53 protein-coding genes and 2 pseudogenes (1 of these 55 running past the window's edge) are annotated in these 56,504 nt (G+C 72.6%); 34 read left to right on the forward strand and 21 right to left on the reverse strand.

The features are described from left to right. The 3 genes and pseudogenes from AB0O01_RS32135 to AB0O01_RS32145 form a co-directional block, all read right to left on the reverse strand. Positions 1 to 101 (reverse strand): annotated as a pseudogene (locus AB0O01_RS32135) (ATP-binding cassette domain-containing protein); the annotation flags it as partial. Positions 102 to 196: 95 nt separating this feature from the next. Continuing rightward, the gene (locus AB0O01_RS32140; protein WP_365318960.1) at positions 197 to 1,048 is read right to left on the reverse strand and encodes an inositol monophosphatase family protein; all 852 of its coding nucleotides are present in this window, start codon (positions 1,046 to 1,048) and stop codon (positions 197 to 199) included. 131 nt (positions 1,049 to 1,179) lie between these two features. Further along, complete coding sequence (locus AB0O01_RS32145) at positions 1,180 to 3,018, reverse strand: gamma-glutamyltransferase (protein ID WP_365318962.1); 1,839 nt, start codon at positions 3,016 to 3,018, stop codon at positions 1,180 to 1,182. A 206-nt stretch (positions 3,019 to 3,224) separates the two neighbouring features. On the opposite strand from AB0O01_RS32145, the gene AB0O01_RS32150 reads away from it, so the two are divergent. The 7 genes from AB0O01_RS32150 (at position 3,225) to AB0O01_RS32180 (ending at position 8,565) form a co-directional block, all read left to right on the forward strand. Then, positions 3,225 to 3,431, forward strand: coding sequence for an SDR family oxidoreductase (locus AB0O01_RS32150; protein WP_365318964.1), 207 nt, complete (start codon positions 3,225 to 3,227; stop codon positions 3,429 to 3,431). 54 nt (positions 3,432 to 3,485) lie between these two features. Continuing rightward, positions 3,486 to 3,728 carry a hypothetical protein gene (locus tag AB0O01_RS32155; protein ID WP_365318966.1) on the forward strand — a complete coding sequence of 81 codons (243 nt, stop codon included), beginning with the start codon at positions 3,486 to 3,488 and terminating at the stop codon, positions 3,726 to 3,728. 34 nt (positions 3,729 to 3,762) lie between these two features. Beyond that, positions 3,763 to 4,515 carry an Asp/Glu racemase gene (locus tag AB0O01_RS32160; protein WP_365318967.1) on the forward strand — a complete coding sequence of 251 codons (753 nt, stop codon included), beginning with the start codon at positions 3,763 to 3,765 and terminating at the stop codon, positions 4,513 to 4,515. Positions 4,516 to 4,555: 40 nt separating this feature from the next. Beyond that, entirely contained in the window at positions 4,556 to 5,212 is a 657-nt protein-coding gene (locus AB0O01_RS32165) for a VOC family protein (RefSeq protein WP_365318968.1), read from the forward strand. After that, the gene (locus AB0O01_RS32170; protein ID WP_365318969.1) at positions 5,209 to 5,460 is read left to right on the forward strand and encodes a hypothetical protein; all 252 of its coding nucleotides are present in this window, start codon (positions 5,209 to 5,211) and stop codon (positions 5,458 to 5,460) included. Before AB0O01_RS32165 ends, AB0O01_RS32170 begins: the two co-directional genes overlap by 4 nt. Further along, entirely contained in the window at positions 5,457 to 6,746 is a 1,290-nt protein-coding gene (locus tag AB0O01_RS32175; RefSeq protein WP_365318971.1) for a hypothetical protein, read from the forward strand. The genes AB0O01_RS32170 and AB0O01_RS32175 overlap by 4 nt, the downstream gene beginning before the upstream one ends. Before the next feature lie 106 nt (positions 6,747 to 6,852). Then, complete coding sequence (locus AB0O01_RS32180) at positions 6,853 to 8,565, forward strand: AMP-binding protein (RefSeq protein WP_365318972.1); 1,713 nt, start codon at positions 6,853 to 6,855, stop codon at positions 8,563 to 8,565. Between the two features lie 405 nt (positions 8,566 to 8,970). On the opposite strand, the gene AB0O01_RS32185 is transcribed toward AB0O01_RS32180, so the two are convergent. Further along, positions 8,971 to 9,618, reverse strand: a complete 648-nt coding sequence (locus AB0O01_RS32185) for a TetR/AcrR family transcriptional regulator (RefSeq protein WP_365318974.1) — start codon at positions 9,616 to 9,618, stop codon at positions 8,971 to 8,973. Positions 9,619 to 10,072: 454 nt separating this feature from the next. Between AB0O01_RS32185 and AB0O01_RS32190 the strand changes: the two genes are divergently transcribed. From AB0O01_RS32190 to AB0O01_RS32205, 4 genes are all read left to right on the forward strand, one after another. After that, positions 10,073 to 11,596 carry a GMC oxidoreductase gene (locus tag AB0O01_RS32190; RefSeq protein WP_365318975.1) on the forward strand — a complete coding sequence of 508 codons (1,524 nt, stop codon included), beginning with the start codon at positions 10,073 to 10,075 and terminating at the stop codon, positions 11,594 to 11,596. Positions 11,597 to 11,807: 211 nt separating this feature from the next. Beyond that, the gene (locus AB0O01_RS32195; protein ID WP_365318977.1) at positions 11,808 to 12,740 is read left to right on the forward strand and encodes a helix-turn-helix transcriptional regulator; all 933 of its coding nucleotides are present in this window, start codon (positions 11,808 to 11,810) and stop codon (positions 12,738 to 12,740) included. Between the two features lie 642 nt (positions 12,741 to 13,382). After that, positions 13,383 to 13,562 (forward strand): hypothetical protein, encoded by a 180-nt coding sequence (locus tag AB0O01_RS32200; RefSeq protein WP_365318978.1) that lies wholly within the window; start codon positions 13,383 to 13,385, stop codon positions 13,560 to 13,562. Positions 13,563 to 13,980: 418 nt separating this feature from the next. Then, positions 13,981 to 15,522, forward strand: a complete 1,542-nt coding sequence (locus tag AB0O01_RS32205; protein ID WP_365318980.1) for a hypothetical protein — start codon at positions 13,981 to 13,983, stop codon at positions 15,520 to 15,522. A gap of 429 nt (positions 15,523 to 15,951) precedes the next feature. On the opposite strand, the gene AB0O01_RS32210 is transcribed toward AB0O01_RS32205, so the two are convergent. Both AB0O01_RS32210 and AB0O01_RS32215 read right to left on the reverse strand, forming a co-directional pair. Then, on the reverse strand, positions 15,952 to 16,275 hold the full coding sequence (locus tag AB0O01_RS32210; protein WP_365318982.1) for an antibiotic biosynthesis monooxygenase family protein: 324 nt from the start codon (positions 16,273 to 16,275) through the stop codon (positions 15,952 to 15,954). A 2-nt stretch (positions 16,276 to 16,277) separates the two neighbouring features. After that, positions 16,278 to 16,664 (reverse strand): VOC family protein, encoded by a 387-nt coding sequence (locus AB0O01_RS32215; RefSeq protein WP_365318985.1) that lies wholly within the window; start codon positions 16,662 to 16,664, stop codon positions 16,278 to 16,280. A 63-nt stretch (positions 16,665 to 16,727) separates the two neighbouring features. Between AB0O01_RS32215 and AB0O01_RS32220 the strand changes: the two are divergent. After that, positions 16,728 to 17,606: pseudogene (locus AB0O01_RS32220) on the forward strand (YafY family protein); the annotation flags it as partial. 238 nt (positions 17,607 to 17,844) lie between these two features. Here the strand turns inward: AB0O01_RS32220 and AB0O01_RS32225 are convergent. Both AB0O01_RS32225 and AB0O01_RS32230 read right to left on the reverse strand, forming a co-directional pair. Further along, positions 17,845 to 18,735 carry a VOC family protein gene (locus AB0O01_RS32225; RefSeq protein WP_365318987.1) on the reverse strand — a complete coding sequence of 297 codons (891 nt, stop codon included), beginning with the start codon at positions 18,733 to 18,735 and terminating at the stop codon, positions 17,845 to 17,847. A 78-nt stretch (positions 18,736 to 18,813) separates the two neighbouring features. Further along, the gene (locus tag AB0O01_RS32230; protein WP_365318989.1) at positions 18,814 to 19,650 is read right to left on the reverse strand and encodes an alpha/beta hydrolase; all 837 of its coding nucleotides are present in this window, start codon (positions 19,648 to 19,650) and stop codon (positions 18,814 to 18,816) included. A gap of 332 nt (positions 19,651 to 19,982) precedes the next feature. Here AB0O01_RS32230 and AB0O01_RS32235 point away from each other — a divergent pair, with 332 nt between their 5' ends. The 11 genes from AB0O01_RS32235 (at position 19,983) to AB0O01_RS32285 (ending at position 30,700) form a co-directional block, all read left to right on the forward strand. Further along, entirely contained in the window at positions 19,983 to 20,687 is a 705-nt protein-coding gene (locus AB0O01_RS32235; protein WP_365319198.1) for an IclR family transcriptional regulator, read from the forward strand. A 254-nt stretch (positions 20,688 to 20,941) separates the two neighbouring features. Further along, positions 20,942 to 22,282: an aromatic ring-hydroxylating dioxygenase subunit alpha gene (locus AB0O01_RS32240; RefSeq protein WP_365318990.1), complete on the forward strand. Its 1,341-nt coding sequence runs from the start codon at positions 20,942 to 20,944 to the stop codon at positions 22,280 to 22,282. A 7-nt stretch (positions 22,283 to 22,289) separates the two neighbouring features. Further along, positions 22,290 to 22,880, forward strand: a complete 591-nt coding sequence (locus AB0O01_RS32245) for an aromatic-ring-hydroxylating dioxygenase subunit beta (protein ID WP_365318992.1) — start codon at positions 22,290 to 22,292, stop codon at positions 22,878 to 22,880. A 59-nt stretch (positions 22,881 to 22,939) separates the two neighbouring features. Then, a complete protein-coding gene (locus AB0O01_RS32250; protein WP_365319200.1) occupies positions 22,940 to 23,266 on the forward strand; it encodes a bifunctional 3-phenylpropionate/cinnamic acid dioxygenase ferredoxin subunit in 327 nt (108 codons plus the stop codon). Continuing rightward, complete coding sequence (locus tag AB0O01_RS32255; protein ID WP_365318993.1) at positions 23,263 to 24,069, forward strand: SDR family NAD(P)-dependent oxidoreductase; 807 nt, start codon at positions 23,263 to 23,265, stop codon at positions 24,067 to 24,069. Before AB0O01_RS32250 ends, AB0O01_RS32255 begins: the two co-directional genes overlap by 4 nt. Before the next feature lie 72 nt (positions 24,070 to 24,141). Beyond that, the gene (locus tag AB0O01_RS32260) at positions 24,142 to 25,374 is read left to right on the forward strand and encodes an FAD-dependent oxidoreductase (protein WP_365318995.1); all 1,233 of its coding nucleotides are present in this window, start codon (positions 24,142 to 24,144) and stop codon (positions 25,372 to 25,374) included. Between the two features lie 13 nt (positions 25,375 to 25,387). Continuing rightward, a complete protein-coding gene (locus tag AB0O01_RS32265; RefSeq protein ID WP_365318996.1) occupies positions 25,388 to 26,014 on the forward strand; it encodes a TetR family transcriptional regulator in 627 nt (208 codons plus the stop codon). 239 nt (positions 26,015 to 26,253) lie between these two features. Beyond that, positions 26,254 to 27,228, forward strand: a complete 975-nt coding sequence (locus tag AB0O01_RS32270) for an alpha/beta hydrolase (RefSeq protein WP_365318998.1) — start codon at positions 26,254 to 26,256, stop codon at positions 27,226 to 27,228. Then, positions 27,228 to 28,433 carry an acyltransferase gene (locus AB0O01_RS32275; protein WP_365319000.1) on the forward strand — a complete coding sequence of 402 codons (1,206 nt, stop codon included), beginning with the start codon at positions 27,228 to 27,230 and terminating at the stop codon, positions 28,431 to 28,433. Before AB0O01_RS32270 ends, AB0O01_RS32275 begins: the two co-directional genes overlap by 1 nt. Before the next feature lie 324 nt (positions 28,434 to 28,757). Next, positions 28,758 to 30,026, forward strand: coding sequence for a histidine kinase (locus AB0O01_RS32280; RefSeq protein ID WP_365319003.1), 1,269 nt, complete (start codon positions 28,758 to 28,760; stop codon positions 30,024 to 30,026). Beyond that, positions 30,023 to 30,700 carry a response regulator transcription factor gene (locus tag AB0O01_RS32285; RefSeq protein WP_365319005.1) on the forward strand — a complete coding sequence of 226 codons (678 nt, stop codon included), beginning with the start codon at positions 30,023 to 30,025 and terminating at the stop codon, positions 30,698 to 30,700. The genes AB0O01_RS32280 and AB0O01_RS32285 overlap by 4 nt, the downstream gene beginning before the upstream one ends. 26 nt (positions 30,701 to 30,726) lie before the next feature. Here AB0O01_RS32285 and AB0O01_RS32290 read toward each other — a convergent pair whose 3' ends face one another. The 11 genes from AB0O01_RS32290 to AB0O01_RS32340 all read right to left on the reverse strand — a co-directional run bounded on the left by AB0O01_RS32290 (position 30,727) and on the right by AB0O01_RS32340 (position 42,185). Next, positions 30,727 to 31,485: an ATP-binding cassette domain-containing protein gene (locus AB0O01_RS32290; protein ID WP_365319006.1), complete on the reverse strand. Its 759-nt coding sequence runs from the start codon at positions 31,483 to 31,485 to the stop codon at positions 30,727 to 30,729. Beyond that, entirely contained in the window at positions 31,482 to 32,522 is a 1,041-nt protein-coding gene (locus AB0O01_RS32295) for an iron chelate uptake ABC transporter family permease subunit (protein WP_365319008.1), read from the reverse strand. Before AB0O01_RS32295 ends, AB0O01_RS32290 begins: the two co-directional genes overlap by 4 nt. Next, entirely contained in the window at positions 32,515 to 33,549 is a 1,035-nt protein-coding gene (locus AB0O01_RS32300) for an iron chelate uptake ABC transporter family permease subunit (RefSeq protein ID WP_365319010.1), read from the reverse strand. The genes AB0O01_RS32295 and AB0O01_RS32300 overlap by 8 nt, the downstream gene beginning before the upstream one ends. A gap of 277 nt (positions 33,550 to 33,826) precedes the next feature. Beyond that, positions 33,827 to 34,825, reverse strand: coding sequence for an ABC transporter substrate-binding protein (locus AB0O01_RS32305; RefSeq protein ID WP_365319011.1), 999 nt, complete (start codon positions 34,823 to 34,825; stop codon positions 33,827 to 33,829). Between the two features lie 217 nt (positions 34,826 to 35,042). Continuing rightward, complete coding sequence (locus AB0O01_RS32310) at positions 35,043 to 36,116, reverse strand: LLM class flavin-dependent oxidoreductase (RefSeq protein WP_365319013.1); 1,074 nt, start codon at positions 36,114 to 36,116, stop codon at positions 35,043 to 35,045. Between the two features lie 3 nt (positions 36,117 to 36,119). Next, the gene (locus tag AB0O01_RS32315; protein WP_365319015.1) at positions 36,120 to 37,124 is read right to left on the reverse strand and encodes an LLM class F420-dependent oxidoreductase; all 1,005 of its coding nucleotides are present in this window, start codon (positions 37,122 to 37,124) and stop codon (positions 36,120 to 36,122) included. Further along, a complete protein-coding gene (locus AB0O01_RS32320) occupies positions 37,121 to 38,743 on the reverse strand; it encodes an ABC transporter substrate-binding protein (RefSeq protein WP_365319017.1) in 1,623 nt (540 codons plus the stop codon). Before AB0O01_RS32320 ends, AB0O01_RS32315 begins: the two co-directional genes overlap by 4 nt. Beyond that, positions 38,740 to 39,582, reverse strand: a complete 843-nt coding sequence (locus AB0O01_RS32325) for an ABC transporter ATP-binding protein (protein ID WP_365319020.1) — start codon at positions 39,580 to 39,582, stop codon at positions 38,740 to 38,742. Before AB0O01_RS32325 ends, AB0O01_RS32320 begins: the two co-directional genes overlap by 4 nt. Next, on the reverse strand, positions 39,579 to 40,397 hold the full coding sequence (locus tag AB0O01_RS32330; RefSeq protein WP_365319022.1) for an ABC transporter ATP-binding protein: 819 nt from the start codon (positions 40,395 to 40,397) through the stop codon (positions 39,579 to 39,581). The genes AB0O01_RS32325 and AB0O01_RS32330 overlap by 4 nt, the downstream gene beginning before the upstream one ends. Next, positions 40,390 to 41,238, reverse strand: coding sequence for an ABC transporter permease (locus AB0O01_RS32335; protein WP_365319024.1), 849 nt, complete (start codon positions 41,236 to 41,238; stop codon positions 40,390 to 40,392). The genes AB0O01_RS32330 and AB0O01_RS32335 overlap by 8 nt, the downstream gene beginning before the upstream one ends. Beyond that, positions 41,235 to 42,185, reverse strand: coding sequence for an ABC transporter permease (locus tag AB0O01_RS32340; protein ID WP_365319026.1), 951 nt, complete (start codon positions 42,183 to 42,185; stop codon positions 41,235 to 41,237). The genes AB0O01_RS32335 and AB0O01_RS32340 overlap by 4 nt, the downstream gene beginning before the upstream one ends. A gap of 536 nt (positions 42,186 to 42,721) precedes the next feature. On the opposite strand from AB0O01_RS32340, the gene AB0O01_RS32345 reads away from it, so the two are divergent. From AB0O01_RS32345 to AB0O01_RS32375, 7 genes are all read left to right on the forward strand, one after another. Next, positions 42,722 to 43,600 carry a response regulator transcription factor gene (locus AB0O01_RS32345; protein ID WP_365319027.1) on the forward strand — a complete coding sequence of 293 codons (879 nt, stop codon included), beginning with the start codon at positions 42,722 to 42,724 and terminating at the stop codon, positions 43,598 to 43,600. Positions 43,601 to 44,098: 498 nt separating this feature from the next. Continuing rightward, a complete protein-coding gene (locus AB0O01_RS32350) occupies positions 44,099 to 44,863 on the forward strand; it encodes a hypothetical protein (RefSeq protein WP_365319029.1) in 765 nt (254 codons plus the stop codon). Next, positions 44,863 to 46,707 carry an asparagine synthase (glutamine-hydrolyzing) gene (gene asnB / locus AB0O01_RS32355; protein WP_365319031.1) on the forward strand — a complete coding sequence of 615 codons (1,845 nt, stop codon included), beginning with the start codon at positions 44,863 to 44,865 and terminating at the stop codon, positions 46,705 to 46,707. Before AB0O01_RS32350 ends, asnB begins: the two co-directional genes overlap by 1 nt. Beyond that, entirely contained in the window at positions 46,704 to 47,264 is a 561-nt protein-coding gene (locus AB0O01_RS32360; RefSeq protein WP_365319033.1) for a flavin reductase family protein, read from the forward strand. The genes asnB and AB0O01_RS32360 overlap by 4 nt, the downstream gene beginning before the upstream one ends. Position 47,265: 1 nt before the next feature. Further along, complete coding sequence (locus AB0O01_RS32365) at positions 47,266 to 48,750, forward strand: 4-hydroxyphenylacetate 3-hydroxylase N-terminal domain-containing protein (protein WP_365319035.1); 1,485 nt, start codon at positions 47,266 to 47,268, stop codon at positions 48,748 to 48,750. Then, positions 48,747 to 49,601 (forward strand): class I SAM-dependent methyltransferase, encoded by an 855-nt coding sequence (locus tag AB0O01_RS32370; protein ID WP_365319037.1) that lies wholly within the window; start codon positions 48,747 to 48,749, stop codon positions 49,599 to 49,601. The genes AB0O01_RS32365 and AB0O01_RS32370 overlap by 4 nt, the downstream gene beginning before the upstream one ends. A gap of 104 nt (positions 49,602 to 49,705) precedes the next feature. Beyond that, positions 49,706 to 50,581, forward strand: a complete 876-nt coding sequence (locus AB0O01_RS32375; protein ID WP_365319039.1) for a helix-turn-helix transcriptional regulator — start codon at positions 49,706 to 49,708, stop codon at positions 50,579 to 50,581. Between the two features lie 34 nt (positions 50,582 to 50,615). Here the strand turns inward: AB0O01_RS32375 and AB0O01_RS32380 are convergent, their stop codons facing one another. After that, positions 50,616 to 51,896 carry an MFS transporter gene (locus tag AB0O01_RS32380; protein WP_365319040.1) on the reverse strand — a complete coding sequence of 427 codons (1,281 nt, stop codon included), beginning with the start codon at positions 51,894 to 51,896 and terminating at the stop codon, positions 50,616 to 50,618. Between the two features lie 124 nt (positions 51,897 to 52,020). Beyond that, positions 52,021 to 52,740, reverse strand: a complete 720-nt coding sequence (locus AB0O01_RS32385; RefSeq protein ID WP_365319041.1) for a TetR/AcrR family transcriptional regulator — start codon at positions 52,738 to 52,740, stop codon at positions 52,021 to 52,023. 184 nt (positions 52,741 to 52,924) lie between these two features. Here AB0O01_RS32385 and AB0O01_RS32390 point away from each other — a divergent pair, with 184 nt between their 5' ends. The 4 genes from AB0O01_RS32390 to AB0O01_RS32405 all read left to right on the forward strand — a co-directional run. Then, positions 52,925 to 53,980 carry a polyamine ABC transporter substrate-binding protein gene (locus AB0O01_RS32390; RefSeq protein ID WP_365319043.1) on the forward strand — a complete coding sequence of 352 codons (1,056 nt, stop codon included), beginning with the start codon at positions 52,925 to 52,927 and terminating at the stop codon, positions 53,978 to 53,980. Between the two features lie 131 nt (positions 53,981 to 54,111). Then, entirely contained in the window at positions 54,112 to 54,990 is an 879-nt protein-coding gene (locus AB0O01_RS32395; RefSeq protein ID WP_365319045.1) for an ABC transporter permease, read from the forward strand. A 2-nt stretch (positions 54,991 to 54,992) separates the two neighbouring features. Then, a complete protein-coding gene (locus AB0O01_RS32400; protein ID WP_365319046.1) occupies positions 54,993 to 55,796 on the forward strand; it encodes an ABC transporter permease in 804 nt (267 codons plus the stop codon). Position 55,797: 1 nt separating this feature from the next. After that, positions 55,798 to 56,504 carry the 5' portion of an ABC transporter ATP-binding protein gene (locus AB0O01_RS32405; RefSeq protein ID WP_365319047.1) on the forward strand. Its footprint extends 430 nt past the window's final position, so the window shows 707 of its 1,137 coding nt (coding positions 1–707); its start codon is at positions 55,798 to 55,800; its stop codon lies off the right edge, out of view.

Genomic DNA, 56,504 nt, shown 5'->3' on the forward strand with positions numbered 1-56,504 from the left:
ACCTCGCCGGCGACCCGGACGGTGCCGTCCAGGGGCTGGAGTTCGCCCGCGACGAGCCTGAGCAGGGTCGACTTCCCCGATCCGTTGACCCCGACAGCCCCGGGGGGCCGGTGCCGGGGGTGGTCGCGTCCGGCGGCGCCCCCGCGCCGTCGCGTCCGGTGGTGTCGCCCGCGCCCGCTCCCCCGGCGGCGCGCCGTCAGGCGGCCGGACCGGCCGACAGCAGGGCCGCTATGCGCTCCGCCGTCGCGCGGTCGCGGGCGGCCGTGAACGGGAGGGCGTTGCCGCCCGTGACGCGGAAGGGCTCGCCGGTGCGGGTGAGGTGGGCGCCGCCGGCCTCCTCCACCAGCAGCAGCCCGGCCGCGTGGTCCCAGGCCGCCTCCCAGGAGAAGGCCACCGCGTCCGACTCGCCCCGGGCGACGGCCAGATACTCCAGACCGGCCGAGCCGCAGGGGCGCGGCGCCACCCCGTCCGTCCACAGCGGGAGCAGCGCGCGCTTCTGGGCGTCGGTGGTGTAGTCGGGGTGGGAGGTGGCGACGCGGAGGTCGTGGCCGGGGGTGGGGGTACCGGCGAGCAGCGGGACGCCGTCGAGCAGTGCGCCCCGGCCCCGGATCGCCGTGGCGAGCTGGTCACGGGCCGGGGCGTAGGTCCAGGACGCGAGGACGACTCCGCCGAGGGCGAGCGCGACCAGGGAACAGAAGCCGTCGTCGCCGTGCACGAACTGGCGGGTGCCGTCGACCGGGTCGACGATCCACACCGGGGCGTCGGCGCGTATCGCCGCGTAGGACGCGGGGTCGGCGTGCACCGCCTCCTCGCCGACGACGGCCGAGCCGGGCAGCAGGGCGGCGAGGGCCTCGGTGAGGAACAGCTCCGCGTTGCGGTCGGCGTCGGTCACCAGGTCGTGCGGGCCGCTCTTCTGGTCGACCTCGTGGTCGGCGAGCCGGCGGAAGCGGGGCAGGATCTCGGCCTCGGCGGCCTTGCGGACCGCGTCCGCCACGTCACCGGCATGCCGTGCGAGAAACTCGTCGATGGTTTCCGAGATGTCGTTCATACCTCCATGAGAACACGCAGCACTGACAATCCCCGCCCGGGTTGTGTACGCGGGGTGGAATCCGGATGAACCCCTGGAAATGGTCGTATCGGGATGAAATGAGGGCATGGGGCGATGCGTGTTCCCGGGGCTCAGCGTCCCACCGCGTACCCCTGCATGCCCCGCGGATTGGCCGCCGCCGACAGCACGCCGGTGCGGGGATCGCGGGCCACCGCGCACAGCCGCCCCTCCGACCAGGCGGGGCCCACGGTCACGTCGTGCCCCCGGCGGCGCAGCTCGGCGACGACCCCGTCCGGCATCCGGGACTCGACGGTGACGCTGCCGGGGCGGGTGCCGCGCGGGTAGAAGGAGCTGGGGAAGGCGTCGTTGTGCCAGTTCGGGGCGTCGACGGCGCCTTGCAGGTCGAGGCCGCCGCGGACCGGGGCGCGCAGGGCGACGGCGAGGAAGAAGTGCAGTTGCCACTGGTCCTGCTGGTCGCCGCCCGGCGTGCCGAAGGCCAGGACCGGGACGCCGTCGCGCAGGGCGAGGGAGGGGGTGAGGGTGGTGCGGGGGCGGCGGCCGGGCGTCAGGGTGTTGGGCAGGCCCTCGTCCAGCCAGGTCATCTGGAGCCGGGTGCCCAGTGGGAAGCCCAGTTCGGGGACCACGGGGTTGGACTGGAGCCAGCCGCCGCTGGGGGTGGCGGCGACCATGTTGCCCCAGCGGTCGACGACGTCGAGGTGGCAGGTGTCGCCCCGGGTGAGTCCGTCGGCGGCGACGGCCGGTTCAGCGGAGGGGACGGCCACCGTCGGCTCCCCGACCCCCATCGGGTCGAACACCGTTCCGCCGGTCTCCCGGATCCTCCCGGCCGCCGCGCTCAGCCGGGGCGGACGCCCGTCGGGGCTGCCGGGCCGCAGCGCGTACGACGCCCGGTCGCCCACCAGGGCGCGGCGCCCGGCGTTGTACTCCTCGGAGAGGAGCGCGGCGACCGGCACCTCGGCCGCGTCCCCGTACCAGGCCTCGCGGTCGGCGAAGGCGAGCTTGGCGCCCTCGACGAGGAGATGGACGTAGTCGGCGGAACCGGGGGCGGGGAGTTCGGCGGGGAGGAGGGCGAGTTGCTGGAGCAGGGCGGGGCCCTGGCTCCAGGGGCCGGCCTTGCAGAGGGTCCAGCCGTTCCAGTCGTGGGTGACCGGCGCCTCGTAGTGCGCGGACCAGCCGGCGAGGTCGGCGGCGGTGAGGGTGCCGGTGTGGTGGGTGCCGCTGCTGTCGAGGGTGGGGCGCGCGGACTGGCGCAGCAGTGCCTCGGCGATGAATCCGGAGCGCCAGATCTCGCGGGCGGCGTCGATGCGTGCCTCGCGGTCACCGGCCCCGGCGGCCCCGGCGGCCCCGGCGGTCTCCGTCTCGGCGAGGAGGCGGCGCCAGGTGGCCGCGAGGGCGGGGTTGCGGAACAGTTCGCCGGGGCGGGGGGAGCGGCCGTCCGGCAGATAGATCTCGGCGGAGGAGGTCCACTCGGTCTCGAACAGTTCCCGCACCGACTCCACCGTCGCGCCGAGGTTCTCCACCGGGGGGTGGCCGTCCTCGGCGTAGCCGATGGCGTACTTGAGGACCTCGGGGAGGGTGCGGGTGCCGTGATCGCGCAGGAGGAGCAGCCAGGCGTCGAAGGCGCCGGGGACGGCGGCGGCGAGCGGGCCGGTGCCGGGGACGAGGTCGAGGCCGAGCGCGCGGTAGTGGGCGGCGGAGGCACCGGCGGGGGCGACGCCCTGACCGCACAGCACCTGGACCTCGCCGCCCGCCGGGGCGAGCAGGATCGGCACTTCGCCGGCGGGCCCGTTGAGATGGGGTTCGACGACATGCAGGACGAAGGCTCCCGCCACGGCCGCGTCGAAGGCGTTGCCGCCGTCCTCCAGCACGGCCATGGCGGTCTGCGAGGCCAGCCAGTGGGTGGAGGACGCCATGCCGAAGGTGCCCTGGAGGGTGGGTCGGGTGGTGAACATGGGGCCTCTCGCCTCGCGTTCCGGCCTCATCGGCCCTGATCGTCGGTGCCCGGCCGGGCTCCTGGGGGAAGGGCGGAGTTCGCGTCAGCGGGCTCCCCTACTCCCCCAGCAGGCTATCGATGGCTCTGCGGCCCTTCTGCCCCGGCCCGGGCATGAAGTGGGCGTAGTGGTCGAGGGTGTTCGTCGGCGACGCATGACCCGGCCACTTGGCGAGGGTCACCGCCTCCACGACTCCCGGCGGCCTCACCCACATCGACCGGCGCCACATCGAGGCGCTCGCGCAGACCCAGGCCATCAAGCGACCGGGCACCGCCGACGACATCGTGGGCACCGTGCTGTCACTCGCCGGCGAGAGCAGTTCCCGGGTCACCGGCCAGACGATCATGGCCGACGGCGGCCTCGTCCGGCTGTGACCCCGCCTGACCGCCCGGACCACCGCTGAACAGTGCGAGGGCTCTGACACGGTCATGGCCGCCATCGCCGGGACCGTCCCGGGCTGCTTCGCCATCGACGGCGACGACGGCCCGGCACAGGTCGGCGGCCTCCGCACCGACCGCTTCGCAGCCCGCGACGGCCAAGGGTCGATCGCGCCGCGCGAGTTCGAGCTGCGCTACTGGGCCCACCTGAGCAACTGGTCCGCCACGGCGGGAAGCGTGAATGCCCGATCCGTCATTGACCATCAGACATTACTGTCGAACAATTGCCGTTAACGTCAAATACGAGAGGGACTGGTGGTACCCACCCATGGTGAATCGAGTCGGGCTGGTCGTCCCCAGCTCCAACGTGACCGTCGAGACCGAGCTGCCGCGCCTCCTGTCCCGCGCGACGGGCACGCGGTTCGCGTTCCACTCCAGCCGTATGCGGATGCACTCCGTGACCCCGGAGGAGCTGCGGGCCATGAACGCCCAGCGTGAGCGCTGTGTGATGGAGATCGGGGACGCCGGAGTCGATGTGGTGCTGTACGCCTGCCTGGTCGCCATCATGGCCACCGGCCGCGGGGAGCACCGCATCGCGGAACTCGCCGTGGCGGAGCAGCTCGCGGCCGGCGGTTCCGGCGCCAAGGTCCTCTCCAGCGCCGGCGCCCTGATCACAGCCCTGACGGACCTTCATGCCACGCGGATCTCCCTGGTGATGCCGTATATGAAGCCGCTCGCCGAGAAGGTCGTCGACTACCTCACGGGGGAGGGCTTCGAGGTCGTCGGCTGGCGTGCCCTGGAGGTGGCGGACAACAGCGACGTCGGCTGCATTCCCGGCGACCGGATCATGGAGGCGGCCCGCGGTCTGGACCTGGTCTCCTCCGACGCCCTGGTCATCTCCGCCTGCGTGCAGATGCCGTCGCTGGATCTGGTGCAGCGCGCGGAGGACGAGTTCGGACTGCCCGTGATCTCCGCCGCCACCGCCGGGGCCTACGCGGTCCTGCGCAGCCTCGGGCTGCCCGTCGACCTCCCGGACGCCGGTTCACTGCTGCGTGCCGACCGGCCGCTGCGTGCCGCGTGAAGCAGGCCGCGGCCCATCCATCACTGCCCGAGGAGCACCCGTGACGCACAAGCCCGAACACCGAGTCCGGGGGGTCGACCACGCCGCCTTCCCCACGTTCGACCCGGTCGGCACCACACGGTTCTACCGCGACGTACTGAAGTTCCCCATCGTCCACTCGATCTGCGCGGCCGGCTGGGGGCCGGAGAAGCACCCGGACTTCATCCACTTCTTCTTCGACATCGGCAACGGGGACCGCATCGCGTTCTTCTACTACTTCGGCACGGAGCCGTCCGGCGACCAGAGCGCACCGGGTGACGCCTGGGCCCGGCTGCCGCACGACACCCCGGTGTACTTCGCCAACTCACGTCACCTCGCGATCCACGTCGAGGACGAGGAGGACCTCCTGGAGTACAGGCGCCGGCTGGACGAGTCGGAGTGGCCGGTCGAGATGCAGGTCATGCACGAGACGATCGAATCGATCTACACCCATGACCCGAACGGCTACCTGATCGAGATCACCCGGGCACTGCGGCCGGTCACTGCGCAGGAGGACCTCGACGCTGCGCTCACCATCGACGCCCTGTGCGAGATCGCGCGGGGCGAGGCCCCCTCCATGGACAAACTCCTGACCCGCAAGGCGGAACTCATCGTCGAACGGGCCGCCGCGTGGCAGGACGCCGGGTCCGGGACCGCGGCGGACGGAGCGCGGTCATGACGGCGCGCATCTACGTCCTCGACGTCCCCGAGAACGAGGGCTTCGTCGAGGTGGCCTCCCGGGATCCCCTGCTGGGCGTCGACATGGTCGGCCCGTACCACCGGATCACCGCGCCGGACACGGATATCGTGATCGACCGCCGGGCGACGGGCTGCCGGCACGCCGTCTGGTACAGCGCGGTCGCCGGGATCGAGAACTCGGTCATCGTCCAGCAGGACAAGGACGCGCTGAGGGTGAGCGCCCGATGAGCGCCCCGAGCGAGCAGCGGCTCGGATCGGGCCGCTATGTGGCCCCGGCCGTCATCCCCGGTCACACCGCCGTCTCCGCCCACGAACTGACCACCCACGACGGAGCGAAGGTCGGCGGACTGCTGCGGACAGTGCCGGGCGCCACCACGGTCGCCGTCCTGATGCATCCGCGACAGGACTTCTCGCACCACGTCCTGGTGCCGGAGCTTCTCAGCCGCGGGTACGCGGTGTGGACGCAGAACACCCGCTCGGCCGGCAACGACCTGACGCTGCTGCACGAACAGGCGCTGCTCGACATGGCCGCCGGGCACACCTTCCTGCGTGAGCACGGATTCGAGAAGGTCGTCAGCGTCGGCCACTCGGGCGGAGGGGCACTGGCCGCCTACTACATCGAACAGGCGGCCCTCCCGGCCTCCTGGCGCGACGCGGCGACCCCCGGCGGCAAGCCCGTACCGCTGGCCGAGGCCGGCATGCCCGTGCCGGACGGCCTGCTGCTCATGGCACCGCATCCCGGGCAGGGTCGGCTGCTGATGCGGGTGATCGACCCGTCCGTCGCGGACGAGGCCGACCCGATGTCGATCGACCCGGCGCTCGACCCCTACGACCCGCGCAACGGATTCGCGCCGCCGCCGGTCCCCTCCCGCTACGCTGCCGAGTTCATCGAGACGTACCGCCGTGCACAGCGCTCCCGTGTGGAGCGCATCGACCGGATCGCCCGGGAACGGATCGCCGCCGCGGCCACGGCACGCCACCGCCACGCACGCACCGGAGACCCGCGCGACCGCCGCCGGGCCCTGGCCTCCGGGGTGATCGTCGTGCACCGCACCGATGCCGATCTGCGGGGCGTCGACCTCCACCTGGACCCCAACGACCGCCCCTACGGCTCCCTGTTCGGCCGCCGGCCGGACCTGACCAACTACGGGATCGTCGGCTTCGGCCGCCTCACCACCCCCGAGGCTTGGCTGTCGACCTGGTCCGGCATCTCCAGCCGGGCGGACCTGGTGCGCTGCGCCGCCGGCGTGAACGTCCCCGTCCTGCTGATCGAACTGACCGGGGACCAGGCGTGCTTCCCGGCCGACGCCCGGCACATGACGGACTCCTTCGCCTCCGGAGACGTGACACACATACGGGTGGCGGGCCGCCACTTCGGTGCGCCCCTGACCCAGGGCGCGCCCTCCGGAGCCACGCTGGCGGGCGAGGCCATGGACCCCTGGCTCGGCACACGCTTCCCCGCCGGGGCCCGTGCCTCCCGTCGGCAGACCGACCGCGGGCCGGCCGGCCCGTGACCCCGCATCCGGCCGCCCATCGGGCGGGGACGGCCGGACAGAAGATCAGCCATGGAATCCCATGAGAAGAGCCGTTAAATTGCCGAACATGCCGAACATGCCAAACATGCCGAAAAGCACGGTGTTCGCCCGGTCCACGGGCTCAGCCGGAGAAGAAGGACTCGTCCCCTACCCGGCAGACATATCGGACGCATACCGGGCCGCGGGTTTCTGGAGCGGCAGGACCCTCCCGACGGAGCTGAGAGCCGCAGCGCCCCAGCACGCCGAGCGGACAGCCCTGATCACCCCCGAGCAGACACTCGGCTACCGGGAGCTGTTCGCCGCCGCCGAGAAGTTCGCGGCCGGCCTCGCCGCGTCCAGCGGGCTGCGGCCCGGTGACGCGGTGATGTTCCAGATGGGGAACGTGGCCGAGACCGTGATCGCCTATCTGGGGTGCCTGATGGCCGGGATCCGCCCGGTGTGCACACTGCCCCAGCACGGCGTCCGTGAGATCAGTGTCCTCGCACGGCATGTCGGCGCGCGCGGCCTCATCGCCCAGGCGGACTTCCGGCACGGCAAACTGCCGGAGCACGCCCGCGAGCTGCGGTCCGGCGGCGTGATCGGCGAAATCGTCATCGCCCGCGGCCCGTCCAGCGCACCGGACCTCTCCTACGCCGACATCCTCGGCGCCGGAGAGGGAGCGGATCCAGCCGACCTGCCGTACCACACGCTGGACCCGCGGCAGATCGCCGTCTTCCAGTTGTCCGGCGGCACCACGGGCCTGCCCAAGGTCGCCCCCCGGCTGCACGAGGAGTACGCGTACAACGCGTCGGCCTGGGCCCAGGCCCTCGGCTGGGCTCCGGGCACCACCGTCCTGTACGCCCTGCCCATCATGCACAACGCCGGTATCTCCGTCGCGCTCCAGCCCGCCCTGCTCAGCGGGGCGACGCTGGTGCTGGCACCCTCCGCGGACACCGGCACCCTGCTGGACCTGATCGAGACGACCCGGCCCGACGCCATCCCGCTCGTCCCGCCCGCGCTGGCCGTGCGGCTGCTGGACGAACCCCGCAGCAGACACGCCGACCTGTCCTCGGTCACGGACTTCATCATCGGCGGACAGAAGCTGCCCCCGGAGATCGCCGAGCGGCTGCGCGACGAACTCGGCATCCGGATCCGGCAGAAGTTCGGCATGGCGGAGGGCATGTTCCTGGTGACACCCCCGCACGGATCCGAGCGGATGCGCCACCACACGGTCGGCACGCCGATCTCACCGGCCGACGAGATCCGGATCCTGGAGCCCGGCGGCGATACCGAGGCCGCCGACGGCGAGATCGGCGAGCTGTGCGTCCGCGGGCCGTACACCATCCGCGGTTACTACCGCGCCGAGCAGCACAACGCACACGCCTTCACGGACGACGGCTTCTACCGCACCGGCGACCTGGCACGCCGCCATGCCATCGACGGTATGACCTGCTACTCCATCGACGGCCGGATCAAGGACGTGATCAACCGGGGCGTCGAGAAGATCCACGCCGAGGAAGTCGAAGAACTGATCCTGCGGCACCCGCACGTGGCCGGCGCCGCGCTCGTGGCCATGCCGGACCGCGTCCTCGGCGAACGAGGATGCGCCTATCTCGTTCCGGAACACGATGCGCCGCAGCTCACCGTCGCGGCACTCGGCGATTTCCTGCGCGCCCAGGGGCTGGCCGTCTACAAGCTGCCCGAACGGGTCGAGTACCTGCCGTCGCTGCCCCTGTCCCCGGTCGGCAAAGTAGCCAAGAAGACGCTGCGCGACGACATCGCCGACAGTCTCGCCGGTGAATCGGGGGCGTCTGTCTAGGCGAAGCGGTAGGCGAAGCGGTCGGTGCCGGCGGCTCCGCGACCGGTGCGCCGGCGCACCAGGAGCGAGGCCGCGCGGTTCGCGCTCCGCCCCATGGGCGGGCCGCAGAACCGGGACGGCCCGGACGGCGCCTCGTGACGGGAGGAATGGCCGGGTCCGACGGGCGGCACCGCCGCTGGAGCGGGGGTGGCTGGCGCAGTACTCGTTCGACCACGGCGAGAGCGGCCGTCTCTGCGGTCGCCTCCGTGTCTGCGCTGTCGCGGGCACGGGGGGGCGCCTCCGTGGCTGCGCTGCCGCAGGCACCGGGTGGCGCCTCCGTGGCTGCGCTGCCGCAGGTACCGGGGGGACGAAGCAGCGTCCCTTGGGAAGTGCGGATGGGTCCGCCCGCGCGCCCGATATCCGGCGTCAACTGTCCTTGAGCATGCCCTCCAGACGGTCGAGGTCCTCTCGGAGCAGGCCGACCATGTAGGAGACGCCTTCGGTTCCCGAGGGGGCCCGGTTGGCAAGCAGACCGCCCAGGGCGATGTCGGTGAGCCCTGCGGCCACCAGTTCGGGGGTGGCCGCACCGGCACCGGTGCGACGCGGGTACCAGAAGGCGACCCAGTTCGCGACCCCGAGGAGGCTGAAGGCCGCCAGCTCCGGATCCACGGGCCGGCACGAGCCTTCCTTGACCGCCTGGGAGACCAGATCCTTCAGCGAGGCCAGGGTCTGCCTGCGGGCCTGGAGATGCTGTTCGGCAAGCGGCTGCGGCAGCGCACCCTCACTGGTCAGCAGGAGCCGGAAACGCTGCGGGTGCCGTGCCACGATCAGGGCCATGTTCGTGACGGCCTCCCGCAACCTGTCGATCGCGGGCCGGGAGTCGGGCTGCGCGAGCCGCTGCACATCCTGGGAGGTGGGCAGGGTGAAGCCCTGGACAAGGGTCTCCAGCAGCTCGTCCTTGTTGCGGATGTAGTGATAGACGCCCGTGCGAGTGAGGCCGACCGCCTCCGCCAGTTCCCCGAGTGAGGTACCGGCCACCCCTTTGCGGGCAAAGAGCTGCTCGGCCGCTTCCATGAGCCGGTTCATTACCATCTCGTGCCGAGCAGGGCTCCGCGTCGTGGGCTTAGACATACCCGGCATTAAAGCGGTCATCGGGAAGCTTGTCAGACCCTTGACTCGACAAGGTCGTCCAAAGAGCGACGTTCATCGCGTGTGCCTGGCGGCACCGGACCGCCCGCCTCGATGCGCCCGCGCGGCGTTTCAGGCCGACCGCCCGAGCATCCCCAAAATTAGTCACACATGTGAAACTATAGACGATGACGTCGACCTCCCGTCGACCTCCCGTCGATCGGTCGGCTGGCGGAACCTGGGGGCCGACCGAAGGGCGCCGCAACGCGTCGAAGGGGGAACTGGCAGACCTGGGTACAACGGGGCCCGTGCCACCCGTCCGCAGGCCCTCCGGCGGGGGCTTTATTGGTGACAGCGGCACAGACCGGAAACGCCGCGAAGACCCTGATGGGAGCAGACGATGAGCAACAAGACGGCCAGCGAGCGGTTCGACGTGGTGGTCGTGGGCGGCGGGTCGGCCGGAGCGGTACTGGCCAACCGGCTGTCCACGGACCCCTCACGGTCGGTGCTGCTGCTGGAGGCCGGCCGGGCATACCCGCGCGGCCAGTACCCCGAGATACTGCTCGACTCGGCCAAGGTGGGCGGCGACGCCGAGCACGACTGGGGCTACGTCGCCAGGATCGGAGCGACCGACGCCGAGATCCCCGCGCTGCGCGGCAAGGCCCTCGGGGGAAGTTCCGCGGTCAACGCGGCGGTCGCGCTGCGCGCCCGCCCCGCGGACTTCGCCGCCTGGACGGCCCGCGGCGTGAGCAACTGGTCCTTCCAGGAGGTGCTCCGGACCTACCGCCTCCTGGAGAACACCTCCTCCGGGGACGACGCCTTCCACGGCCGCAGCGGCCCCTTCCCGATCCACCAGCAGACCTACGAGGAACTCACCCCGTCCCTGAGGGCGTTCATCGACGCCTCGGACCACCTCGGCCTCACCCGCATCACCGACCCGAACGCCGACAAGCAGAACGGTGTGGCGCCCTACCCGTTCAACATCGTCTCCGGCGTCCGCCAGAACACCGGCCTCGCCTACCTGACCGAAGAGGTCCGCAACCGGCCGAACCTCACCATCCTGGGCGGCAAGCAGGCCGACAGGCTCCAGATCACCGCGGGCAGGGCCACCGGCGTGCGGACCGTCGACGGCACCCTGTACGAGGGCGGCGAGATCATTCTCTCCGCCGGGGCCTACGGCAGCGCGGGCATCCTCATGCGGTCCGGCATCGGAGTCGCCGGTGACCTGGCCGACCACGGTATCGAGGTCGTGGCGGATCTCCCGGTCGGCCGGCGGTTCCAGGACCACCCCTTCTTCTACAACGCCTACGCCCTGAGCCCCGAAGCCCGGGACATGACGCCGGCGGGCGGGGCCATCGTCTGGACGGGCTCGTCCCTGGCCGGGCCGGACGAACTCGACCTGCACATCTCGGCCACGCACCTCATCGACCCGAGCTACAGCCCGACGGGCGGAGCCATCGTCCTCGCCATCGCCGTGGTCCGGCCCGAGTCCATCGGCTCCGTGAAACTGCGCAGCGCCGACCCCGCGGACGCCCCGGTCATCGACTACAACTTCCTCGCCACTCCCCGAGACCGCCGCCGTATGCTCGAAGGGGTCAAGCTCAGCCGGTCGATCGCCCGTACCGACGCCTTCGCCGCTGTCCTGGCGGGGGAGCTGACCCCCGGCGACGATGTCCGCGCCGATGCCGAACTCAGCAAGGCCATCCGCGGGAACCTGGCCAGCTATCACCACCCCACCTCGACGGTGCCCATGGGCGGCCCCGACGACCAGTGGGCCGTCGTCGACGGCTACGGCTCGGTGTACGGCGTGGACAACCTCCGCGTGATCGACGCCTCCATCTTCCTCGAAGCGCCCTCGACCGCCACCAACCTCACCACGATCATGGCCGCCGAGCACATCTTCCGGCAGGCCCTGAACCGCTGAGGCGGGGCAAACGGGCCGGTGTGTCCGGGGCAGGCACCCCTGCCCACCGCCGGACACACCTGCCCGGCGCCTTCCCGCACCGGCCCCCTCCCGCACCGGCCCCTTCCCGCACCGGCCCCCTCCCGCACCGGCGCCCGAGCAGAGCGGCCAGTGCCACAAGGTCCTCCCCCGCAGCACCGCACCCACCCGCCAGGAGAACGGACGGACAGCGATGGCATCCATCGACACCAACAGGGAACTCCGCGACTTCCTGCGCGCTCGACGCGGACAACTGCGGCCCCAGGACGTAGGACTCACGGGCTCCGAGAGTGTCCTCGGCTCCCCGAAGTCCCGGCGCGTCCCGGGCCTGCGGCGCGAGGAGATAGCCCAGTTGGCCGGAGTGAGCGTCGACTACTACGCCCGCCTGGAGCAGGGCCGCGCACGCCATGTCTCGCAGAGCGTCCTGACCGCGGTGGCGGACGCCCTCCGGCTCAACGAAACCGAGCGCGCCTACTTCCACGCCCTGGCCGCCCCCCACACCGGCCCCGCCCCACGGTCCGGGCTGTCGCCGCTGCGGGTCCGGCCCGCCGTCCACCGCATGCTGGAGGAATTCAACTCGCCCGGACTCGTCCTGGGGCGGGGACTTCAGATCCTGGCCATGAACCGGCTGGCCCGCTCCTTCCTCTTCGACATGGAGGCGGTACCTGCCAAAGACCGCAATCTCGCCAAGTGGACCTTCCTCGCGCCCGAAGCACGGAGCCGCTACGGGGACTGGGAGTCCGCCGCCTCGGACCTCGCCGCCGTACTGCGCGCGGAGGCCGGCGCCCACCCCAACGACCGCTACCTCGGCGATCTGGTCGGAGAACTCGCGACCAAGAGCCGCGAGTTCTGCCACATGTGGGCCCAGCACACGGTCTCCGCATGCCTGAGCGGCACCCTGCGTATCGAGCATCCAGAGACAGGAACCGTCGAAGTCGACTACGAAGCCCTTCACCTGCCCGAAGAGCAGGACCAGAAGCTGGTTCTCTACGTCGCCGCCGAAGGCTCCCGGTCCGCAGATGCCCTCCGGCTCCTCGCCAGTTGGTACACGCCCGCGCCGGACCGCGGCAGCATGGCATCAGACTCCGGGGCGGCGGGACTCGGGCAGACGCGCCCGGAGGCATGACACGCGGGCTCCCTCTCGAACTCGTCTGACACTGGGGAAGGGGGCGCTGCTCTGCGAATCCAAGGACGGAGTTCGACGGTCCAGTCCACAACAGGTCCGCGAGCGGGCCCCGCGGACACCGTACGGACCGCCCTGGACGGGCGGGCCCCGCCCCAGGGTGAGACGGTGACCAGTTCCACGTGCGCCGTGGTGATGGTCACCCCGTCAGGGATCTCCGGGTCGCCCCGTCGGTAGGCGCGTAGGACGGGCCGGTCGGCGCCCCGTCGGCACGCGCGCAGGACGGGCCGGCCGACGGTGCGGGCCTCGCGGTCACGGAGCCTGCCGTACGGCGACGGCGCCCGATCTACTCCCTGGTCGGCATTGCTGTCCGGCTGTCACGTCCAGTCCTGTTCAGCCTCAGCCCGCCACCTCGCTGACGGGCGAGTCGAACGCCGCCGTCGTGGTACCGGCGCCCGGTGAGGATCCCGAGGTGCCATGGACCTGTCCCACATCACCTTCCTGGAGGACCCCACCGAATCGCAGGCAGGGACAGCAGCGCACCGAGGTGGAGAGCCGTTCCGGGTATGGATACGGAAGCCGGGAGCGTCGGCGCAGGCGCCCGTACGCCACCCGTTCAACCGGACGTGATCGGAGAGGGAGAACATGGCGGAACCCACCGCGGAAGAGGTCAAGGAATTCAAGGCGAGGCTCGTTGCCTGGGATGCGGCGAAGAAGGCCGGGAAGGACCCGGGCCCGCTGACCCTCCTGGACGGAACCCAGATTCCGGCCGACGAGGAGTACATCATCGTCCGCGACGACGAGATCCAGGGAGTCATCGACTGAGAACCCGTCCCCAGCCCCCGGAGCGGGATCGCGGCAGGCCGGGCGCAGGCGCTCGGGCTTCCCAGGAACTCGTGGAGGGCTTGGCGGACCGCGTCGAAGGGCGGCTACGGGAGGGACAGCGGGGAAAGCCCCGGTCAGGCCCCGTGCACCCGGGACCTCGGAGTACGGGGCCTATGGACAGGTGTGGAGCAGTTCGCGGCGGGCGGTGGCGAGGGTGCGCCAGCGGGTGAGGGCGGTGGTTTCGCCGTCGGGCCAGCGGGGCGGGGGGGCCGTCGGGGTGACGGAGATCGGCTGTGAAGCGGGCGAGGTCGGTTTCTGGAGCGCCGCCGTGGTCAGCCGCTTCGCGGTCGTGGCGGTCTGCTCCCGGGGCCGAAAACCATATCCGCTGTTCGACTGCGGTCCGCGAGGATGTCTTCCTGTGAACCATGTACTGTGCGGCCTCGCCGTCAATGAGGCTCTGCCCTTCGAACTGGTCGGGCGCCTGATCGCGGTCGCGGACGAGGACATCGCCCATGGCCTCGCCGGCCGCGCGGACCTCACCCGCGAGCAGGCGGCCGACCTGGCCGCGCGGGTCGAGGAGAGCGCTGTGCGGCTCGTGTACGAGGGCCGGCTGACCGCTGCGGACATCAACCCCCTCACACAGCCGCACGCCGCGCTCGCGCTGCTGGACGAGGCCGCCGGCGACCCGGAGTGGGCGCGGCTCTTCGCCCGGGACCCCGACGCCGGTCGCCGGGCGAAGCTCGCCGCCTGTCCCGGGCTTCCGGCCGATGTGAGGGAGACGCTCGCCGCCGACCCGGACGTACAGGTCGTCGCGGAACTCGCGTTGTGGACCACGGGGGACCTGGCGGCCCGTCTCGCGCGCCACCCGCATGCCGGGGTCCGCCGCGCGGTGGCGGCCAACGAGGCGACACCACCGCAGGTCCTGGCCATGCTGATCACCGGCGAGGGGCTGCCGCCTGCGGAGCGGTGCCCGGTCTGCGAGGGCGAGGCGACTCCGTACCGGCACGATCCGTACCGGCACGATCCGTCCCGTCCGCGGCTCGAATGGGACCTGCGGCCGGGTGCCTCGTGCGCCGGCTCGCACGGATCCACCCTCCACGAGCTGGCGGAGCAGGCACTGCGGAACCCCGCCACACCGGTCGGTGCTCTCCTCGGGTTCACCGACCACCCCTCGCCGCTGCTGCGCTGCCGGCTCGCCGCCCGCCCCGACCTGCCGCCGGAGTCAGCGGCGCGGCTCAGCGGTGACCCCGTGCCGGGCGTTCGGGCCGAGCTCGCGGAGAACCCGGCGATCGGCGACGCCCTGATCCGTGTGCTGGCCGCCGACCGGGGCCACGACGTGCAGCGCAGACTGGCGCACAACCCCCGTGTGCCGCTCGATGTCCTCTCCGGTCTGGCCGCCGTCACCAGGATCGGCCCGTCCCTGCTGCCGCGGATCGCCGCCGCTTCTCCCTCCGAGACCGAGGAGCTGTCCAGGTCGTCGCATCCGGTGATGCGCATGCTCCTGGCCGAACGGCGGGATCTGCCGGCCGGGACCCGCAACGCGCTGGCCGACGACCCCGACGCGAAGGTGGTCGGGTCCATCGCGCCGCACCCCGGCCTCTCGGAGACCCGACTGCGGTCCATGGTCGAACGCCACGGAGTCCGGGTCGTCGCCAAGGTGGCGGCCAACCCCGGGGCCCCGCCCGCCCTGCTGGAGGACCTGACCGGACACATACCGCCTGTGCGGAAGGCACTGCGTGAGATCGCCCGGCACCCCAACGCGACCGGCCCGGCACTGCTCGCCTGTCTGGCTGACAGGCAGACACGGCGGGTCGCGGCAGGACACCCGGCCCTGCCGCCGGAGGCCATCGTCGAACTGCTCGCCGACCACGACGGGCTCGTGGTGGAAGCCGCCGCCGCCAACCCGTCCCTGCCACCGGCCGTCATGGCGGAGCTGATACCCGAGCCCACCAGGACATAGATGCAGGAGATAGGTGCAGGAGATAGGTGCAGGAGATAGGTGCAGGAGATGGATCCGGCACAGCGCCACCACCCGGCCAAGCCGATCACCCCACGGAAACAGCGGGGCAAAACCGGACTCGGATCCACCCATCAAGCCTCAACGCACGGCCGCGTGAAGGTGCCGCACAAGCATGCGGGCGGGGGGCTTGGCTTGCTGCCCGGTACACGGGGTTGCTGTTCGGTGCGGTGGTGTTCGGTCATCACGGTGGTCTGCCCGGTATGGACAGGCCGCGGAGGGAGCCGGTGGAGGAAGGCGGGGCCGGGCGGGGACTCGCCGTATCCACCGTGCCGGGCCCGAGGGGCGCCGGTGGCCGGGCCGCGCGACCCACCGTGCACACCGCATGACCCGCGCCCGCCCGCAGGCGTGGGCCCCGCGGCGGCTTGTTGGTCAGGGCTGGTCGTCGGCCGGGAGACCGACCCCGCCCAGGACGGTGAGGTCCGTGCGGTGCGGTGGGGCCGACAGCAGCGCAAGGACGTCTGCGGGGGCGGGACCGCCGGCGGGCGACGGGGCGGCGAGGGCGGCCTGCGCACTGGAGTCGTCCCGCCAGACTTCGGTGACGTGCACGGTGTCCGGATCGGCTGTGTCCCGGCTGATCAGGTAGAGCTCACAGCCCGGGAAACCGCGCAGCCCCTGCGCCACCCGCAGCAGGACAGCGGCGAGTTCGCCGCCTCTGCCCGCATGCGCCGTCATGGTCATCAGTCTGCCGATCATGCTCAGACCAGGGTGGTGATGCAGAACGGGTGGCCCGCGGGATCCAGCAGGACCCGCCACCGGCCGGGTTCCGGCTGGACCGCCGGCTCGACGGCACCCTGGGCGAGCAGCCAGGTCTGGGCGGCATCCAGGTCATCCACGCCCAGTTCGATGTGGGCCTGCTTCTCCTGGGAGGGGTCGGGCCAGGTGGGGCGTCGGTAATCGGCCAGGCGGCTGAACCCCAGTCCGGCCGAGCCCTCCCGGCCGAGCAGGACGAAGTCGTCAGTGGAGTAGACGACGGGCAGTCCCAGGGCGTCGCCGTAGAAGCGGGCCAGTTCGGCGGGGTCCGGGCAGTCGAAGGTGACGGCCGCGTAGCGGATCGCGGGTGCGGATGCCTTTCCAGTGCTCATGGGACAGACGCTACGACGGGACCAGGACAGTTTCCGTCCTGGTCATCCGGGACACTTCACGATGTGATCAGCACTTCGGCCCGCCTCCTGCGACTTGTCTCACTGCTGTCCGCGCGGCCCTCGTGGACCTGCGCTGAGCTGGCCGGCCGGACGGCGGTCACCGAGCGCACGGTGCGCCGGGACATCGCCAGGCTCCGGGAACTCGGCTACGGCGTCGAGTCCGACCCCGGGCCCTGGGGCGGTTACCGCCTCAGGGCCGGAAACCGGGTCCCGCCCCTGATCCTCGACGACGAAGAGGCACTCGCCGTGGCCGTCGGACTGCGTGAGGCAGCACTCAGCGGCGTTCTCGGCGGCGACCAGGCCGCGCTGTCAGCGCTGCTGAAACTGCGCCAGGTCCTTCCCCCACGGATCGCGGACCGGCTCGGCGAGATGGACGCCGCCTTCGTGCACACCCCCAGGCCGGACGAGCCGCAGATCACGCCGGGCATGCTGCTGGAACTGGCCACCGCGTGCCGCCGGGGCGAGCGCACCCACCTCTCCTACCGCGACAGGGAAGGCAGGGCCACCACCCGGGAGACCGACCCGTACCGTCTCGTGCACACAGGACGCCGCTGGTACCTCGTGGCCCGGGATGTGACACGGGGCGAGTGGCGGACCTTCCGGGCGGACCGGGTGGTCCACCTACACCCGACCGGGCATGCTGTGGAACTCCTCGACCCGCCCGACCCGGTCCTGCTCGTCTCCCGGTCCATCGCAGCCGGCACCTACCCGCTCCATGCGACCGTCCGTCTCCCGCTGCCCATGGACCAAGCACTGCGGCTCGTCCCGCCGACGGTCGGCACTCACCGCCAGGACGGCCCCGACGCCACCGTCATCGACATCGGCGGCCCCGACGCGGACGCACTCGCCAGATACCTGCTCAGCCTCGCCACCGAATTCCAGGACGTGGCAGCCCCTCGTGGCCGGGGTGGTCTCGGAGAGCGTATGGCCGCCGGTGACGGGTGCGCCGACGACTTGGCGAGGGTCACGGCCGGCTCTCCACCCTTACCGACGGACAACGCGCTCCGGCGCCTCGACTTCATCACCGGGGCAGGTCTTGATACGGCGCGCCCGCCGTGCTCGCAGCGCCTGGGCGGGGAGCACGGCGGGTGGGGGTCACCCCGTGCCGGGCGGGGCCGGCTCAGACGTCGGGCTCGTCCGGGTCTCGGTGTTCGGTGAACTCGTGGCCCCAGTAGCTGGTGGCGTCGTAGCGGGCCGGCGTCCATGTCGTGTCGTCGATGAGTCTGCCGCCGTAGCCGTACTCGACCTGGAAGCCGGACGGTGTCTTCGAGTAGAAGGACAGCATCTCGTCGTTGGTGTGCTTGCCGAACTCCATGGTGATCGGTGCCGCACCGCCCCGGGCCCTGCTCCAGGCCCGTCCGACGTGATCGAGTTCGTCCACCTCGAACATCAGGTGCCCCACCCCAGGGGGGAGGCCGGGTGCGACGGCCCAGGCGATGGAATGGTGCCGCTCGTTGCAGTGCGCGAAGGTGGCGCTCATGCCGGGACCGAAGTCGATGTGGTCGCTGAGCCGGAAGCCGAGGATGTCGAAGTACAGCTTGGCGTGGGCCGCTTCGTCGCGGACGAACTGGAAGACATGACCCATGCCACCCGTGCCGGTGACGAACCCGGCGCCGGTCGGGGAGGTGAAGCGGTCGGCGGCCTCCCGGGAGCCCCAGAAGAGTTCGAGCCGCTGGCCGTCGGGATCGTCGAACTCGGCCAGTCCGCTGACCCCGCGCCGCGCCGCCGCCTCGCCGCCGAGCCGCTTCACGGCGTAGCCGCCGTCCTCCAGGGCCCGGGTGAGCGCGTCGAGTTCACGCGGTCCCCGGACCTCCCAGCCGATCGCGGCGACGGCGTCCCGGTCCGCGCGGCGGATGTCCAGTCGGTACGCCTTGTGGTCGATCCGCAGCACGAGCCTGTCGGCCGTGTCCACGGCGGACTGCATCCCGAGCAGGCCGCAGGCGTACTCCTGCCACGCCCCGAGGTCCGTCGCGTCGACGACCACATAGCCCAGACCCGTTACCTCAGCCATCGTTCTCTCCACTCTCCACTCTCCACTCTCCACTCCCGACTCTGTGTGCGACGTGCGGTGGTGATCCATGTCCCGGGTTCACCGGGCGGTGACGAAGTCGGCCACGAGGCGGTTGAACTCGTCCGCGTGCTCCAGTTGGAGCCAGTGACCACAGCGGTTGATGAGGACCAGCCGGGAATCCGGGATCAGGGAGAGCAGCCTCAGGGACCCCTCGGGGTACATGACCCGGTCGTCGCGGCCGTGCAGGAGCAGGGTCGGGGTCCGGATGCTCTCGACCTCCTCGATGGTGCTGGCCGCGATGCCCCTGGGGAAGCCGGAGAGGAAGTTGACCAGGTGGTCGGGACGCTTGCGGGCCGCCTCCGAGCGCTGCCGGATCAGTTCGTCGGTCGCGAAGGCGGAGTCGTAGGTCATGACGTCGACGAGTGCGCGCATGGCCTCCGGGGACGGGTCCTCGCAGGCCCGGACGAGGATCTTCAGTCCCTCGCTCAGTCCACCGCCGGGCGCGAGGACGGCCGGCCCCGGCGCTCCCGCCCCCATGGCGACCAGGTGGGAGATGCGGTCCGGGTGGAGGGCGGCGAACTTGATCGCTGTCAGTCCGCCCATCGAGTTGCCGATCAGGGCGGCCTTCTCGATGCCGAGCGCGTCGAGGAGTTGCAGCGCGGCGTCCACATGGTCGCGCCGGGCGGACTCGACGGGGTCCGAGTCGCCCCAGCCGGGCATGTCGGGGGCGATCACCCGGAACCGGTCGGCGAGTGCGGTGAGGTTCGGGCCGAAGTTGCTCCAGCCGGTGGCGCCCGGGCCACTGCCGTGGAGCAGCAGCAGGGGATGGCCCTCGCCCGCCTCGTGGTAGTGGATCTTCCAGTCCTTGGTCCGGACGGACCGGCTGGTTCCCTGGGCTGTCAGTTTCTGTGGCACGGGTGTCTCCTCGTCGCGGGCGCGTCCGTCCGCCGGGCTCTGCGGCGGTACCGCCGAGACTCCACCGCGCGGCGGGTCCCTGACAGCGCGCGGTTCCGCCCCGCTGAACACACCTCATGGGATTCCCGCGCGCGGGCGGCGCCGGGGGGGAGCGAGCCGCTCGCAGCAGGTGAGCGAGTGCGCGCACTCTTGACACGCATTCCGGCGCGTGGCTTGATTACCGGCATGTAAATGAGCATTTACATGCTGCCCCGCTCAGCGGAAGTGGTGATCTCGATGAGCAGCGCGGTCAGTGATCTGTCCGGAAGCTCAGCCGCGAAAGTGCTGGTCTGCTGGACGCGTTCCGAGGCCCCAAGGGCCTCCTGGGCGTCACGGAGCTGGCGCAGACGGTGGGAGTTCCCAAGTCGACCGCACACCGCCTCCTGTCGGTCATGGTGGCGGGCGGGTTCGTCCGCAAGGTCGGCAACCGGTACTCCCTGACGGAGCGGCTCTTCGAGGTCGCCAACCGGGCGGGCTCGCCCGCCATCCGCTCGACCGGACTGCGGCGGCGCGCGATGCCGTATCTGACAGAGCTCCAGGCACGCAGCGGCGACACCGTCCATCTGGCGACGCTGAGTGGTACGGATGTCCTCTACCTGGAGAAACTCTTCGGTCATGACACCGGGAGCGTCGCCACCTCGGTCGGGGCCCGCCGGCCGGCCCACGCGACGGCGCTCGGCAAGGCGATGCTGGCGTTCAGCCCCGACGCCCGGGACGCCTTCCTGGCGCGGGGGCCGCTGCCCCGCTTCACCTGCCGCACCCTGCACACGGAGGACCGGCTGGCCCGTGCGCTGGAGCGCGTCCGTGACGAAGGGCTCGCCCACGACGACGGTGAACTCCAGGAGAGCCTGTGGTGCGCCGCCGTTCCCATCCTCGACCCCGTGACGGGCACCGCCGTGGCGGCCGTCTCGGTCTCCTCGTTCCGCGCCCGGGTCGGGGGACGCTGCGCCACGGCGTTGCTGGCCCTGTCGCGCGACCTGTCCCGGGCCACCGGCTGAGCGTTCCGCCCCGCTGAACATCGCGGTTGGGGCGGCCCGGTCCGGCCGGAAAGCTGTTCCCCGCAAGAACCACCCATCCGGCCACCCATCCGGCCGCCCATCCGGGCCGCACAGATGGCCGCGCACATGGGCCGCGCACACCGGCCCTGCGCAGGGGCCGCACACATGGGCCGTACGTACATGAGCCGCACACATAAGCCGCAGACATGAGCCCGACACATGAGCCGCACACAATTCAGGACGGGAGGGACCCCATGATGGATCTCGACGGTCTCGTCGACCCCGACCGGGGATGGAACAGCCCTCGGATCTATACGGATCCAGACATCTACGAGCGTGAACTCGAATTCGTCTTCGGGCGCAGTTGGCTGTTCCTCGCCCATGACTCTCAACTGCCGAAGCCGGGCAGTTTCGTCCAGACGTACATGGCCGAGGACCCGGTGCTCGTGGTCCGGCAGCGGGACGGCTCGGTGAAGGCGTTCCTCAACCAGTGCCGCCACCGCGGAATGCGGATCTGCCGGGCGGACACGGGCCTCAGCAAGACGTTCACCTGCACGTATCACGGATGGTCCTACGACCTTGAGGGCAACCTCATCAATGTGCCGCTGGAGGAGCGCGCCTACCACGGGCAGATCGACAAGTCCCGGTGGAGCGCCCGCAAAGTGCCGCGCATCGCGCACCACAAGGGGTTCTATTTCGGCACCTGGTCGGAGGAGACACCGGAATTCGAGGACTATCTCGGAGACATGGCCTTCTTCTTCGACGCCCTGGCGGACCGCTTCGACGCCGGGCTGGAATTCGTGCCGGGCACCACGAAATGGGTCATCGACTGCAACTGGAAGTTCGCGAGTGAGCAGTTCGGCGGCGACATGTACCACGTGCCCGTCTCCCATGCCTCGGGGATGCTGGCCCTTTCCGATGGTCCCGGCGACGACCAGCCGACGGCGGACCCCGCGTGGCCGGGGCGGCAGTTCAGCGGGAACGGGCACGGCTCCGGCGGTTTCTTCATGCCGATGATCACCGTCCCCCCGGAGAACGAGTTCCGCCGGGAGGCGTACGAGTGGCTGGTCGGCCGGGAGGAGGAGATCGTCCGCCGCATCGGGATGGACCGCGCCCTCAAGGTGAGCAACCACCACACGATCTTCCCTAACCTCTCCTGGCTCAATGTCGGCGGATTCCAGACCATGCGGGTCTGGCATCCGCGCGGGCCGGGTTCGATCGAGGTGTGGGCGTGGACCTACGTCCCCAGGGACGCGCCGCCGTCCGTGCGGACCGAGATGCGGCGCTGGACGCAGAACGGCTTCAGCCCCGCGGGCTCGTTCGAAACCGACGACGGCGAGAACTGGACCGAGATCCAGCGGATCCTGCGCGGATTCCAGGCCCGGCGGAGCCGCTTCCACACCGGTATGGGCCTCGGCTTCGAGGAACGCGATGCGCACGGCCTTCCGGGCCTGTCGAACGACGTGTACGCGGAGACGGCGGCGCGCGGCTTCTACCGCCGCTGGCACGACCTGGTGAGCGGCAGGCCCTGGGCCGGTATCCAGGAGGCGGACCGGGCCCGTGAGGCCGCCGTGTCCCCCACGAGGCAGGGATGAGCGCGCCATGACCACCGCCGACCGCAGCACACCGTCCGCCCTCCCGGCCCCGGCCCCGGCTCCGGCCCTGCGCACCGTCGATGTGCAGACCCAGCACCTGGTCGAGCAGTTCCTCTACGCGGAGGCCGAACTCCTCGACCAGCACCGGTACGAGGAGTGGATCGACCTCTTCACCGAGGACGTCCACTACTGGCTGCCCACCCGGATGACCAGGACCCATCGCGAACGGCACCGCGAGATCGCGGGCCGGAACGAGAGTGCCGTCATCGACGACAACCACTACTACCTGGCCGGCCGTGTCCGCCGCTACACCTCCGGTGTCTCCTGGACCGAGGAGCCGCCCTCGCGCACCCGCCGTCTTCTCACCAATGTCCGGATCGGCCCTGGTCCCCGGGCCGGTGAACTCGACGTCGTGTCCAACTTCTCCGTCTACCGCAGCCGCCTGGAGCGGCACGAGGACTGGTTCGTCGGCGAGCGCTTCGACATCCTGCGCCCCACGGATCCGGCGACCGGCGGCTATCCCTTCCGGATCGCCGCCCGCAAGATCGTCCTGGAGCAGACCACGCTCCTCTCCCCCAGTCTGAGCATCTTCCTGTGAGCGCCACGCACCCGAACCCGGTCGCGGGCGCCCCGGCCGACCTGCCCGGCCGGAGGTGGATACGGGCCTGCACGCTGGCGGAGCTGCCCGAGGACGAGGGCCTCAGGCTGAGCACGGTACCGGTGACCTCGGTGTTCGCCACCGAGAGCGGCATCTTCTGCATCGACGACACCTGCACCCACGACACGTCCTCCCTCGCCGACGGCTGGATCGAGGGCTGCGTCGTCGAATGCGTCCTGCACATGGCCCGGTTCGACCTGCGCACCGGCGATGTCGTGTCTCCCCCGGCGCGAAGGCCCGTGAGCACCCATCCCGTCGCCTGTGTGGACGGCGTCGTCCTGGTCGCTCTCCCGGCCGCCTACCTTGTGAAGGAGCAATCACCGTGACGACCCCGGGAAGACTCGACGGCGTCTGTGCCGTCGTCACCGGCGCCGGTTCCGGTCTGGGACGGGCCATCACCGAGCGGTTCACCGCCGAGGGAGCCCATGTCCTCGCCTTCGACCGCTCCGAGGACAAGCTCATCGCCCTGACCGAGGACCTGGGCGACCGGGTGCGCGCGGTGACCGGCGATGTCACCCGCTACGAGGACAACGTCCGCGCCTGTGAGGCCGCCCTCGACTGGCGGGGCCGGCTCGACACCTTCGTCGGCAACGCCGGTCTGTGGGACTTCGGCCGCTCGCTCGCCGAGAGCGATCCGGAGGACCTCACGGCCGGATTCGACGAGCTGTTCGCGGTCAATGTGAAGGGCCTGCTGCTCGGCGCGAAGGCCGCCTTCCCCGCGCTGCGGACCTCACGGGGATCCCTCATCTGCACGCTCTCCAACGCGGCCCTGTACCCGCGCGGCGGAGGCCCCCTGTATGTGGCGTCGAAGCACGCCGGGGTGGGTCTGGTCAGACAGCTCGCCTACGAACTCACGCCGGAGATCCGCGTGAACGCCGTCGCCCCCGGCGGCATGGCCACCGATCTGCGCGGGCCCTCGGCGATGGGACTGGCGGCGACCTCCATCGAGAACGCGTACCCGGTCAAGGACCTCATGCGGACCGTCACCGCCCTGCGCATCGATGTCGAGCCCGAGGACTACGTGGGTGCGTATGTGCTCCTCGCGGCGCGACGGGAGTCCGCCACCGTGACCGGCACGGTCATCGACGTCAGCGGCCTCGGGACTCCCCCGAGGCCCGCGGAAGCCTGACTCCTCGGTGGCGGGCGCCGGCCACCGGGGTCCGCCACCACCATCCCCTCACCCCTCCCCCTGAGGACAGCCATGCCCAGAACCCATCATGTGATCGTCGGCGGAAGCATCGCCGGGGTGTCGGCCGCCACGGCGATGCGGCAGCACGGCTACGACGGCGGGATCACCGTGATCGACTCCGAGCCACCGCTCCCCTACGAACGGCCGCCCCTGTCCAAGCCGGCGGCCCCGGAACGGCCGACCCGCCCCATTTTTCCCGCCGAGCACTACGCCGAGCAGGGCATCGACCTGCTGCTGGGAACCCCGGTCCGGCGACTGGACGGCGACCGGCGCAGGGTCGAACTCGGCGACGGGCAGAGTCTGCCGGCCGATCAGGTACTCCTCGCCACCGGCGTGCTCTGCCGGAGCCTCGGCGTCCCCGGCGAGGACCTCGTGGGCGTCCACGCCCTGCGCACCGCCGAGAACGCCCGGAAGCTCTTCGCCTCCCTCGCACACGGCGGCCCCCTCGTCGTGGTCGGCGGCGGCTTCATCGGCCTCGAAGTCGCCGCCGTGGCACGGACGGCGGGCCTGGACGTGACGGTCGTCGAAGCGGGTGAACATCCCCTCCAGGGCCCGCTGGGCCCGGCCGTCGCCCGACTCGTGACCCGGCGGCACGAGGCGAGAGGCGTCCGGATCATCACGCGCGAGACCGTCCGGTGCTTCACGGGGTCCGGGGCGGTGGAGGAGGTCGTCCTGTCCGGGGGCCGACGCCTCCCGGCGGCCACCGTGGTCGTGGGCGTCGGCGTGCGCCCGAACGACCGGCTGGCCCGCGAGGCCGGTGTCACCTGCCTCGACGGGATCGTGGTCGACCGGCACGGACGCACCGACCGGCCCTGGCTCTGGGCCGCCGGCGATGTGGCGAGCCGGACGCACCCGGCCCTGGCCGGACGGGGCAGGATCGAGCACTGGGACGCGGCCATGCGCCACGGGCAGAGCGTGGGAGCCGGTCTGGCCGGCCGGCCGTCCACCGACTCCACCACCCCCTACTTCTGGTCCGACCAGTACGGCACGTCCCTCCAGATGTTCGGCCGGGCCGGGTCCCGGGACCAGGTGGTCCTGCGATCGGGGGCGAGCCCCGAACGCTTCCTCGCGTACTGGCTCCGCGGTGACCGGCTGGTGGCCGTCGCCGGTCTCGGCGACCCAAGGGCGGTCCGTGTCGCCAGGGCCGTCATGGAGGCGGGCAAGCCGGTATCCGCGCAGGCCCTGGCCGAACCGGCCACCGATCTGCGGCAACTGATCCGCCCGGGGCGCCGTCCGGGCGTGTGACAGACTCGTGGACATGGACGAGGCAGGTTCACCGCGGACCGGACGGGCGAAGGGAACCACCCGGCCCCGGAAGCGGACGACGCAGCGGGTCAAGGACTCGGCCGCTACCCGGGACGACATCTTCCGCGCCGCGTCGAAACGATTCGCCGAACGCGGCTTCGCCCATGTGACGCTCCAGGAGATCGCGGACGACGCCGGTGTCACACCGGCCCTGGTCAATCGCTACTTCGTCTCCAAGCGTGCGCTGTTCGAGCTGGTGGGGGCCCAGGCCCAGGAGAGACACCCCTACGACTGGGACCCGAAGGCGACGCCCGAGGAGATGGCGGAGAGGTTCTTCCACCACTGGCGGGACCCCGCCGGCCGCGAACCCGCCCTCGCCCTCGTCCGGTCCATCGATCTCGACAACGGCGCCCTGCTCCGCCGCGAGCTGATCAAGCGCATCCGGGAGCCCGCCCGCGACCGGCTGGAGGGCGACCCGCACATCGAGGCCAAGACCCGGGTACTGGAATCCCTGGTCATGGGCTTCGGCCTGTTCGGCACGGGAGCACTGGTGGGCGAGGAGTACGACGAGCCCTCGCCCGAGGACGACGTGATCGTCGGACTTCTCGGCCGCATGATCAGGGCCTGCCTGGAGGACTGACGTCGGCGGCGGCCCGGCCGCGCACGTCCACCCGCTCCCCTGAGTACGGACAGGGCATACGGGGCACGCGCCACGCATCCATCCGGACGCCTGCCCCGCCCGTAGTCCACCCCCTACCCCGGTATCACCCCCGACTCGGCTCCCCGGTATGACGTCGGGCCCCCTTCCGGCTTCCTACCTTTCCCTTCGGCCGCCACGGCCGGGACGGCACTGGGACAGGGACAGAGGGGGACGGACGGATGCGCCGCTTCAGGAGGACGCTGACCATCGCCGCGTTGACCGCGCTGCTGGTCGGTACCACGGCGGGCTGGGCCTCGGCGGGCGGTGTGGACGCGCCGGGCGGGGCGCCGCCCGGCACCGCCGCCTGGCGCGCCGACGACTCGCTCGGCAGGGACCTGCCGGACCCCGCTGCCGCCACCCCGGCCGAGGTGGCGGCGTTCTTCGCCGGGCTGACCGGCGCCGAGCGGCGGCGGCTGGTCGAGGAGCACCCCGGCGTGGTCGGCAACCTCGACGGCGTACCCGTACCCCTGCGGTACGAGGCGAACTCGGCCGCCGGGGAGCAGGTGCTGGCGTACGATCCGCGCGGCCGGGGTCTGATCGCGCGGGTCGTCGGGGATCTGGAGAGCGCCACCCGGGTGGCGGTGATCGTGCCCGGCGCGGACATCGACCTCGCCACCAGCGGCCGGACGGAGCGCTGGGCCGAGGACCTCCGGGCGGCGGCCGGCGACGACACCGCCGTCATCGCCTGGGCCGGGTACGCCACCCCCTCCGGGATCGGCCCCGACCTAGCCACCGGCCGGCTCGCGGAGTCCGGCGCCGAGCGGCTGACCCGGCTCACCGAGGGGCTGGACGCGGCCGGGCTGCCCGACCCCGCCCTCTTCTGCCACAGCTACGGCTCGGTGGTCTGCGGTCTCGCCGCCTCCGGCACCGACGCGAGCGACATCGTCGTCATGGGCTCCCCCGGGATGCGCGCCGACGATGTCACCGCGCTCGGCACGGACGCCCGGGTCTGGGCGGCGGTGTCGGAGCACGACTGGATCCGCCGCGTCCCCCATGTCGAGATCCTCGGCCTCGGCCACGGCGCCGACCCCACCTCGGCCGCGTTCGGCGCGACCGTGCTGGCCGCCGACGACGTGCCCGCGCACGACGCCTACTTCACCCCCGGCACCTCCACCCTCACCGCGTTCGCGGCCATCGCGGACGGAGCCCTGTGATGCGTACCGCCACGGCGGCGCTCGCCGCGAGGATCGAGGCCCGCACCCCCGCCCACCGGGACCGTGCCGTCGACGGGCTGCGGGCGCTGGCGCTGCTCGCCGTCCCGACCGGGCACTGGCTGCTCGGCGGCTTCACCCTGGACTCCGGCGGCGGGCTGCACAACGCCAGTCCGCTCACCGTGTTCGGCGGGTTCGCGCCGGTCAGTTGGGTCCTTCAGATGCTGGGCGTCTTCTTCCTGGTCGGCGGCTACTCCTCGTACCTCTCCTACCGGCGCCGCCAGGGCCCGGTGCGGGCGTGGGTGACGGGGCGGCTCGCGCGGCTGGGGCGGCCGGTCCTCGGGGTGACCGCCGTGTGGGCGCTGCTGCTGCCCGTGCTCCACTACGGGTTCGGGGTGCCGACGGTCACCCTGCGCACCGCGTCGACGCTGGTCGTGCAGCCGCTGTGGTTCGTCGGGGTCTACGCCGTGATCACGGCCCTCACCCCGTACTGTGTCCGCGCCTCGCGGCGGCTCGGGGTCTGGGCGGCGGCGCCGCTGCTCGGCTCGGTCGCGATGGTCGACCTGCTGCGCTACGGGCCGTTCGCGGAGTCGGTGCCGTCCTGGGTGGGTCTGCTGAATCTGCTGCCGGGGTGGATGTTCGCCTATCAGCTCGGGGTGTCCTGGGCGGACGGGCGACTGGGGCGCCGGGCGGCCTGGGTGCTGTGCGCGGGGGGCGCGGTGCTGTTCGCCGTGCTGCTGCTGGCCTTCCACTACCCGGCGTCCATGGTGGGGGTGCCCGGGGTGTCCCGGACCAACTCCCACCCGCCGTCCCTGCTCGTCCTGGCGCTCGCGGCGGCCCAGTCCGGTGCGGCGATCCTGCTGCGCGACCAACTGACCCGGCTGCTGCGGCGGCCCGCCCTGTGGGCGCCGGTGGTGATCGTCAATCTGTCGGCGATGACGATCCTGTGCTGGCACCAGACGGCGATGCTGGCCGCCGCGGTGCCCGCCGCGCATCTGGGTGAGGTCGCCGGTCTCACCACCGCGCCGGACTCGGCCGGCTGGATCCTGGCCCGGCTCGCCTGGCTGCCGCTGTTCGCCGGGCTGCTGGTGCTGATCGCACGGTTCGCCCGGCCCCTGGAGACCCCGTGGGACCGCACCGGTCCGGCGCGCCGGGTGGCCGCGGGTTTGCTGGCGGCGGGCTTCGCCGTCTTCGCGCTGGCCGCGTGACAGCCACCATTCCAAGACCCCCGTCCATCACGAACCCGGGAGCACCCCCATGTCCCTGACCCGCGACACCGCGCCGCCGCACCCCGAACGGGCCGACGGGCCCCTGCCCCCGCCGGAGGGGCCGGGCAGTGAGGTCACGCCTGGTGGAAGGACAAGCACAACCGCCACCACGCCCACTGCTCGGGAACACCCCGGCGGGCCCACGCCTCCTGGAGCACGGGAACACCCCGGCGGGCCCACAGCCCCCCGAGCACAGGAACACCCCAGCACACCCACACCCCCGGAACACAGGGGCACCGTCCCCCCGCGCATAAGGTGGAGCCCATGAACCCCGTGCAGGACGAGCCCGAGCGTGCGCTGTTCGCCGGGGCCTCGCGGCGGTGGGTGCGGCTGGTGCCCTGGGTCGTGGCGTTCGCGCTGAGCGTGGCGCTGCTGCCCACCACCATCCGGGTCCTCACCGTCGACTACGGGCTCAACGGCAGCCTCGCCGCCGCCCTGGCCATCGCGCAGACGGCACCGCTGCTGCCGGCCGTCGTCCGCCCGCTGTACGCCTGGTACGTGGTCTTCGCGGCGGATGTGGTGGGTGCGTTCGTCCTGCTGACCGTGGACTTCCCGGCGCAGCGGCTGTGGCCGTTCCCGCCGACGGTGATCGTCGGGTACACCGGGCTCTGCCTCGCCCTGGGGCTGCGGGCGCCGCGCCGGACGCTGGTGACGGTGTGGCTGGCGACGGCCGGGGCCAATGTCGTCCTGGAGTTCTTCCGGCCGAGCGGCACGGGCGGCAACGGTGTGCTGCTCACCGTCCTCGGCGGGGTCGCCCTGGTGCTGGGCGGCGCGCTGCGCGAGCGGTACGAGGCGCAGCGCAGGCTGGCCGAGCAGGAGACGATCAGCGAGGCGGAGCGGGGGCGGCGCACCCTGCTGGAGGAGCGGGCCCGGATCGCGCGCGAGCTGCACGATGTGGTGGCGCACCACATGTCGGTCATCACCGTGCAGGCGGACACCGCGGCGTACCGGCTGAACGGGCTGACGCCCGAGGTGCGCGAGGAGTTCACGTCCATCGCGGCGACCGCGCGGGAGTCGCTCGGGGAGATGCGGCGGCTGCTGGGTGTGCTGCGCAACGAGGAGACCCGGCGGGGTGAGCTGGCGCCGCAGCCGGGGCTGACGCGGATCGGGCAGTTGGTGGAGGCGACGGCGCGGGCGGGGGTGCCGGTGGACTTCTCGCCGTGCGCGGCACAGGTGCCGGAGGCGGTGGGGCTGTCGGCGTACCGGATCGTCCAGGAGGCGCTGGCGAATGTGGTGCGGCACGCGCCGGGGGCGTCGGTGCGGGTGTCGGTGACGGAGGGGGCGGCGGCAGCGGGGGCCGCGGCGGAGGGGGCCGCGGCGGAGGGCGGGCGGCGGCTCACCGTCCTCGTCGTCAACGGGCCGCCGCCCGAGGCGCCCCTCGCGCCGCTGGAGGAGGGCGGCACCGGGCACGGTCTGGTGGGGATGCGGGAGCGGGTGCGGCTGGCCGGTGGGACCATCGACGCGGGGCCACTGCCGGACGGCGGATTCCGGGTGGCCGCCCAACTCCCCCTGGACAGAAGGGACTTCACGTGACGGCGACGCGGGTCATCATCGTCGACGACCAGGCCATGGTGCGGGCGGGCTTCGCCGCGCTGCTGGCCGCGCAGAGCGACATCGACGTGGTGGGCGAGGCCCCGGACGGCGTCCAGGGTGTGGAGCTGAGCCGGCGCACCCACCCCGATGTGGTCCTGATGGATGTCCGGATGCCGGAGATGGACGGTCTGGAGGCCGCCCGGCGTCTTCTGTCACCCCCGCCGGGCGTGACCCATCGGCCCCGGGTCCTGATGCTCACCACGTTCGATGTGGACGACTATGTCTATGAGGCGCTGCGGGCGGGGGCGAGCGGCTTTCTGCTGAAGGACGCGCCGCCCGCCGATCTGATCGCGGCGGTCCGGGTGGTGGCGTCGGGGGACGCGCTGCTCGCCCCGTCGGTGACCCGGCGCCTCATCGCGGACTTCGCCCGGCAGCGCCCGCCCGCCCGGGGCAGGCCCACCCAGCGGCTGGCGGCCCTGACGGAGCGGGAGACGGAGGTCCTCACCCTGGTGGCGCGCGGCCAGTCCAACACGGAGATCGCCGCGACCCTGGTGCTGGCCGAGCAGACGGTGAAGACCCATGTCAGCCGCGTCCTGACCAAGCTCGATCTGCGCGACCGGGCCCAGGCGGTGGTGTTCGCCTACGAGTCGGGGCTGGTGACGCCGGGGCAGTGACTCCCCCCTCGCGCCCCTGCCCCCCGTCATCGGTAGTAGACCGCCGTACGCCTGCCGTCGATCTCGTGGATCCGCACGGGGGTGTCGAAGACCTCGCTGAGGACATCGGCCCGCATCATGGCGTCGATCGGGCCGGAGGCCGCCACCCGGCCGTCGCGCAGGGCGATGACCCGGTCCGAGTAGGCGGCGGCGAAGTTGATGTCGTGGACGATCAGGACGACGGTCTTGCCGAGTTCGTCGGCGGCCCGGCGGAGCTGGCTCATCATCCGCACGGAGTGCTTCATGTCGAGGTTGTTGAGGGGCTCGTCCAGCAGGACGTACCGGGTGTCCTGGGCCAGCACCATCGCCACATAGGCGCGCTGGCGCTGGCCGCCGGAGAGCTGGTCGAGGTAGCGGTGCTGGAGGTCGCCGAGGTGGAGGAAGTCGAGGGCCTCGTCGACCTTGGCGACGCACTCGGGGGTGAGCCGGCCGCGGCTGTGCGGGAAGCGGCCGAAGGAGACCAGGTCGCGGACCGTCACCCGGGCGGTGAAGTGGTTCTCCTGGCGGAGGATGGAGAGGGTGCGGGCGACCTCCGGGGACTTGGCCCGGTGGATGTCCAGGCCGTCCACGGTGACCGTGCCCGAGGTGGGTTCGGCGAGGCGGCCGATGATGGTGAGGAGCGTGGACTTCCCGGCGCCGTTGGGGCCGACCAGGGAGGTGACCCCGCCCGCCGGGATCCGGCCGGAGACCGGGCCGAGCACGGTGTGGTCGCCGTAGCTCTTGGTGAGGTCGGTGAACTCGATCACAGGGTGCCCTTCCTGAGGAGATGGACGAGGAAGACCGCCCCGCCGAGGAACTCGATGACGACGGTGAGCATGCCCGAGGCGTAGAAGACGTGCTCCATCACGAACTGGCCGCCCGCGAGGGTGATCAGCCCGATGAGGAACGCCATCGGCAGCACCACGGCGTGCCGGTGGGTGCCCGAGAACTGGTAGGCGAGCATCGCGGTGACGAAGCCGAAGAAGGTCATGGGGCCCGCGAGCGCGGTGGACATCGCGATCAGGACCGCGATCAGGAGCAGCAGCACGGTCAGTTCGCGCTTGTGGGCGATGCCGAGGCCGGTCGCGGTGTCCCGGCCGAGGAGCAGGGTGTCGAGCCGGTACCGGCGGTGCCAGACCACCGCTCCGACGACCAGGCAGACCCCGGCGGCCAGCGGCAGATGCGCGGCCTCGGCGCTGCTGAGCCGCCCGAACAGCCGGGCCGACAGGACGTCGAACTCGGCGGGTGACAGCAGCCGTTGCAGAAAGTCGGAGAGGCTGCGGAAGGCGAGCCCCAGCACCACCCCGACCAGCAGCAGGACATGCAGGCTGCCGCGCCGCCCGGAGAACAGCCAACTGAACAGCAGCACCGTGAACCCGGCCATCAGCAGGGTCTGGGTGAGGAGCTTGGGCACCCCGTCGGTGGCCGCGAGGACGCTGCCGCCGAACACCACGACCAGCAGCGTCTGCATCAGGATGTAGACGGCGTCGAAGCCCATGATGGACGGGGTGAGCAGCCGGTTGTGGGTGATGGTCTGGAACACGACCGTCGCCACGGCCTGCGCGAACGCCACGACGGCCATGGTGCCGAACATGGTCAGCCGGCGCTCGATGGCGAAGTCGAAGGACCCCTGGATGAAGAGGAGGAGGAACGCGGCGGAGGCGGCGGCGGCGAGCAGCGCGGCGACACCCAGCCGGACCGGGACGGGCAGTCCGGGGCGGCGGCCACGGTCGGGGGCCCGCTTCCCCGCGTCGGGCGCTGACCGGCCCGGCACCGGCAGGACCCCCGGCTGACGCTCAGACATATGCCTTCCCTCGCTGCCGCAGGATCATCACCACGAACACCACCGCGCCCACCGCGCCCAGCACCACCGTCGCCGGGATCTCCAGCGGGAAGACGACGACCCTGCCGACCAGATCGCAGACGATCATCAGGGCGACGCTGCACAGCACCACCCAGGGCAGGTTCCGGCGGACGTCGTCGCCGCGTGCCAGGGAGACCAGGTTGGGCACGATCAGCCCGAGGAAGGGGATGAACCCGACGACGACCGTGGTCACCCCGGTGGCCAGGGCGACCATGACGAGCCCGGTGAACAGGATCCGCCGGTAGGGCAGTCCGAGGCTGACGGCGGTGTCCCGGCCGAGTCCGGCGATGGTGAAGCGGTCGGCCGCCAGATACAGCCCGACGACGATGGCGCCGACCAGCCACAGCGGTTCGTAGGTGCCGCGCACCACGGAACTGAAGCCGCCCGAGCGCCAGGTCGCCAGCATCTGGAGGAGGTTGGTGGAGGAGGCGATGTAGAGGGTCAGCGAGCTGATCAGCGCGCCCAGCATGATGCCCACGATCGGCACGATGACCTGCGATCTGAGGGCGATCCGGCCCAGCACGAAGAGAAACACCAGCGCCCCGGCGAAGGCGAAGGCGCTGGCCGCGCCCATCTTCACCAGGGGCGGGGCGGCCGGTGCCACCAGGGTCAGCAGCAGCACGCCCAGGGCCGCCCACTCACTGGTGCCGGTGGTGGTGGGCTCCACGAACCGGTTCTGCACCAGCATCTGGAGGACGACCCCGGACACCGCCATCGCGGCGGCGGCGAGGACCAGCGCGAGGGTGCGCGGCACGCGGGAGATGAGGAACATCCGCCGGGCCTCGGGATCGGTGAACAGGGCGTTCAGGTCGATGTCGTAGCCGCCGACGAAGAGCGAGACCACGATCAGGGCGAGGACGGCGAGGGCGGCGAGCGGCAGGGCCGCGCGGCGCGGCGGCCGGGGCGCGACGGCGGGCGGCGCGGGGGCGGGTCCGGCCGGCGCGGGCGGGGAGGGAGGTCGGCTCATGGGGCTTCCGGGCGGAGGTGCGGTGAGCGGGGCGGGGCGGCCCCGGCCCACCCGTGCGGGACGGGCTTCCGAAGGCCGGGGCTGGTGTCCGGCGGGTTCGGGCCCCGGACCGTGCGGGACGGACTTCCCAAGGGCCGGGCCGGATGTCCGGCGGCTGCGCGGCCCCGGCCCGTTCGCGACGGGCTTCCTCAAGGCGGGGCCGGATGTCCGGTAGGTGCGCGGCCCCGCCCGTGCTGCGGGACGGGGCGGGGCCGGGCCGGACTTCACGGGCGGCGGCTCAGCCCGCCGCGCCGAACGCCGTCGACACCTGGGTGAAGGCGGTGGTGTACGCCTGGATGCCCTCGGAGAGGTAGAAGTCGTCGTCCAGGTAGATGACCTGGTCCTTGGTGCGGAAGGTGGTCTTGTCCCAGGCCTCCATGCCGTCCACGATCTTCTGCGCGGCGACGGCCTCGGAGCCGTCCTCGGTGCCCACGGCGGCGTCCCGGTCGAGCATGATGACCCAGTCGGGGTTCAGCTTGGCGACCGTCTCGGGGGCGAGGCCGGAGTCGTTGTGGACCGAGGTGCTGTCCTCGCCCTCGGCGCTGAGCACGTTCTTGAGGTTGAGCGGTTCGGCGAGGCGGCCGATGCGGCTGGCGCCGTTGTCGACCTTGCCCGCGCTGGCGACGGCGAGGAAGACGCTCTCCCCCTGGGTGGCCGCGGCGGCGTCGGTCCGTGCCTTGTCGAGCGCGCCGGTGATCTCCTTGGCCTCGGCCTCCTTGCCGAAGACCGTGCCGAGGGTCTCGGTCTGGGTCAGCAGCGCGTTGACATAGCCGTCCTTCGCCTCGTCGGAGGGGGCCACGTCGACGGTGGTGGCGATCTTGGAGAGCTTGTCGTGGTGGTCGGTGAAGCGGTAGCCGCCGATGATCAGGTCCGGCTCGGCGGCGTTGAGGGCCTCGAAGCGGGGCTCGCGGTGGGTGCCGACATCCTGGATTGAGGAATCGTTTTTCCAGTCCTCGAAGCCCTCGTTCGGCAGCAGCGCCTTGGGCACCGCGACCGGCTTGACCCCGAACGCCTTGAGCGTGGCGAAGGAGGTGTTGTCCAGCGCGGCCACCCGGGCGGGCTTCAGCGGGACCTCCACCTCGCCCTTGGCGGTGGGGATGGTGACGGTCTTCGCGCCCTCGGCGCCGGCCGGCTCCGCTTTCCCGTCCGACCCGCTGCCGCAGGCGCTCAGCACCAGCCCCGCACACAGGGCCGAACTTGTCACGAGGAGGGACTTGCGGAAGCGGTGTGCGCGCACGGGGACGACTCCTGAAGAAACGGGAACGGGAGAGGACAGCCGTCAGCACAGGGCCGGACGGCCAAGAGTTGGTAAAACCATGGTTAGCCTAACCTAAGTACTGGCTGATAATCACCTGTGGGTGGCGATATGCGCAGCGGGACAGCCGGGGCACCCGGGTCATCCCCGGAGTGGCGGCAGCCGGGGATTCGGGGATCCGGGGATTAGGGGATCCGGGTCACCAGCCCCGGCGGCCCGGAGCCCTCAGCCGCTGGACCAGGGCCCGGCGCAGCGCGCGGTCCTCGTCCGTCTCCAGGGCCATGTCGAGCTGGACGATGTCGACCCCGGCCGTGCGCAGCGACCCGATCCGGGCGGCGACCGTGTCCAGGGAGCCGATGTAGGCACCGGCCAGGGCCCGGGAGACATAGGCGGTGAGGTCGGGGGCGCGGTCGCGTTCCCGGTCGCGGTCCAGTTGGACGGCGTCCCGGTAGCGGGCCGCGTCCTGCCCCGACGTCAGCCGGAGCGCCTCGGCGCGCACCTGCCGGGCGCGGCGCTCGGCCTCCTCGTCGGTCCCGGCGGTGACCACCGTGACATGGCGCCAGATCCGCAGCCGCCTGCCGTGCGCCCCGGCGGCGGAGTGGGCGCGGGCGATGCGGTGGCGGGTCACCGACAGCGGGGCGGGCGACACCGCGTACACATCGGCGTGCCGGGCGGCGAGTTCGACGCCCTCGGGCGAGGAGCCGCCGAAGGAGAGGAGTTCGGCGCGGGGGCGGGGCAGCAGGCCGGAGCGGGCCCCGCGCAGGGTGTAGAACTCGCCGTCGTGGTCGAAGTCCTCCCGGGTGCGCAGGGTCCGCCCGAAGATCTCCAGATACTCCCCGGCGCGGCGGTAGCGGTCCGCCTTGCCGAGGGTGTCGCCGTCGCGGGCCACATCGGCGTCGCTGGAGCCGACGATGACATGGGCCGCCGCCCGGCCGCCGGAGAGCCGGTCCAGGGTGGCCAGGGCGCGCGCCGACACCGTGGGGGCGGTGGTGCCGACGCGGTGGGCGACGGCGATCCGCAGTCTGCTGGTGGCGGCCAGCGCCCAGCCCGCCACCAGCCAGGGGTCCGGCCACGAACTGGACTGCACCACCAGGGCGCTGTCCAGTCCGTCCTCCTCGTTCTCGCGTGCCGTACGGGTCACGTACGCGGGGTCGGCGTCGCGCTCGCGCGGGTCGGGGGCGAACCGCAGGGCGCGCCGCTCGGCGGGGGTGGCGCCCGGCAGGGGGGCGGCACGGACGCCGCCGCGCAGTTCGAGATCGGGGAAGTCCGGCACCGGTCAGCCCGCCGCCGGGCCCAGCCGGGCGAGGGTGTCCAGCACCCGGGAGCGGCTCACGAACACCTCCGGCGGCAGGGACACATAGAGCTGGATGGTGGTGACGCCGGGGCGGTGGTAGCGCAGGATGCGTTCGCGGCACTCCTCCGGCGAGCCGCTGATGAAGAGCCCGTCGACCACCTCGTCCGGCAGGGCCTTCTGGGCGCCCTCCACATCGCCCTCGGCCCATTTGCGGTGCGACTCGCCGAGCAGTTCGCCGTGCCCGAGCCACTCGTGGAACTTGCGGTAGGGCTCGCGGTTGAGGATCCAGGCGAGGAACGGGCGGGTGGCGCGGTGGGCGTAGTCGGTGTCCTCGGTGGGGCAGACGAACACCTTGACGACGAGTTCCTTGCCGGGCGGCTGGGGGCCGACCGCGTCCAGGATCTTGGGTACGTCCTCGGGGAAGAGGAGGTTGGTGATGGCGCCGTCGCCCTCGCGGAAACCGAGCTTGAGCATGCCGGGGCGCAGCGCGCCGAGGATCACCTTGACCGGGTCGGGCGGGGGGTGCGGCAGCCGGTACCCGGTGATGGAGAAGGTGTCGAAGTCCCCGGCGATGTGCTCGCCGCGCAGGGCGCGGGTGACGAACCGCAGCACATCGCGGGTGCGCTGGTAGGGGGCGTCGAAGGGGATGCCGTTGATGTCGGTGACATGCGCGGGCACCGAGGCGCCGAGGCCCAGCAGCAGCCTGCCCGGGGCGAGTTGGGCGAGGGTGGCGGCGGTCTGGGCGAGGACGGCGGGGCCCCGGGTGTGCACCGGCACGATGCCGGTGGCGATCCGCAGCTTGGGCGACCAGGCGGCGGCGGTGGCCAGCGGGGTGAAGGCGTCGGTGCCGCCGCCCTCGGCGCTCCAGACATCGGTGTAGCCGAGGTCGGGCAGCCGCTCGATGAGGAAGCGGTGCCGGTCGATGGTGAGGCCCGGCAGCGGGAGCGTGACGCCCCACTTGGGTGCCTGCGGTGCGGAGTAGGTCATGACGCCACCCGTACGGTCGTGAGGTCGAGGAACCAGGACTGCGGCTGGACGAGGCCCTTCACCTGGGGCGCGAGCGCCCGGGGATTGCTGTCGTTGACGACGAACAGCCAGGGCGCGTCCTCGGTGACCAGTCGCAGGGCCTCGGTGTAGTCGGCCTCGCGGGTCTCCCGGTCGGTGGCCGCGCCCGCGGCGGCGAGGAGCTTGTCGACCTCGGGGTTGCTGTAGCCGCCGGTCCAGAACGGGCTGTCGGTGCCGATGAACAGCGGCAGCAGCGCCTCGGACTGGAACAGGGTGGTGGACTGGGCGATGGCCTGGGAGTCCAGGGCGACCTCGCCCTCGGCCTCGGCGCCGATCAGGGTGGACCAGTCGGTGGTGCGGATCTCGGCGTCGATGCCGACGGCGGCCAGATCGCGCTGCACGGCCTCGGCGATGGGCACCGGGATCAGATTGCCGGAGCCGCCGGTGGGGACGGTGACGGAGGTCTTGAAGCCGTCCGGGTACCCGGCCTCGGCGAGCAGCTTCCGGGCCTCGGCGGGGTCGTGGTCGTAGACGTCACCGGCCGGGTCGTGGGCGAAGGTGCCGTGCGGGGCGGCCTGGCGGGCGGGCCGGGCGGTGCCCTGGAGGAGTTCCTCGGCGATGGCCTCGCGGTCGACGGCGTAGTTGGCGGCGCGGCGCACCCGGGGGTCGTCCCAGGGTTTCGCGGTGGTGTCGAGGATCCAGTACCAGAGGTGGTCGTAGCTGTTGGTGACGACGGTGGCGCCGTCCGCCTTCAGGCTCGGGATGTCGTCGGGGTTCGGGTACTCGATCCAGTTGACGGAGCCGGAGCGCAGGGCGGCGGTGCGGGCGGCGGCGTCGGGGAGGGCCTTGATGACGAGCCGGTCCAGGGCGGGGGCGCCGCGCCAGTAGGCGTCGTGGCGGGCGAGCTGGATCTCCTCGCCGGGCTTCTGCGACACGAACGCGAACGGCCCGGTGCCGACGGGGTGTTCGGAGAACTTCTCGGTGCCGGTCTCCCGTACGGCGGTGGGGCTGGCGATCAGGACATGGGCGAGGTCCTGCGGGAAGTGCCCGTTGCGCTCCTCGGTGACCAGCCGGACCCGGTCGTCGGCGAGTTTCTCGTACGAGGTGATGCCGCCCGCGTACTCCCCGGCGGCGGCGCCGAGGGCGTCGGTGTAGTGGGGGCTGTCCTCGTCGAGGTAGCGGTCGAGGTTGAAGACGACGGCGTCGGCGTCGAAGGGGGTGCCGTCCTGGAAGGTGACGCCGTCGCGCAGGGTGAAGTCCCAGGTCTTCCCGTCCTCGGCGACCTTCCAGGAGGTGGCGAGGGCGCCGGTGATCTCGGCGGGGCCGTCCTTCTTCGTCAGGTCGTAGCGGGTGAGTCCCTCGTAGATCTGAAAGCTGACCAGGCGTTTGCCCTCGTAGCCCGCGCCGCCGATGACGGTGTCGGGGTTGGGGAGTTTGCCGGTCGCGCCGATGACGAGGGTGCCGCCGCCGTCGCCCTCGCCGTCACCGGCGGCGGTGCCGCCGCAGGCGGTGGCGGTCAGCAGCAGGGTGACGGCCAGGGCGGCGGCGCGCGGGACGCGTGCCGGGGGGCGGTCGGGGGTGGTGGTGCGGTGGTGCGTCATGGCTTCCTCGTGATCTCGGGGGTGGAGACGGGGACAGGGGTGTCGGCGGCCAGCAGGGCGCGGGTGTAGGAGTGGCGGGGGTGGTGCCAGAGGTCGTCGGTGGGGGCCTCCTCGACCACCCGGCCGTGGCGCAGGACGACGACCCGGTGGGCGAGTTGGCGGACGACGCCCAGGTCGTGGGAGATGAAGAGCAGGGCCAGTCCCAGGCGCCGCTGGAGGCCGGTGAGCAGATCGAGGACCTGGGCCTGGACGGTGGTGTCCAGGGCGGAGGTCGGCTCGTCGCAGACGATCAGGTCGGGGCCGGTGGCCAGGGCGCGGGCGATGGCGACCCGCTGGAGCTGTCCGCCGGACAGTTCGCGGGGGCGGCGGGCGGCCAGCGCGGGATCGAGGCCGACATCGCGGAAGAGGGCGGCGACCCGGGCCGGGCGGTCGGCGCGCGGGACGCCGTGCAGGCGCAGGGCGAAGGCGACGGCCGTACCGGCGCGCAGGGCCGGGTTGAGGGAGCCGCGCGGGTGCTGGGGCACGAACTGGAGCCGGGCGCGGACCGGACGGGCGGCCCGGCCGTGCAGCCGTCCGGGGTCGTGGCCGTCGAAGCGGACGGTGCCGGAGTCGGGGACGAGCAGACCGAGGGCGAGCCGGGCCAGGGTGGACTTCCCGGACCCGGACTCGCCGACCAGCGCGACGGTCCGCGCGGCCGGGACGCGCAGGGAGACGCCGTCGATGGCCGGGGCACCGGATCCGGCGGGGTAGCGCTTGGTGACGTTCTCCAGGACGAGCAGGTCCCTGGACGGTGGGGCCGTCTCGGTCGGGGCCGCCGGAGGGCCGGGCGGGGTCGTCATCGGGGGCCTCCCGGCCGCGCGGCCACCAGGGCGGCGGCATAGGGGTGGTCGGGGGCGGTCAGGAGCCGGTCGGCGGGGCCCTCGGCCACGATCCGCCCGGCCCGCATCACGGCCACCCGGTCCCCGATCCGGCGGGCGGCGCCCAGGTCGTGGGTGACCAGGAGCAGGGCGGTGGAGCGGGTGGTGAGCAGTCCGGCGAACAGATCGAGGACCTGGGCGCGGACCAGGGCGTCCAGGGCGGTGGTGGGCTCGTCGGCGATCAGCAGGCCGGGGGCGCAGGCCAGGGCGAGGGCGACGGCGGCCCGCTGGCGCTGTCCGCCGGAGAGCTGGTGGGGGTGGCTGCGGGCGATCCGGTCGGGTGCGGTGAGCCCGGCCGCCTCCAGCAGCGCGGGCACCGCCCGCCGCGCCTCGCGCCGCCCGGTGGCGATCCGGTGCCGCAGCAGGACCTCGACGACCTGGGCGCCGATCCGGCGCAGCGGGTCGAGGGCGGCGTCCGGATCCTGCGGGACATAGCCGATCCGCCGGCCGCGGACCCGGCTCAGGGCACGGTCGTCCAGGGTGAGCAGTTCGGTGCCGGACAGCCGTACGGAGCCGGAGACGCGGGCGGTGCGGCCGGGCAGGCCGAGGACCGTACGGGCCAGGGTGGACTTGCCGGAGCCGGACTCGCCGACCACGACGAGGGCTTCGCCGGGCGCGACGGTCAGCGACACCCCGTCGACGGCGCGGACCACCCGGCCGGTGCCGGTGCCGGTGTGATGGGTGACCGTCAAGTCCTCAAGGGTGAGGTGCTCGGGGGCGGGGGCGTTGTCAGTCATGGCCAGCCTCCTCGGTGCCGTGCCGGAGGGCCTCGCCGAGCCAGTTGAAGACGACGGACACGGCGAGGACGGTGAGTGCGGGCAGCACCGCGACCTCGGGACGGGTCAGCAGGGCGGGCCGCAGCTCGTCCAGCATGGCGCCCCACTCGGCGGCGGGCGGCGGGACGCCGAGGCCGAGGAAGGACAGCCCGGCGGCGTAGACAACGGCCAGTCCGACCAGCGACGAGGAGTACACCAGCAGCACCGGGGTGATCACCGGGACGACCTGGCGCACGGCGAGGGTGAGCGGTCCCGCGCCGCTGACCCTGGCCGCCGCCAGGAACTCGGCGGTGCGCACCCGCCGCGCCTCGGTGAAGGCGACCCGGGCGACGGCCGGGGTGAGCACCACGGACAGCGACACCACGGTGGTGGTCAGACCGGGCCGCATCACGGTGGCGACGACGATGGCCAGCAGCACCCCGGGGAAGGCGTACAGCACGTCCAGGGTGCGCAGCAGGGCGTGTTCGGTGGCCCGTCCGCCCAGTCCGGCGGCGATGCCGAGGAGCCCCCCGGCGACGGTGGCGACGGCGACCGGCAGCAGTCCCCCGGCCAGCGAGGGACCGGCGGCGACCAGCAGCCTGCTGAGCAGGTCCCGGCCCTGGGAGTCGGTGCCGAGGAGATGGCCGGGGCTGCCGGGCGGGAGCAGCCGCTCGCGCAGTCCCCCGGCGTCGGGGTCCTCGGGCGCGAGCCACGGCCCGGCGACGGCGAGCACCAGCAGCAGCGCGGCGAGGACGGCGGGCACCAGGAGCCCGGGGCGCGGCAGCCGCCGTCGCGCTTGCTCGGTTGCGGGGTCCGGGTTCACAGGGTGCCTCGCAGCCGGGGGTCGATCAGGGCGTGGGCGGTGTCGACGAGGATGTTGACGGCCACGAACGCGACGGCGATCAGCAGCACCCCGGCCTGGATCAGCGGCAGGTCCCGGGCGGACAGGGCGTCGTAGAGGAGCCGTCCAATGCCGGGCCAGGCGAAGAGGGTCTCCACGAAGACCACGCCCTCCAGCAGATAGGCGAGTTGGAGCCCGCCGATGGTGAGCAGCGCCGGGGAGGCGTTGTGGACGCAGTGCCGCAGCACGGCGGTGCGGGTCAGTCCGCGGGCGCGCAGTCCGTCGGCGAGGTCGGAGTGCAGGACGTCGGTCAGGGCGGCGCCGAAGACCCGGGCGGTCAGTCCGAGCGGGACCAGCGCGGCGGCGACGGCGGGCAGCACCAGATGGTGGAGGCGGTCGGCGGTGGAGCCGCCGGTGAACAGGTCCTCGGTGCCGCCCGCCGGGAACCAGCGCAGCCCGACCGCGAACACCGCGATGAGCAGCAGCGCCACGGAGTACTGGGGCGCGGACACGGCGAGGGTGGACAGCGCGCGGGACAGCCGGGCCCTTCCGCCGCGGGGGCGGGTGGCGCCGAGGGCGCCCAGCAGGGTGCCGCCGGTGAGCACGAGGAGGAAGGCGGCTCCGGCGAGGACCAGCGTCTGGGACAGGGCGGGCAGCAGGACGTCCCCCACGGGGCGCTGGGCGGAGAGGGAGACGCCGAGGTCGCCCTGGAGGGCGGAGCGCAGCCAGGCGAGGTAGCGGACGGGGAGGGGTTCGCCCAGGCCGAGGCGTTCGGTGAGACGGGCGCGGGACTCGGCGGGGGCGCCGGGGCCGAGGAAGGTGGTCACCGGGTCGCCGGGGACGAGGGCGACGGAGGCGAAGACGACGACGGTGACGCCGATCAGGGTGGGGATGGCGTAGAGGAGGCGTCGGGTGAGGTAGCGGGTCACGGGGGTGGGGTTGGGGGGATGGCGGGCATGTGCGGGTCCCTTCGGGGAGTTGTGCGGGTTGCGGGTGCGGGTTGCGGGTGCGGGTGGGTGGGGGCTGGTCGCGCAGTTCCTCGCGCCCCCAAAAAGCCGTGGCCCTGAGTGGTGTTGTGAAGCGTGCGGGGGGTCGGCGGGCAGAGCCAGCCAGGTGTTGATGCTGATACCGGGGGTCATAGGACCTGTAGTACGGAACACACGATTCCGTCGTCCGGGCGTGATCCGGCCCTTGTTGACCCCCGCTGAGCGGCCGAATTACGCTCTTGGCATGTCTCATCGGCGAACCGACTTCACTCTGGTCGGTATCGGCGGCTCGTGGCACCGCAGGCTCTTCGACGAGTTCTGTCGCGGCGGCGCCGGGCGCTGATACGGCGGTCCGTCCGTCCGTGCGCGCCCTTCCCCGTCCCTGTCCCGCCTCCATCAGCCGTCGCCGCCGAGGGGACCCCTGTGAAGCCGTACCGCCGTGCCCGTTCGGGCCGCTCCCTGACCCCGGGGCGTGCCCGGTGACCGCGCTCACCGCCGCGACCCGGACCCGCCCCCGCCGGGCCGGGCAGGCGGAGATCGACAATCCGCTCGATCTCATCGCCGCGCATCAACTGCTCACCGAGCGGGACGACCGGGCGGCGGGCCAGGTCCGCCGGGTGTGGGCGGCCGGGGGCTGCGACTGCGGTCACCCCACCTGCGCCGGGCCCGGCGACCACGGTCCGGGGCCCACGCCGGGGCTGCTGACCCGGGTCTTCCTCGCGGAGCGGCATCCGGTGGCCAGCGCGGGGCTGCGCAGTGTGCTGAACACCGACCCCGGTACGGCGGTGGTCGGCAGCTCCGGGGACTTCCCCCGGCTGCCGGAGGCGCTGCGCCGGGTACGGCCGGACGTGGTGCTGCTGGGCGGCGGGGGGACGCTCGCGCAGGAGCTGGCGCTGGTCGCCCTGGTGCGGGCGCCGGACGTGGTGCCGGACGCGCGGGTGCTGCTGCTGCGGCGGGCCGAGAGCACGGCGGAGGCGAGCCGGATGCTGCTGGCCGGGGCGAGCGGGTGCTTTCCGCTGGATCTGGCGGAGGAGCGGATCATCCGGGCGGTGGGGATCGCGGGGGCGGGGGGTTCGGTGTTCCTGCCGGCGCCACCGCCGCCGGCGGTGCGGGTGTCGGCGCCCGTGTCGGCCCATGACATGGCGGAGCCGTTGCCGCAGCACTGCGGGTTGACCGGGCGGGAGCGGGAGGTGCTCGCGCAGTTGGGGCGGGGGTTGAGCAATGCGGAGATCGGGCGGGAGCTGGTGTTGGCGGAGGCGACGGTGAAGAAGCATCTCACCAGTGCGATGCGGAAGATTGGGCAGTCGGATCGGTTGCGGGCGGCGTTGTATGCGCATCGCCATGGGTTGGTTGGTTGACCGGGTTGGGGTTGGGTCTGGGTTGTGGGTGGGTGCGGGTTGTGGTCGTTCTTTTGCGCAGTTCCCCGCGCCCCTGAGGGGGGTGGGGTGGTGGGGGTTCGGGGGTGGGTGCGGGACGGTGGTCGCTTTTCGCGCAGTTCCCCGCGCCCCTGAGGGGGGTGGGGTGGTGGGGGTTCGGGGGTGGGTGCGGGACGGTGGTCGCTCTTCGCGCAGTTCCCCGCGCCCCTGAAATCCGCGCCGCCCCGCGTTCCTGGATCCGGGCCACCCTGCGCCCCTGAATCCGTGCCGCCCCGCGCCCCTCAATCGGTGCCGCCCCGCGCCCCTGAATCCGGGCCGCCCCGGGTCCCTGGAGTAGGCGGGGGGGGCGACCTTTGGAGTAGGTGGGGGGCTCCGATCGTCGCCGTGGGGAGGTCCGTTCGGGGCTTCTGGGGGGTGGGGCGGGGTTCGTAGCGTGGGGTGACTCGATCGCACGGATGTCCGACACAAAGGAGTTCCGAGATGAGCGATGCGCCCGAAGGAGGCATCGCGCGGACCGGTTCCGGCCCGGCCGTGCTGCGCCCTCCGGGGGAGCCCGGTCCGGTGGGCTCCGCCGATCCGCCGCGCAACATCTACCGGGGCATGCCGGAGGCCGAGCGGTCGGCGCTGTGGCGGCAGCGGCTGCACGAGGCCGAGTCGGGGCTCACCCGGCTGCTGGCCTCGCGCTACGACGCCGCCCAGTTGTCCGGCTGGTTCGGGCTCCAGGCGGAGATCTTCGCCGATCTGCCCGACCCGGTCACCGCGACCGCCGCCGACTGGCAGCGGGTCTTCTTCCGTGGCCAGGCCCTGATGGAACGATTCCTCGTGGGCCGGTACGGGGAGGAGTCGCTGCTGGCCTGGGCCGGGGCCATCGCCGAGGTGCACCGCGAGGTGGAGCCCGATCACGGCCGGGGCGCCGCCGATCCGGTGCACCGCATCGCCCGGCAGGCGGAGCTGTACGGGTCGGAGTACGAGTTCGACGATGGGGCCGGGCCGGGGCGGGCCGCGCTCACCATCACCCACTGCGCGATCTGGGACTACCGCGAGCGGGCCCGCCGCTCCGGCGTCCGGCTCACCCTCGCCTCGCCGTGCACGTACTGCACCAAGGCGCTCTCCGCCAACATCCGCGCCAAGGGGTACGAGCCGTCCCACGACCTGCGCACCGGGCCCACGGGGCACGGCTGCCGCTGGGAGGCGACGGCGGCGGTGACGGCCGGGTCCGACGACAACATCTCCCGGGAGCAGTGATGTGCGGTGTGACCGGATGGGTCGATTGGGAGACCGATCTGCGGACGCGCGGGGAGACGGTGTCCGCGATGACCGGGACGTTGGCGTGCCGTGGGCCCGACGCGGCCGGGACCTGGCTGTCCCGGCACGCGGCGCTGGGGCACCGGCGGCTGTCGGTGATCGATCCGGAGGGCGGGAGTCAGCCGGTCGGCGAGGGGCCCGACTCCGGGCCCGACGAGGCGCGGACCGTGCTCGCCTACAACGGGGAGCTGTACAACCACCGGGAGCTGCGGCGCGAACTGGAGGCGCGCGGGCACGCGTTCCGCAGCCGCTCCGACACCGAGGTGGTGCTGCGTGCGCATCTGGAGTGGGGGGCGGACGCGCCGCGCCGGTTCAACGGGATCTTCGCCTACGCGCTCTGGGACGGACGGCGGGAGGAACTGCTCCTGGTCCGCGACCATCTCGGCATCAAGCCGCTGTACTGGCACGCGCACGCCACCGGGGTGCTGTTCGGCTCCGAGCCCAAGGCGGTGCTGGCCAACCCGCTGTTCCGGGCGGAGCTGGACGGGGAGGGGATCGCGGAGTTGTTCGCGTTGCCGGCCGCGCCGACCGCCGGGCACGGGCTGTTCCGGGGGCTGAGGGAAGTACGGCCCGGTCATGTGGTGCGGGTCGGGCGGGCCGTCACCCGGGAGTCCCGGTACTGGGAGCTGGTGTCGCGCGAGCACACCGACGACGCGGAGAGCACCCGGCGGCGGGTGCGCGAGCTGCTCGGGGACGCGGTGGAGCGGCAGTTGATGAGTGATGTGCCGCTGTGCACACTGCTGTCGGGCGGGGTCGACTCCAGTGCCATCACCGCGCTCGCCGCGCTGGCCCGGGAGCGGGCGGGGCAGGGGAAGGTGAGCAGTTTCTCCGTGGACTTCCCGGGGAGTGCGGAGCGGGCGCCGGATGACTGGCGGACGGGAGCCGACGCCCCGTTCGTCGCGGCGGCGGCCGGGCACATCGGCACCCTGCACACCTCCGTGGTCATCCCGGACGACGATCTGCTGGACGCCCGGCAGGCGGTGCTGCGGGCCCGGGACCGGCCGGGCTGGGGCGAGATGGACGCCTCGCTGCATCTGCTGTTCCGCGAGGTGCGCCGCCGGTCGACGGTGGCGCTGTCCGGCGAGGCCGCCGACGAGGTGTTCGGCGGTTATCCCTACTTCCACGATCCGGCCGCCGTCGGCGCCGACACCTTTCCCTGGCTGCACGGCCGGGCCACCCCCGCCGCGCTGCTGCGCCCCGAGGTGCGGGCCGAGGTGCGGCCCGAGGAGTACACGGCGGCGCAGTACCGGGCGGAGCTGGCCCGTACTCCGTATCTGGCCGGGGAGTCCGGCGCGGACCGGCGGACCCGGGAGCTGTTCCATCTGGCGCTGACCCGCTGGCTGCCGCCGCTGCTGGAACGGGTGGACCGGGTGAGCATGTCGGTGGGCCTGGAGGTACGGGTGCCGTTCTGCGACCACCGGCTCGTGGAGTACGCCTGGAACGTGCCCTGGGCGCTGAAGGCACCGGGCGGGCGGCCCAAGGGGCTGCTGCGGGACGCCGTACGGGATCTGCTGCCCTCGGTGGTGGCGGACCGGCCCAAGAGCGGGTATCCGTCGACGCCCGCCGTCCGCTACACCGAGGTGCTCACCGCGCGGGCGCACGCGCTGCTGGCCGATCCGGCGGCCCCGGTGTTCGAGCTGGTGGACCGGGAGCTGGTGCGCACCGCGCTCGCCGAGGGGCGTCCGCTGCCCAGTCCGCGCACCGCGCCCAATCCGGTGGGCGGCCTCGATCATCTGGTCCAGGTCGACGAGTGGCTGCGCGCCTACCGCGTGGGCCTGCGGTGAACGCCCGCGCCGCCGAGGGGCGTACCCCGCTGCTGGGGCCGCGCGCCGGGGGCACCCTCGCCGATGCCTTCCGGGACGCGGCGCGGGGCTGGACCACCGGCGTCGCCGTGGTGACCGCCCGCCACGGGGACGAGGTGTTCGCCAAGACGGTGTCCTCGCTGTGCACCCTCTCCCTGGACCCGCTGCTGGTCAGCGTGGCGGTGAGCGCCCGCAGCCCGCTGGCCGGGGCGGTCCGCGCCGACGGCCGGTACGCGGTGTCGGTGCTCGCCGGTCATCAAGAGCCGCTGGCCCGGCACTTCGCCGCGCCGGGCGCGGGCCGGGCGCTCACCGCGTTCACGGTGGCGCCGACGCGGACCGAGGCGACCGGGGCGCCGGTCCTGGAGGACTGTCTCGCCTGGTTCGACTGCCGACTGCACACCGTGCTGCCCGGCGGCGACCACGCCGTCCTGGTCGGCCGGGTCACCGCCGCCGACGCGGGCCCCGGCGACCCGCTGGTCTACCACCGGGGCGGCTACCGCGCGCTCGCCCCGCCACCCCTACCCTCCCGGGAGCCCTGACATGACCCTGCTGGACACCGACGGCCCCGGCCTGGGGCTGCTCGACGGCGACCGCTACCGGGCGGAGCTGGACGACGGCCGCGAGCTGTATCTCGACGGCACCCGGATCACCGACCCGGCCGGGCACCCGGCGTTCCGGCCCGCCGTGGACACCCTCGCCGGGCTGCTCGACCTCCAGCACGACCCGGACCACCGCGAGCTGCTCACCTACAAGGACCCGGACACCGGGCTGCGGCTGGCCCGCGCCTACCAGCCGCCGCGCACCCTGGAGGAGCTGCGGCTCCAGCGGCGCAGCGCCGAGTTCTGGCACGCCGCCTCGCTCGGCCAGCACGGGCGCTCCCCCGCGTTCATGGCGTCGATCGCGGTGGGCGTCTACGACTTCCGCAACCGGCTCGCGGCGGCGCGCCCCGAGTTCGGCGCCAACGCCGAATCCTGGTACCGGCACTGCGCCACCAACGATCTGGTGCTCTCCCACGCGCTCGGCGATCCCCAGATCGACCGCTCCGCCGACCCGGTCGACGACCCCGATCTCGCGCTGCGCGTCCTCGCCGAGCGCGAGGACGGGATCGTGGTGCGCGGCGCGAAGCAGCTCACCACCCTGGCGCCGATGGCGCACGAGGTCCTGGTCTATCTCTCGGCGTCGTTCGCGCAGCGCCGGGGCGAGCAGTTCGTGGTGTGGTTCGCGCTGCCGCTGAACACGCCGGGGCTGGTGACGCTGTGCCGGGAGCCGCTGGGCGCCGAGCCGTTCGGGCACGCGCATCCGCTGGGGGCGCGCTACGACGAGCAGGACGCCATGCTGTTCTTCGACGATGTGCTGGTGCCCTGGGACCGGGTGTTCCTGCTGCGGGACGCCGACCTCGCCCGCACCGGACTCGGCCGGATCAACGCCTGGTCGGCGTATATCGGCCATGTCCGCTACCGGGAGCGGCTGCGCACCCTGCTGGCGACGGCGACGCTGGTCGCGGAGAGCATCGGCGTCGACGGGTTCCGCAACATCCAGGAGGACCTGGGGCGTCTCGCCTCGTACGCGGAGCTGACCGAGCTGTTCCTGGACGCCGCCGAGGCCCGCGCGAAGGTCACCGACGGCGGGCTGCTGGCGCCGGGCGACACCGCGGCGAGCCGGGTGTGGTCGGCGGAGGTGGCCGACGGGGCGGTGGACGTGCTGCGCCGCATCGGGGCGTCCGGGCTGCTGATGCAGCCCACCGAGCGGGATCTCGCCCACCCCCGGCTGCGGCCCTTCCTGGACCGCTATATGCGCGGCCGGGGCACCGACGCCGCCCGCAAGTCCCGGCTGCTGCGCCTGGCCTGGGAACTGACCGGCGACGCCTTCGGCCAGCGCCAGCACCTGTACGAACTCGTCCACCGCGGCGACCTGGCCCGCAACCGCATCAACCTCTTCAAGCGCTACGACCAGAGCGAGGTGCGCGGTCGGCTGGAGTCCCTGATCGCGGCGCCCGCCCCGACGACGGAGGAGACCCGACCGTGACCCTCTCCCGGACCGAGGCCCAGGCCCGGATCCTCGGCGGCTACGACGACGCCAGCCGACTGCGCCAGGTGCACGACCGCGACTGGGTGCTGGACCGGGTGCCCGGCGCGCCCGAGGTGCTGATCGATCTGGGCAGCGGCATAGGGCAGTTGCTCCAGGAGGCCCTGGAGCAACTGCCGTCGCTGCGGCTGGCGGTGGGCCTGGAGCGCTCCGAGCACCGGATCGCCGAGGCCACCGAGCGGCTGCGCCCGGCCGGGTCCCGGGTGGTGCTGCACCGCGCCGATCTCACCGCCCCGGCCCCGCTGCCGCACCGCGCGGACGTGGTGACGATGACCTCGGTACTGCACTGGCTGTATCCGGTGGAGCACCGGGTGCTGGAGTGGGTGCGGACGCATCTGCGGCCGGGCGGCTCCTTTCTCCTGACGACCTATCACCCCGCTGCCGACCGGCACGGCCTGGGCGGTGAGGACGACATCGTCCGGGACGCGCTGACCGGGCTGGGGGTGCGGCGGGACGCGGTACCGGGGCTGTTCGGCGACCACGGGGTGCTGCCGATCGCCACCCGCACCCGCCCGGTCCCCGAACTCGGCGCGCTCCTGGCGGAGTTCTTCGAGATCACCGCGTACTGGGAGCGGGAGGCGGTGGTCACCGTCCGGGACGCCGCCCAGTACGAGCACTTCCACGCGGCGACCTTCGGCGACTACTACGCCGCCGTCCTGCCCGCCCCCGAACGGGCCGCCTTCTACCGGGAGGTCGGCCGGGCCGCCTGGGAGCGGCAGCAGCACGCGGGCCGGGTGAGCGCGATGCCGGTCCGCCTCTGGAAACTCACCCCGCGCCACGACACGCCCTAGGCTGAGCGGCGCGGTCCTCCCCTCCCGGACCGCGCCGCCCACCTCCCGACCGACCCCGCCCGACCCCGTCCCCCGCTGTCCCCCGTACGCCGAGGAGCCCGTCCATGTCCACCACAACGCCCGGACCGAGTCAGGAACTCGGGGCCTTTCTGCGGGCCCACCGCGAGCTGCTGAAACCGGCCGACGTGGGGCTGACCGCGACGCCCAGGCGGCGCACCCCGGGGCTGCGCCGGGAGGAGGTGGCGTCGCTGTCGGGGGTCGGGCTGGCCTGGTACACCTGGCTGGAGCAGGGCCGGGTGACCGCGTCCCGGCAGGTGCTGACCTCGGTGGCGCGGGCGCTCCGACTGGACGCGGCCGGGCTGCGGCACGCGATGCGGCTGGCCGGGTACCACGAGCCGGTGACCCCGGACGGCGCCGGGGGCGGACTGGCCGAGACGGTGCGGCCGGTGCTGGACTCCTGGCCGGCGAGCCCGGCGGTGCTGCTGGACCGGCACTTCGATCTGCTGGCCTGGAACGCGGCCTGGTCGGCGCTGTGGGGCAGCCCGGAGGCCGTTCCGGCGGACCGGCGCAATCTGATGTGGCTGATGGTGGCCGATCCCCGGCTGCGGACGGTGCTGCACGACTGGGAGCCGCTGGCCATGAACATCTTCCAGCACTTCCGCGCCCAGGCCGGTCCCGCGCTGGCCGACCCGCGCACCGGGGAGCTGTACGAGCGTCTCGCCGAGGACGCGCCGGAGCTGAGCCACTGGTGGGGCTGCCACTCGGTGGCGGAGCTGACCGCCCGCTCGGTGACGGTCGAGCCGCCCGGCGGTGCGCCGACCGCGCTGTCCCTGTCGTCGTTCCATCCGGTGGACGACCCGTCGGCGCTGGTGCTGCTGTTCACCCCGCTCACCGAGGCCGACCGGGAGCGGATGACGGAGCTGTGCCGACGCCCCCTGCGGTCGGTGCCCCGGGACACGGGAGACCGGCGGGCGGGCTGAGCCCCGTCCGCCGGTCACCGCCGTACGCGTGCGGTCAGGACACGGCGGGCTCCCCCGCCCGCGGTGTCCCCGCCGTCCGGCGCAGCCCGTTGGTCACCGCGAGCGCCGCCCCGGCGGCCACCAGGGCGAGGCCGCCCCCGGCGATCAGCGTGGCGAGGGCGGTGTCGGCGAACGCGCCGACCGCCCAGGCGCCGAGCCCGGTCCCGGCATACATGGTGGAGGTCAGCCAGGCGCTGGAGGTGGCCCGCAGATCGGGGGCTGCGGTCCCGGCCAGGGTCTGCTGGTCGGTGACGAAACCCCCGCTGGCGACGAACCAGAGGGTGACCCCGAGCAGCGCCAGGACGATCCCGGGGCCGACGGCGGACAGGGCGATCCCGGCGGCGAGCAGCACCCCCCACAGCGGCAGCAGCGGCAGATGGTGGCGTCCGGCGGCGCGGTCCCGGTCGCCGAGCCGCCCGCCGAGCAGCGATCCGGCGACACTGCCCGCGCCGACCAGGATCCCGACCAGCCCGAGCGCCGTCACCGACAGATCGAACCGCTGGACGAGGACCACCCCGAGGAAGGTGTAGGCGCCGAGGTTCGCGGCGTGGAAGACCGTGTTGACGGTCAGCGCGCGGCGCAGCGCGGGATGCCGCCAGGCGGCGACGACGGAGGCGACGGCCCCCTTGGCGTTGCCCGCCTCCGCCGCCTTGACCGGGTCGGCGCCGACCTGCCGCAGCAGCAGCGGGACGGCGGCCAGGGTGCCCAGCGCGAGCGCCCAGAACGCGGACCGCCAGCCCGCGATCCCGGCCAGCAGTCCGCCGAGGGGGACGCCGACGACCTGGCCGCAGGAGAACAGCGCCATGCCGAGGCCCAGCGCCCGGCCGCGCACCCGGTCGGGGGCGGTCTCGGCGATGTGCGCCCAGATGGCGGGGCCCGCAGCGGCGGCGGCGAGTCCGGCGACCGCGCGGGAGACGATCAGCGGCGCGAGGGAGCCGGAGAGCGCGGCGGCGGCGTTGGAGAGCAGGAACAGCGCGGTCCCGGCGAGCAGGGTGCGGCGGCGCCCGAAGCGGTCGCTGAGCAGCCCGAGGAAGGGCGCGCTGATCGCGTACACCAGCACATAGGCGGTGACGCTCTGGGCGGCGGCGGATTCGGAGACGTCGATGTCGTCGGCGATGGTCGGCAGCAGCGGGGAGACCAGGAAGGTCTCGGTGCCGAAGAGGAAGAGGAGCAGGAAGACCCCGGCGTACCGCCACCGGGGGAAGGTGTCCTGGGTGGACTGGTCGGGTCCGGCCGCCGGCCCGGCGGGCGGACCCGTTCGTCCGCTGGCGCTCACGGTGCATCACTCGCTTTCCAGGGGTGTGGTCGGGACGCGCCCATGGTTTCCGCGGGGCCGCGCGGCAACCAGTCAGGCGTTCGTCCTGTGACCGGCACTCACAGGGAAGCGGCGGCGGGAGCGGTCAGCGCGGCCGGGCCTCGATGAGCGGGGACCAGTCGATGCTGTCGGCGGGCGCGGGCTCCTGCGGGTAGCGGGGGCTGATGATGCGGGGGAGGTCGCCGAGGGCGCGGTCGCGGACCTCGGCATCGATGTCGAGGATGCGGCAGGCCATGTCGATGAGCAGGTCGAACATGCCGTCCTCGTCCAGGGAGTCATGGGCCATGAGGACGTGGATGGCGGCGCCGTCGGCCAGGGACATCAGGATGAGGCTGACCCGCTCGGCGGGGATGGCGGTGCTGAAGTCGCCGGTGCGCACCCCGGCGTCGATGGCCGTGCGGAACGGCTCCTGCCAGCGCTCGTAGACATCGCGGGCGTAGGTCTGGAGGGTCTCGTCGCGGTTGGCGGCGGACCAGAACTCGATCCAGAACGACCAGCGCTTGGTGAACGGGGCCCAGCCGGCGACCTGGAAGCGCAGCAGCGCGAAGAGGCGGCGCACCGGGTCGGGTTCGCGCTCGGAGACCGACCGCCAGGTGACGAGGGTCAGTTCCAGCATGGAGCTGATCGTCTCGCTGATCAGTTCCTCGCGGCGCCGGAAGTAGTGCTGGACGAGTCCGAGGGAGACACCGGCCTCTTCGGCGATGTCCTTGAGCCGGGCGCCGTCCACACCGTTGCGGCAGATCACTTCGCTGGCCGCGCTGATGAGTTGGAGGCGGCGCAGGTCCTTCAGGTCGACCTCGGCCATGTGTGTGTGCCCTCCCGGGGTGTCAACGAGTTGGCCCGAGGGTATTGCCAACCGCGCGCCGGTCGCAATAATAAGCGCATATTGCCACTTCAGCGGCCATCACCAGGGCCGCGACCTCGAAGTCACCCCGTCTCACCCCGTCTCACCTCATCTCATCCCGTCATCTCCGGATGGAGGACCGACCGTGCAGATACGTTCGCGCTGTCTCGGCGCGGCGGCGCTCACCGCCGCGCTGGCCCTGCTCACCACCGCCTGCTCCACCGGTTCCGGCTCCTCAGGGAGCGGCTCGGACAGCCTCACCTTCACCTCGTACGGCAGCGGCTATCAGAAGGCGCAGGCCACGGCCTGGCTGGAACCCTGGGCCGAGGAGGCGGGGGTCAAGGCGATCGAGGACCAGCCGACCGACTACGCCAAGATCAAGACGATGGTCGACGCCGGGCGCGTCACCTGGGACGTGGTCGACACCGAGCCGTTCTTCCCGGTCGGGGCGTGCGGGAAGTACGCCGAGAAGCTGGACTTCACGAAGATCGACAAAACCAAGTTCCCCGAGGGCACGGTCAGCGACTGCGCGGTGCCGGACGCGATGTACTCGCTGGTGCTGGTGTACGACCCCGAGAAGTACCCGGACGCTCCGCCCACCTCCGTCGCCGACTTCTTCGACACCGAGAAGTTCCCCGGCAAGCGGCTCGCCCCCGGGTTCGCCACCGGCGGCTCCATGGAGGCCGCGCTGCTCGCCGACGGGGTCACCCCGGAGCAGCTCTACCCGCTGGACTACGACCGCGCCTTCACCAAGCTCGACGCCCTCGGCGACGACCTCGCCTTCTGGGAGACCTCCGCGCAGAGCCAGCAGGCCCTGGAGTCCAAGCAGGCGGACATGGCCCTGGTCTGGTCGGGCCGCGCCTACATGGCCGCGAAGAACGGCTCCGCCTATACCCCGGTGTGGGAGGACAACATGCTGGCGTATGCCGTGCTGATGGTGCCGAAGGGGGCGCCGAACAAGGACCTGGCGATGGACTTCATCGCGTACGCCACCAGCGCGGAGGCGCAGTCCGCGTTCGCCGAGGACCAGCCCTACGCCGCGGTCAACTCCGATGCGAAGCCGGAGCTGGACGCGCTGGCGGAGCAGTGGAACACGGCTCGCGCCGAGGTTCAGGAGAAGGGGTTCTATCAGGACGTGGCGTGGTGGGCGGAGAACCAGGATGCGGCTACGGAGAAGTGGACTTCGTGGGCTACCGGGTGATGTGGCTGGGGTTGCGTTGCCGGGTGCGGGTCGTGGGGGCTGGTCGCGCAGTTCCCCGCGCCCCCAAGAGGCCTGCGCCGCAAGCGGGCTGCGTTTGCTCGTCCCGTTTCTCTGGATTGAGGTAGTACGTCATGACCGAGTCTCTGGTGGGTCGGAGGCGGGTGAGGGTCGATCGGCAGGCGTTGTTGTTGCTGCCCGCTCTGCTGGTGCTGGTGGTGTTCTTCGGGTATCCGCTCGTGGACATCGTGCGGCAGGCGTTCGCCGAACCCGAGGTGGGGGTCGGGAACTTCCGGGAGTTGCTGGCCGATCCGACGACCGCGCGGGTGGTCGTCCGGACGCTGGTGATGGCGCTGGTCGTCGCGGTGACCACGCTGCTGCTGGCGTATCCGTACGCGTATCTGATGACCGTGACCGGGCCGAAGGCGCGGGCCGTGCTGATGGCGCTGGTGCTGCTGCCGTTCTGGACGAGTCTGATGGCGCGGAACTTCGCCTGGATCGTGCTGCTCCAGGACGGCGGGCCGCTCGGCATGCTCGGCTCGCTGTTCGGGCGGGAGGGGCGCGGGCTGCTCGGCTCCGCGCCCGGCGTCGCCATCGGCATGATCCAGGTGCTGCTGCCCTATATGGTGCTGCCGCTCTACAGCGTGATGAGCGGCATCGACCGGCGGCTGATGAGCGCGGCCTCGGGGCTGGGCGCGTCGAAGGCCACCTGTTTCCGGCGGATCTATCTGCCGCTGTCGCTGCCCGGGGTGATCTCCGGGACGACCCTGGTGTTCGTGCTGGCCCTCGGCTTCTATGTCACGCCGAAGCTGCTCGGCTCGCCCAAGGAGTCGATGGTGGCGCAGGTCATCGGGACCAAGGTGGAGAAGCTCCTCGACTTCGGCGGCGCCGGTGCCTTCTCGGTGCTGCTGCTCGCCCTCACCGCGCTGCTGCTGCTCCTGGTGGCCCGGGTGAGCCGGGCGGGCGCGGCGCTGGGGCTCGGCGGGACCGGTCACGGCAGGGCGGAGGACTGACCATGGACGACAACTCCCTGTTCCGCGGGGGCCTCGGGCTGCGGTTGTGGGCGACCCTGGTGGGGGCGCTGCTGATGGCGCCGACCCTCGTCGTCATCCCGCTGTCCTTCACCGGGAAGCGCAGCTTCGCCTTCCCGCCCGAGAACTGGTCCCTCGACTGGTACCGGAACTTCTTCACCGATCCGGTGTGGCGGGACTCGCTGCTCACCTCGCTCCAGATCGCCCTGGCCGTCGCCGTGCTCTCCACCGTGCTGGGCACGCTCGCCGCGCTCGCCCTGGACCGGGGCCGCATCCCCGGCAAGGGGCTGATCAACGGGCTGCTGATGGCGCCGATGGTGGTGCCGCAGATCGTGGCCGCCATCGCCGTGTACGCGGCCTTCCTCAACTGGGGGCTGGCCGGGACGGCGATCGGGTTCGTCGTCGCCCACACCGCGCTCGCCGTGCCGTTCGTGGTGGTCGCCGTGTCGACGAGTCTGCGCGGCTACGACCGGCGGCTCGACCGGGCCGCCGCCATGCTCGGCGCGAGCCCGCTGACCACCTTCCGCCGGATCACCGCCCCGCTGATCGCGCCGGGGGTGCTGTCGGGCGCGGTGTTCGCCTTCGTCACCTCGCTGGACGAGGTGGTCATCGCCTTCTACCTCCAGAGCCCGACCCTGCACACCCTCCCGGTCACCATGTTCAGCAGCGTCACCGTGGAGACCGATCCGACGATCGCCGCCGCGTCGAGCATCGTGCTCGTCGCCACGACCGCGCTCATCCTGCTGCCGCAACTGCTGCGCCGCACCGGGCGCGAGGGGAAGCACTGACATGCCCGACACCACCGGTACCGTCCCCGGCCGCCCCACCACGACGGATGGTCGGCCCGCGACGACGTCCGGCGCCGCCGTCCGGCTGCGCGACCTCACCAAGCGGTACGGCGGGCGCGCCGCCGTCGACCGGGTGTCCCTGGACATCGGGGCCGGGGAGTTCATGACCTTCCTCGGCCCGTCCGGCTCCGGCAAGACCACCACCCTCGACATGATCGCCGGGTTCACCACCGCCACCGAGGGCGCCATCACCGTCGACGGCACCGAGGTCGCCGCGCTGCCGCCGCACCAGCGGGACCTGGGCATGGTCTTCCAGCACTACGCCCTCTTCCCCCATCTGACCGTCGCCCGCAACATCGCCTTCCCGCTGGAGCAGCGCAAGGTGCCCCGGGCGGAGATCGGGCGGCGGGTGACCGAGGCACTGCGGATGGTCCAGCTCGACGGCATGGCCGACCGGCTGCCCCGGCAGCTCTCCGGCGGCCAGCAGCAGCGGGTGGCGCTGGCCCGCGCGGTGGTGTTCAACCCACGGGTGCTGCTGATGGACGAACCGCTGGGCGCGCTGGACAAGAAGCTGCGCGAGCAGTTGCAGGGCGAGATCGCCCGCATGCACCGGGACCTCGGCATCACCTTCGTGTTCGTCACCCACGACCAGGAGGAGGCGCTCGCCCTCTCCGACCGGATCGCCGTCTTCAACGAGGGCCGGATCGA

It is taken from the genome of Streptomyces sp. NPDC093252, from assembly GCF_040683675.1.
In the GTDB taxonomy this organism is placed as follows: Bacteria; Actinomycetota; Actinomycetes; order Streptomycetales; family Streptomycetaceae; genus Streptomyces.

Bases quoted from the DNA above. Each gene is read 5' to 3' on its own strand.
- AB0O01_RS32155 (WP_365318966.1), top strand. From the start codon at position 3,486: ATGGCCGCCATCGCCGGGACCGTCCCGGGCTGCTTCGCCATCGACGGC.
- AB0O01_RS32295 (WP_365319008.1), bottom strand. From the start codon at position 32,522: ATGTCTGAGCGTCAGCCGGGGGTCCTGCCGGTGCCGGGCCGGTCAGCG.
- AB0O01_RS32395 (WP_365319045.1), top strand. From the start codon at position 54,112: ATGACCGAGTCTCTGGTGGGTCGGAGGCGGGTGAGGGTCGATCGGCAG.
- AB0O01_RS32260 (WP_365318995.1), top strand. From the start codon at position 24,142: ATGCCCAGAACCCATCATGTGATCGTCGGCGGAAGCATCGCCGGGGTG.
- AB0O01_RS32385 (WP_365319041.1), bottom strand. From the start codon at position 52,740: ATGGCCGAGGTCGACCTGAAGGACCTGCGCCGCCTCCAACTCATCAGC.
- AB0O01_RS32140 (WP_365318960.1), bottom strand. From the start codon at position 1,048: ATGAACGACATCTCGGAAACCATCGACGAGTTTCTCGCACGGCATGCC.
- AB0O01_RS32170 (WP_365318969.1), top strand. From the start codon at position 5,209: ATGACGGCGCGCATCTACGTCCTCGACGTCCCCGAGAACGAGGGCTTC.
- AB0O01_RS32320 (WP_365319017.1), bottom strand. From the start codon at position 38,743: ATGACGCACCACCGCACCACCACCCCCGACCGCCCCCCGGCACGCGTC.
- AB0O01_RS32175 (WP_365318971.1), top strand. From the start codon at position 5,457: ATGAGCGCCCCGAGCGAGCAGCGGCTCGGATCGGGCCGCTATGTGGCC.
- AB0O01_RS32245 (WP_365318992.1), top strand. From the start codon at position 22,290: ATGACCACCGCCGACCGCAGCACACCGTCCGCCCTCCCGGCCCCGGCC.
- AB0O01_RS32365 (WP_365319035.1), top strand. From the start codon at position 47,266: ATGACCCTGCTGGACACCGACGGCCCCGGCCTGGGGCTGCTCGACGGC.
- AB0O01_RS32375 (WP_365319039.1), top strand. From the start codon at position 49,706: ATGTCCACCACAACGCCCGGACCGAGTCAGGAACTCGGGGCCTTTCTG.
- AB0O01_RS32315 (WP_365319015.1), bottom strand. From the start codon at position 37,124: ATGACCTACTCCGCACCGCAGGCACCCAAGTGGGGCGTCACGCTCCCG.
- AB0O01_RS32300 (WP_365319010.1), bottom strand. From the start codon at position 33,549: ATGAGCCGACCTCCCTCCCCGCCCGCGCCGGCCGGACCCGCCCCCGCG.
- AB0O01_RS32195 (WP_365318977.1), top strand. From the start codon at position 11,808: ATGGCATCCATCGACACCAACAGGGAACTCCGCGACTTCCTGCGCGCT.
- AB0O01_RS32225 (WP_365318987.1), bottom strand. From the start codon at position 18,735: ATGGCTGAGGTAACGGGTCTGGGCTATGTGGTCGTCGACGCGACGGAC.
- asnB (WP_365319031.1), top strand. From the start codon at position 44,863: ATGTGCGGTGTGACCGGATGGGTCGATTGGGAGACCGATCTGCGGACG.
- AB0O01_RS32240 (WP_365318990.1), top strand. From the start codon at position 20,942: ATGATGGATCTCGACGGTCTCGTCGACCCCGACCGGGGATGGAACAGC.
- AB0O01_RS32280 (WP_365319003.1), top strand. From the start codon at position 28,758: ATGAACCCCGTGCAGGACGAGCCCGAGCGTGCGCTGTTCGCCGGGGCC.
- AB0O01_RS32270 (WP_365318998.1), top strand. From the start codon at position 26,254: ATGCGCCGCTTCAGGAGGACGCTGACCATCGCCGCGTTGACCGCGCTG.
- AB0O01_RS32145 (WP_365318962.1), bottom strand. From the start codon at position 3,018: ATGTTCACCACCCGACCCACCCTCCAGGGCACCTTCGGCATGGCGTCC.
- AB0O01_RS32160 (WP_365318967.1), top strand. From the start codon at position 3,763: ATGGTGAATCGAGTCGGGCTGGTCGTCCCCAGCTCCAACGTGACCGTC.
- AB0O01_RS32400 (WP_365319046.1), top strand. From the start codon at position 54,993: ATGGACGACAACTCCCTGTTCCGCGGGGGCCTCGGGCTGCGGTTGTGG.
- AB0O01_RS32190 (WP_365318975.1), top strand. From the start codon at position 10,073: ATGAGCAACAAGACGGCCAGCGAGCGGTTCGACGTGGTGGTCGTGGGC.
- AB0O01_RS32200 (WP_365318978.1), top strand. From the start codon at position 13,383: ATGGCGGAACCCACCGCGGAAGAGGTCAAGGAATTCAAGGCGAGGCTC.
- AB0O01_RS32350 (WP_365319029.1), top strand. From the start codon at position 44,099: ATGAGCGATGCGCCCGAAGGAGGCATCGCGCGGACCGGTTCCGGCCCG.
- AB0O01_RS32180 (WP_365318972.1), top strand. From the start codon at position 6,853: ATGCCGAAAAGCACGGTGTTCGCCCGGTCCACGGGCTCAGCCGGAGAA.
- AB0O01_RS32215 (WP_365318985.1), bottom strand. From the start codon at position 16,664: ATGAGCACTGGAAAGGCATCCGCACCCGCGATCCGCTACGCGGCCGTC.
- AB0O01_RS32330 (WP_365319022.1), bottom strand. From the start codon at position 40,397: ATGACTGACAACGCCCCCGCCCCCGAGCACCTCACCCTTGAGGACTTG.
- AB0O01_RS32185 (WP_365318974.1), bottom strand. From the start codon at position 9,618: ATGGAAGCGGCCGAGCAGCTCTTTGCCCGCAAAGGGGTGGCCGGTACC.
- AB0O01_RS32265 (WP_365318996.1), top strand. From the start codon at position 25,388: ATGGACGAGGCAGGTTCACCGCGGACCGGACGGGCGAAGGGAACCACC.
- AB0O01_RS32325 (WP_365319020.1), bottom strand. From the start codon at position 39,582: ATGACGACCCCGCCCGGCCCTCCGGCGGCCCCGACCGAGACGGCCCCA.
- AB0O01_RS32210 (WP_365318982.1), bottom strand. From the start codon at position 16,275: ATGATCGGCAGACTGATGACCATGACGGCGCATGCGGGCAGAGGCGGC.
- AB0O01_RS32275 (WP_365319000.1), top strand. From the start codon at position 27,228: ATGCGTACCGCCACGGCGGCGCTCGCCGCGAGGATCGAGGCCCGCACC.